The organism is Streptomyces polyasparticus (assembly GCF_014493765.1).
Classification (GTDB): Bacteria; Actinomycetota; Actinomycetes; order Streptomycetales; family Streptomycetaceae; genus Streptomyces; species Streptomyces polyasparticus.
Map to the genome: position 1 here is coordinate 227719 of NZ_JACTVJ010000006.1, position 57671 is coordinate 285389.

Below are 57671 nucleotides of genomic sequence, written 5' to 3' on the forward strand. Positions count from 1 at the left end.
TGACGTGCGGTGCGAACGCGAGCGACAGATAGCCGATGAACGTGCCCGCCGCGCCGAGCATCATCGCCCAGCGGGCAGGGAGCTTCCCCGACTCGCGGAGCTTGCCCGCCGGGAAGGCGACTGCGGCCTGGCAGAACACCCAGACCGTCAGCATCCAGTAGATGCTGGTGCTGGACCAGGCGTGCGCCTCGTGCAGCGTGTCCTCAGCGGAAGCAAACGCATACTCCGCAGAGGAAATACCCATCATCCCGATCCACGGCAGGATGACCATCCACTTGCGCTTGCGCCCCATGATGTCGATGTCGGATTCACCCACACGGTAAACCCGGCCGTTCTTGTCGACGAGCTCCTGATACGGAGCCGACGTAGGCAGATCAGTTGTAGTCATTGAGCTTCAGCACCCCTTGCGTCGAAGAAGCCTGGCCAGCGCCCCCTGTCCAACTTCCTTCCGGTGCCGGGGCCTGCGGCGAGCGGTCACCGCAGGCCCCGTGGTGAGCTCGGTCAGCTCATCGACCGCCTCCCAACAACCCCGCCGCGCGCGCCCAGCGGTACTTCGCGCCGAGCACCGCGACCGGCTTCTCCGTCGTGTAGGGGTAGGCGACGACGCCGTGCTCGAAGAGGAACTGGCAGGCCTCCTCGACCTCGACATCGCCCGCGAGCGACGCGACCACCGGCTTCTCGATGCCGCGTTCCTTGAACTCGGCCACCACCTTCGCGGTGAGCTCGGCGAAGACCATCGGGGGAGTGACGATCGTGTGCCAGTAGCCGAGCACCAGGGAGTGGATCCGCGGGTCCTCGAGTCCGAGACGGATCGTCGCCTCGTACGTCGAAGGGGGTTCGCCGCCGGTGATGTCCACGGGGTTGCCCGCGGCGCCGAACGGCGGGATGAACGTCCGGAAGGCCGCGTCCAGATCCTCCGGAATCTCCATCAGCTCGAGCCCGTTGTCCGTCACCGCGTCGGAGAGCAGCACTCCGCTGCCGCCGGCGCCGGTGATGATCACGACGTTGTCGCCCTTCGGCGTCGGCATGATCGGCAGCGCACGCGCGTACTCGAGCATGTCGTTGAGACCGGGCGCGCGGATCACGCCCGCCTGCTTGAGGATGTCCTCGTACACCGCGTCGTCGCCGGCCAAAGCGCCGGTGTGCGATCCGGCCGCCTTGGCGCCGGCCGCCGTACGGCCCGCCTTGAGGACCACGACCGGCTTCTTCGGCACGGTCGCCCGCGCGGCCTCCACGAAGGCCCGCCCGTCCTTGAGGTCCTCCAGGTGCATCGCGATGCAGTCGGTGTTGGGGTCCTCGCCGAACCAGGTGAGCAGATCGTCCTCGTCGAGGTCCGACTTGTTGCCGAGGCCCACGATCGCCGACACACCGGTCTTGGTAGTCCGGGCAAAGCCCAGGATCGCCATGCCGATACCGCCGGACTGACTGGTGAGGGCCACGCCGCCCTTCACGTCGTACGGCGTGCAGAACGTGGCGCACAGGTCCTGCCACGTCGAGTAGTAGCCGTAGATGTTGGGCCCGAGCAGCCGTACGCCATGGCGCTCGGCAATCTCCACGATCTCGTCCTGGAGGGCGTGTTCACCGGTCTCGGCGAACCCGGAGGGGATGAGGACGGCGTTGGGTATGCCCTTGCGTCCCACCTCCTCGAGCGCCGAAGCCACGAACTTGGCGGGGATCGCGAAGACCGCCACATCCACCTCACCCGGAACGTCCGTGACACTCTTGTACGCCTTGCGGCCCAAGATGTCATCGGCCTTGGGGTTCACCGGATGGATCTCTCCGCCGAACCCGCCGTCGATGAGGTTGCGCATGACCGAATTGCCAATCTTGCCCTGCTCGTTGGAGGCACCGATCACGGCGACCGAGCGCGGCTGCATCAGCCGCTTCATGGAGCGCAGGATCTCCTCGCGGCCGTACTTGCGACGCTCCTTCGGCACCTCGTCCGTGAGGATCACGCGGATGTCCGCGGCCATCGCGCCTTCCGGCGTGGCGATCACCGGGTTGAGGTCGACCTCCGCGATCTCCGGGAAGTCCGTGACCAGTTCGGACACACGGCGGATCTGCTCGGCCACCGCCCAGCGGTCCACCGCCGGCGCGCCGCGCACCCCGCGCAGGATCTCCGCCGCCTTGATGGAGTCGAGCATCGACTGCGCCTCGTCGGCACTGACCGGCGCGAGGCGGAAGGTGACGTCCTTCAGGACCTCCACCAGGACACCGCCGAGCCCGAAGGCCACGACCTTGCCGAAGGTCGCATCGGTGACGGCACCGACGATGACTTCCTGCCCCGGCGGCAGCATCTGCTGCACTTGGATGCCGTCGATCTTCGCCTCGGCGTTGTACGCCTTGGCATTCTCGACGATCTTGTGGAAGGCGGCCCGCACGTCCGCGGCGCCCTCCACCCCGACGATCACGCCGCCGGCGTCGGTCTTGTGCAGGATGTCGGGAGAGACGATCTTCAGGACCACCGGTCCGTCGAAGCGCGCCGCCGCGGCGACCGCCTCGTCGACATCACGGGCCAGCTCCTCGCCGGGTACAGCGATGCCGTACGCGTCGGCGATCACCTTGCCCTCCGGCGCGGTGAGAGTGCTGCGCCCCTCGGCGCGTACGGCATCGAGCAGGGCCCGCACCGTCAGCGCACGGTCTTCGGCCATCACGTCAGATCACTCCAGTCGACTTGAGCAGACGGACTTCTTCGTCGCCGAGCCCGAGCTCGCCGACGTAGACCTCTTCGTTGTGCTCGCCGAGCAGCGGCGAGCTCCTCACATCCACCGGGGAGTCCGACAACTTGAGCGGGGAGCCGACCGTGGTGAACTCGCCTCGCTCGGGGTGCGGAACCTTGACGACCATCTCGTTCGCGACCAGGGAGTCGTCCTCGATGATCTCCTTGGTGGAGAGGATCGGACCGCACGGGATGTTGTGCGCGTTGAGCTCTTCGAGCACCTGCCACTTGGGCAGGGTCGAAGACCACTCCTCGATGAGCTGGAACATCTTGTTGAGCTTCGGCAGCCGCGCCTCGGGCGTGGCCCACTCGGGGTCCTCGGCCAGCTCGGGCCGGCCGATCAGCTCCGAGATCGGCTTCCAGCCGACCGGCTGCACGATCACGTACACGTAGTCGTTGGGGCCGCCCGGCGCGCACTTGACCGCCCAGCCGGGCTGACCGCCGCCGGAGGCGTTCCCCGAACGGGGAACTTCGTCCCCGAAGTCGTCGTTGGGATATTCGGCGAGCGGGCCATGGGCCAGGCGCTGCTGATCGCGCAACTTCACCCGGCAGAGGTTGAGCACGGCATGCTGCATGGCGACATTGACCCGCTGCCCCCGGCCCGTGCTCTCCCGCTGGAAGAGCGCCGCCAGAATGCCGGCGACGGCGTGAATGCCCGTGCCCGAGTCGCCGATCTGCGCCCCCGTCGCCAGCGGGGGACCGTCCTCGAAGCCCGTGGTGGACATCGAGCCGCCCATGGCCTGCGCCACGACCTCGTATGCCTTGAAGTTGGTGTACGGGCCTTCGCCGAACCCCTTGATGGAGGCATAGACGATACGAGGATTGATCTCCTGGATCTTCTCCCAGGTGAAGCCCATGCGGTCCACCGCGCCCGGACCGAAGTTCTCGACCATCACGTCCGAGCGGCGGATCAGCTCGGTGAGGATCTCCTTGCCGCGCTCCGTCTTGGTGTTGAGGGTGATGCTCCGCTTGTTGCAGTTGAGCATCGTGAAGTAGAGGGAGTCGACATCGGGCAGGTCGCGTAGCTGCTTGCGGGTGATATCTCCGGTCGGTGCCTCCAACTTGACCACGTCCGCGCCGAGCCAGGCGAGCAGCTGCGTCGCCGATGGTCCGGACTGGACATGGGTCATGTCGAGGACGCGGACGCCGTCCAGTGCCTTCGTCTGTGTCATGGCACAGCGCTCCTCTACTTGTTCCTGAGTTCGTCGGTCGGGTGGGGCTGGTCGCTCTGTTCGCTCGGGATGTGCGGTGAGTTCACGGATCCGGGGAGATATGCGTCCGGATCGATCCGTACGCCGATCAGCGACGGGCCGCCCGTGGCGCGGGCGCGCTCCAGGGCGGGACGGATGGCGGCGGGGTCCTGGACGTCCTCGCCGTAACAGCCGTGCGCCCGCGCCCGGTCGATGAACGGGGAGTCGCCCGTGTGGGCGACGACCCCGATGAAGGGGAGGTGATGGCGGACAAGGACTTCGAGGTTGTCGACGTCGTCGAGGTCGTCGAGGTCATCCAGGACGTCGAGGTCCCGTGTCGCCGTGGAGGACGGATCGTCGCCGAAGAGCACGACGGTCTCCTTGTTCGCGCACGCCCGATGGACGGCGAGCGCGAACGGGATGCCGACACCTGCGGTGCCGAGCGGACCCGGGTCCATCCAGTGCCCGGGAGATTTGGGCTGCACAAGGCGGCCGGCCAGCTCGGCCGACCGCGGATCGTCGGCGATGAACACCGAGTCCTCGGTGAGGAATCGACCGGTCTCGGCGAGCAGCCGAAAGGGGTGAACGGGGGACGCGTCGGAGGTCAGCTGCCGCAGCCACAGGGACTCGGCGGTCCGTTCGGCGCACCGCAGCTCGTCCAGCCATTCCCTGCGCCGCCCGGCCGCCCGGACCGCGCGCGCCTCGACGGCCTCCCCGCCGGAGGTGCGCGCCGAGACGCCATGCCCGCCGGCGGTGCGCGCCGCGTCGGCGTGCCCTGCGGCCGCCCGCGCCACGGACCGCACCACCGCTCCCGCGCGGCCCGGGTCGATCCGCACGACCGTGGCGTGCGGAGAGAGCCTTCTGCCGTACGCGGCACGGAAGTCACGTATGCCGTAAGGAGCACCGACCACGAGGATCACATCGGCGCCCGCGAGGGCGTAGGCCCGGGAGTGCTGGAAGAGATGCGGGTCGCCGGGTGCCAGAGTGCCGCGGCCGGCACCGTCCGCATACGTCGGCAACCCCAGGGTGCGGATGAGCTCGACGGCTGCTTCGCCGGTGCGGGCGTCCTGGACTCGGCTGCCCAGGACGACCACCGGCTGCTCGGCATGCGCAAGCACATGCGCGAGGCTCTCGACTGCCGTGAGATCGACCGCTGTTGACCGGACGGACGCGTAGGCCGGAGTCCGAGTGGTGCCCGAGGGGGTGACAAGGAGAAGCGGCGACTGCGCGCGTACGGCGGTCGCGAGGGCCTTGTCCGCGCAGGCGTTCCCGGGCAGCAGCGCGCACCCCGGCCGCCCCGTCATCCGGGCGTAACCGTCGGCGGCGTGCACGGCGGTGTGCTCTCCGGGTACGGGAACGACCTCGATGCCCGCGGCCGCGCACCCGTCCGTATCAGGAGCTCCCGCCGCGGCGAACGCCACGAGCACACCCTGAGCCTTGAGCTCCCGGGCGATCCGCCGCCCATCAGCGGTGCGCGTGGCGATCGAGCCGTAGGGCATGGCGAAGTCCCTTCTCTCCCTGAGGAGTTGGAGCGCACCCGGGCCACTCGGAAAGCGGCCGTGAGCAGCGCATCAGTGCTGTCGCGGTAGATTGCATACAGTCGACGAATACTGTATGAAGCTTGTTATCCCGCATCCGGTGGGTGGTGTCCAGGGGGCGTGCGGCACTTTCGAGTCAGGAGCCGAAATTGGACCTGTATGAGCACCAAGCCAGGGAACTCTTCGCGGACTACGGCGTGTTGGTGCCGAACGCGGAAGTAGCAGACACCGCCAAGGAGGCCCGCGCCGCAGCGGAACGCCTCGGCGGCAAGGTCGTCGTCAAGGCCCAGGTCAAGACCGGCGGACGCGGCAAGGCGGGCGGCGTGAAGCCGGCCGCCGACGCCGCATCGGCCGAGATCACCGCACGTCAGATTCTCGGTATGGACATCAAGGGCCACACCGTCCACAAGGTGATGCTGGCTCAGCCGGTGGACATCGAGAGCGAGTTCTACATCAGTTACGTGCTCGACCGCGCGGCCGGCCGGTTCCTCGCGATCGCCTCCGCCGAGGGCGGCATGGACATCGAGGAGGTGGCCGCGACCCGCCCCGACGCGGTGGCCCGTATCCCTGTCGACCCCACCGAGGGGGTCACCGCGGACAAGGCCGCCGAGATCGCGGCCGCGGCCGGGCTGCCGGCCGAGAGCGCCGAGATCCTGGTCCAGCTGTGGACGGTGCTCACCAAGGAGGACGCCGTCCTCGTCGAGGTCAATCCGCTCGTCCGCACCAAGGACGGCCGGCTGATGGCCATCGACGGCAAGGTCACCCTCGACGACAATGCCCGCTTCCGTCAGGCGCGTTGGGGCGACGGCGGGAGCACACACGACGACCCGCTCGAAGCCGAGGCCGCCGCGAAGGGCCTCAACTACGTGAAGCTCGAAGGCCAGGTCGGCGTCATCGGCAACGGCGCGGGTCTCGTCATGTCCACCCTCGACGTCGTGGCCGGCTGCGGTGCCAAGCCCGCCAACTTCCTCGACATCGGCGGCGGCGCCTCCGCCCAGGTCATGGCCGACGGACTCTCCGTCATCCTCTCCGACCCCGACGTCAGGTCCGTCTTCGTCAACGTCTTCGGCGGCATCACCGCCTGCGACGCCGTGGCCGACGGCATCGTCCAGGCGCTCGGCGAGGTCAACCTCACCAAGCCCTTGGTCGTACGGCTGGACGGCAACAACGCGGCACAGGGCCGCGCCATCCTCGACGCCCACGCACACCCGCTCGTCGAGCAGCAGCCCACCATGGACAGCGCCGCGCAGCGCGCCGCCGACCTCGCAGTCGCCAAGTAGCCCTCCCCAAGGACACAGGAGCAGACCATGGCCATCTTTCTGACCAAGGAGAGCAAGGTCCTCGTCCAGGGCATGACGGGCGCCGAGGGCATGAAGCACACCCGCCGCATGATCGCGGCCGGCACGAACGTCGTCGGCGGGGTCAACCCCCGCAAGGCCGGCCGGACCGTCGACTTCGACGACCGCGCGGTGCCCGTCTTCGGCGGGGTGCGCGAGGCGATGGACGCGACCGGCGCGGACGTCACGATCGTGTTCGTGCCGCCCGCGTTCTGCAAGGCTGCCGTCATCGAGGCCGCCGACGCCGGGATCGGACTCGCCGTGGTGATCACCGAGGGCATCCCCGTGCACGACTCGGTCGCCTTCCACGCGTATGCGAAAGAGCGCGGCACCCGCATCATCGGCCCCAACTGCCCCGGCCTCATCACCCCCGGCCAGTCCAACGCGGGCATCATCCCGTCCGACATCACCAAGCCCGGCCGCATCGGCCTGGTCTCCAAGTCCGGCACGCTCACCTATCAACTCATGTACGAGCTGCGGGACATCGGATTCTCGACCTGTGTCGGCATCGGCGGCGACCCCGTCATCGGCACCACGCACATCGACTGCCTGGAGGCCTTCCAGGCCGACCCCGACACCGAACTCATCGTGCTCATCGGCGAGATCGGGGGCGACGCGGAGGAACGCGCCGCCGCGTATATACGGGAGCACGTCACCAAGCCCGTCGTCGGTTATGTCGCCGGGTTCACCGCGCCCGAGGGCAAGACCATGGGCCACGCCGGCGCCATCGTCTCCGGTTCCTCAGGGACAGCGAAGGCGAAGCAGGAAGCGCTCGAAGCCGCGGGCGTACGTGTGGGGTCCACCCCGTCCGAGACGGCCCGCCTGGTCCTCGAAGCCCTCGACACCGAACGCTGATCGCGCCGCGGGCCACCTGGGCCGGCCGTTCGTATGCCGGCCCCAAGTGGCCCCGGCCACAGCAGAGTTGCCGTACCACGCCCTACCGTCTGGTAGCGAGCGCCATACCCCCCGCCCCGACTGTGCACCGTGAGCGGAGACCCTCCATGGCAACAACTCTCAACTCCCATTCCCTCAACTCCCTGTCCCTCAAGCCCGGAACGGCCTGGAGCGACGCCTGGCAACGCTGCCTCGCCGTCGCCCCCGAGGCCTTCCAGGACGACCGCGTCCGCAATCTGTGGAACGGCACCTGGCAGGCGGACGGCCGCACCCTGCCGGCCACCAGCCCCGTCGACGGGGGCCCGATCGCCGGCCCACCGCGCCTCGATTCCGAGGCGGCGCGGGCGGCGGTCCGCGCCTCCCTCGACCAGCACCGCGCCTGGCGCCACGTGCCGCTCGACGAACGCCGCGCCAAGGTCGCCGCGACCCTCGACGCCCTCACCGAACACCGCGAACTGCTCGCCCTGCTGCTCGTCTGGGAGATCGGCAAGCCCTGGCGCCTGGCCCAGGCCGACGTCGACCGTGCGATCGACGGCGTGCGCTGGTACGTGGACGGCATCGAGCCCATGCTCGAAGGCCGCTCCCCACTGGACGGCCCGGTGTCCAACATCGCGAGCTGGAACTACCCGATGTCCGTGCTCGTGCACGCGATGCTCGTGCAGGCCCTGGCCGGCAACGCGGTGATCGCCAAGACCCCGACCGACGGCGGCGTCGCCTGTCTCACCCTGGCCTGCGCCCTCGCCGTACGCGAAGGCATCCCCGTCACCCTCGTCAGCGGCAGCGGGGGAGAACTCTCCGAAGCCCTGGTGCGCTCCCCGGAGATCGGCTGCGTCTCCTTCGTCGGCGGGCGCGACACTGGAGCGGCCGTCGCGACCGCGGTGGCCGACCTCGGCAAGCGCCACAACCTCGAACAGGAGGGCCTCAACACCTGGGGCATCTGGAACTTCTCCGACTGGCCCTCCCTCTCGGCCGTCATCCCCAAGCTCTTCGACTACGGCAAGCAGCGCTGCACTGCGTATCCCCGTTTCGTGGTGCAGCGGTCGCTGTTCGACCAGTTCCTCGACGCCTACCTTCCGGCCGTACGCGACATCCGCATCGGCCACCCGCTGGCCGTGGCCGACCCGTCCGACCCGCTGCCCTCCCTGGACTTCGGCCCGCTGATCAACGCGGCCAAGGCCAAGGAACTCGCCGACCAGGTCGCGGAGGCCATCGACCGCGGCGCGGTCCCGCTGCACCGCGGCTCGCTCACGGACGGCCACTTCCTGCCCGGACAGGACACCTCGGCGTACCTCACCCCGGTGACGTTGTTGAACCCCCCTCCCTCCTCCCCGCTCCACCACGCGGAACCCTTCGGCCCGGTCGACACGATCGTCCTGGTCGACACGGAGGCGGAGCTGCTCGCCGCGATGAACGCGTCCAACGGTGCGCTCGTGGCCACCCTGTCCACCGACGACAAGTCGACGTACGAGCGCCTCGCGCCGCAGATCCGCGCCTTCAAGGTCGGCCACGGCAAGCCCCGCTCGCGCGGCGACCGTGAGGAACTCTTCGGCGGCTTCGGCGCGTCCTGGCGAGGCGCGTTCGTCGGCGGCGAGCTCCTCGTCCGCTCGGTCACGCGGGGACCGGCGGGGGAGCGGATCCCGGGGAACTTCCCGGACTACCACCTGATGCCGTAACGCTTCAGCACCTTCGGATCCACTGCCCGATGCCGGGTGCGGGCCCGCAGCACCCGCACCCGGCATCCCGCGCGTTCGCCCTTCGGCCGCAGCCGATCCGTGGGGGGCTCGGCCGATCCCTGGAGGGCTCGGCTGCTTCCCGGGGCCTCGGCCGGTCTCCCGGGATCTCAGCCGATCCCTTGGTGATCGGGCTGAAGGGCGAACGCCCGGTCCGCGGCCTGCGGCACCACGGCCGCCACAGCCTCGACGAGCAGGGCGCGATGCCGCAGCAACGGCCGGCTGCGCTCGGCCGGCGCGAGCAGCAGCAGATCGTCGAGGCCGGCGAGCATCCGCCGGGTGACCTGGGGCTGATCCGATGCGTGCCTGCGGATCTCCGCGAATCCCAGATCGACCAACTCCTCCCACCCCGGCACCGGCTGGACCAGCCGCACCCGCCCGCGCCGGTCGCAGTGCTGTACGGCCTCCAGTGGCTTGTCCACCAACGCGGCCAGGAACTGCACGATCCGGTCGAGAGCCTGCACCGCGGTCGTCGGATCGTTCACCGCGGGCGACAGCGCCCGCAACGCGATGTCCGACAGCTGCCGAAGCCCGAAGCCGAGATCCTGGTGAAAGGTCCGCTCGACCCCGACCGACACGGTGTACGCGAGCGCACGACGCGGAGGCGCCGTCCCGCCGTGCACCGCGAGCACCGGCGTCCCCGGCACCACGAAATCCCCGATCCGCGGAATCAGCCGCAGCACCGTCCCCTGCTTCCGAGCCGCCCGCACCAAGCGCGCGATATGCACATCCCGCAGCACACCGGCCCGCCCGTGATGCGCGATCCGCGCAGTCTCGCGGCCCGGCTCCCAGCCGGCCACCGCGGCCGACGGCTGCTTGGCCACGACCCGGAATGCCTCCCGCGTGATCCGGTCGATCACGAACCCGACCCGCATCATGCGCAGCGTCCCGTTCACGTACCCGATGAACAGGAACAGGCTCAGCCCCACCATCACCAGCGCGAGCACGGCCTGCACCAGCGGCACGCTGCCCACGGCGCGCGGATCGGGCTCCCCGTCGTACGACATCAGCACGAGCAGCGAGAGCAGAAACGTCGCCAGAAAGACCGTGAACGTCACCTTGGCGATCCGCGACCGCACGAAGATCCGCACCACCCGCGGACTGAACTGCCCACTGGCCATCTGCACGGCCACCAGCGAGATGCTGAAGACGACACCGATGAAGGTCATCATCGCCGAGCTGATCGCGGTGACGACGGCCTTGACGTCCTCGGCGAACCCGATGGCCCAGGTGAGCCCGCGCCGGTCGTCGTCCGCCCGCAGCGCCTCGAGAATCTCCCGGTCGGCAAACGAGGCCACCAGCCACAGCCCGAAGACCAGGACAAGCCCGGCCGTGGGCGCGAACCAGAAGCTGTCCCGCAGATGCTCCCGCAGCGGCGACAGGGGCCGCGGCAAACGCCCAGGTGGGCCGTCCGTGACGACATGATCACTCATGGTGAGACGTTAGAGCGGCCCGCTCCCACACCCCTGCAGCCGCCCCGAATACGCAGGTGAAAGGCACCCCGAAAGCTTGGTATTGTTGTCCATGTCGCCGCGGGGAACACCCCGCGAACGACAGACACCTTGTCCGGGTGGCGGAATGGCAGACGCGCTAGCTTGAGGTGCTAGTGCCCTTTATCGGGCGTGGGGGTTCAAGTCCCCCCTCGGACACGTAGTTACCACAAGCCTGCTCGTGCGCGAGCAGGCTTGTGGCGTTCCCGGCCTCAAGGCCTTTCCAGGGGCAGACCTCTCAGAGGTTGCATGCGATCCCACGATCAACCAGCTGGGGATGATCGGGGCCAGGTCTGCCCGTTCCGGTCAGGACCGATGGCTGCCAGTAAACGCAGGGAGGTCTCCGAGGGCGAACCCGCTGCGACGGTGTAGGTGATCAAGGCCTGATCGGGATCGTCGGCCACCCGCAGTGTCTCGTAGGCGAGTTCGAGGTCGCCCACGACGGGGTGACGGAACCAGTAATGGCCCCTCGTCTTGTCCCGGACCGGATATTCGGCCCACAGTCGGCAGAAGTACGGGCTGGCCTCCTGCAACTCGGCGACCAGGTCGGCCAGTCGAGGGTCGTCCGGATGGCGGCCCGCGTCGAGCCGCAGGTAGGCCACGACGTCATCGGCTTTTCGATGCCAGTCGCAGAACAGCTCCTTGATGCTTTCGTCGGTGAACACCAGGCGAGCGAAGTTGCAGTCCTGTGCGGTGAGGGTGCCGAAGTCGGTGATCAGAGCTGCGGCCAAGGCGTTCCAGGCGAGCACGTCGACCCGGCGGCCGACGATGTATGCCGGCACGTCGGTCATCGAGTCGAGCAGGCGCTGGAGCCCTGGTTGGACGATTTGCTCACGGGGGCGGCCAGAGGTGGTCGATGGCCGCGCGAGCCGGTACAGGTGTTGCCGCTCGTCCTCGTCGAGCCGCAGGGCACCGGCGACGGCGTCGAGCACCGCAGCGGAGTAGTGCAGGGTGCGGCCCTGCTCCAGTCGCACGTAGTGGTCCACGCTGACCCCGGCGAGCATCGCGAGTTCCTCGCGCCGCAGCCCTGGCACTCGGCGGTGACCTTGCTCGGGCAACCCCAGTTCGTCAGGCCGCAACCTCGCACGCCGCGAGCGCAGGAACTCGGCAAGCACCGCACGTCGATCCATTCGTCGAGTATCCACCCGGAGTAGCGCGCTGTGGGTAGTCATCCGATGCCCAGGCAGGTCAGTCATGGGCGCTGACGCAGCTCGACCCGGCCGAAGACCCCCGCCGGCCCAGCGAAGAAGAGGTCGAACCATCCCGACCAGACCTGCACCACCCGCGCGGTATTCACAGACCGGTCCACTCCCCACTTTCACCACGTCACCGAAAACGAGCGACTGTCCTGTGCGTAAAGCCGCAACGCCGTCCTGTTCGCGGTGACCCGGACAGGACGGCGCTCCATCGACAGTCCCAGCGATCACCGAATGGCGACCGGGTTGATGATCGATTGCGTGGTTCCGGCGTACTTGGCGTGGCCGAGAGTGAACATGAATTCGTAGACTCGGTCTGCCGCCAAGCCCGCGCTCTGGATGTTTTCCAGCACGTAGATGCCCTTTTTTGCCACCAAGAACTGGTTGACCTCGAACGTGCCTGCCCCTGGTTCGAAGGGGACCACCTCCAGCGCCCACGTATCCGATCCAACCGCGACTACGCCTCGATCAGCCAAGTAACGCGCGGCATCACGATTAATTCCGGGTCCACCGGCGAGAAATCGGTCGTTGTCCTTACCCATGAGCTTGTGCCATCCGGTGTTGAAAAGGACGACGTCTCCCGGTCGAATGGTGACCTTCTGCCGTTTTGCGACCGCTTTGATCTCTGCGGCGCTGAACGCGGTTCCCTCCGGGACGGTATCCACCCCCCGATGCGCGGCCATATCGAGCAATACGCCGCGGGTTACCATAGGCGGCACTTTCTCCAAGCCCAGTTTCCGTACGCCTTGGACAGTGACGAAGTCCTCGGTCCGGTTGCCGTTGTAGTAGACGTTGTCGATTCCGATATGCCCCAGTCCGTTGAGCTGGGTGCCGACTCCGAGCCAGCCCTCCACGACCTCATCGTTGTACGTGAGCTTGGTCGATCCGATGGGCTTGCCGGCAGGGTTTTCCGGTTGAGTCATGATTACTCGAAAACTCCGGTGGCCGTATGCGGGTGTTTTGCTGTCCACCGTCATGCCCAACGAGTACGTTTTCCCGGTCGTGACCAGTTTCGCGGCGTCGAGGGCCAACTGCGGAGTCAACCGGTTGGCCGCACCGATCTCGTCGTCGGCCCCCCAGTCATTCTGATCGCCAACCGCCGAATGGCGTGCGCTGGAGGGTTTTTCTGCCACGCCCCCGGAAGGTGTGGCAGCGGCAACCAGTGCCATCGAAACAGATGTCATCACCAGCAATGACCTGCGCATAAGCACTCCTCACGAGACGAACAGTCGCATGCAGCGTCAGACCGGCACGAAGCCGCGGAAGCACTGCACAACTGATTACTCGTGATCATCACGCGTTGACCGGCTTGCCAACCAGGGCGGAAGGATCCCAGGCACGAGATGACCAGTCGACCGGTGTCAGGTCGGAACGGAAGGTCGGCGGGCGAAACGGGCGGGGTTGCACCCAGGGAATGGCGAGTGCCAGCTCGGCCGTGAGCGGTGGAATCCGTAGGAATTCGGTTCCAACTAGCCCCTCGGACACAACGGTTGCGGGCATGCGAATTCGGCGCCCGTCTTCAGGGTCTTCTGAAGGCGGGCGTTCTGCCGTTCCCGGTCTCCCTTCTCACGCGGTGGTGTCGGTCAGCGGACGGTGTCGCGGTGTCCGAGGGCGGTGTTGGCGGGGTCGATCAGGGTGTGGTCGGTGCGCTGACGGTTCCAGACCTGGCGGCCGGTGTAGCGGGGGTTGTGAAGACGGGTGTGTCCGGCGAGTCGTTGGGCGAAGATCCAGCGGACGATCGGAGCGTGCGCGGGATGTGGCGCAAAGCGTTGCAGGCGGACTCCGCGGCGAGCGAGCGCGCGATGGGGGTGCGAGCCGGCGTCCTCGTCGAGGAGTCCGAACGCCTCGGCCCGAGCAGCGAGACCGACTCCGACCTCATCACCAGCTCGCTCACCGAGCCGCAGACACCCGTCGGGGTCCTGCTGATCCCGGTGCGGCAGATCGCATCCGTTCCCGCCACGGCCGGGCTCGACGAGATCCCCGAATGAGACCGTGCCGGCGTCGTGCCGCAGACGCGCCGCGAAGCGGCGGCTCCTGGGAGTCGCCGCTTGCGGTGCGTGTAGCTGCTCGCGCAGAGGCGTTCAGCCTCCTTCTTCCTGCTTACGCCGTCTGCCTCTTCAGGGTCTTCGAGGTGACCGCGATCCCGGCGAGTACCGCCGCCGCCAGGGTGCCGATGACGGCGGTGGCGATGGCGCCGGAGTTCAGGTGCAGGCCCACGTCCGACGAGGTTGCCTCGGAGAGGCCCGCCGCCATGCCGGCCAGCGGGGGCAGCGTGACCAGCACGCCGAGGGCCGCGCCGATGACGATGACCAGGGTGGTCTCACCGGCCGAGGTGAACAGGAGTTGGCGGACGGTGCCGCCGGCCGACTTCATCACCCCGAAGTCGCGGCGCCGGCTGTGGGCCGCCATGGCCATGCTGTTGGCGACGGCGATCACGCTGTAGCCGACGGCGATCACGATCAGCATCATGGCGAGCGACTCGGTGAGCTTGGCGTCCGTGTTGTAGTCGGCGAGGGCGTACTCGGCTGCGTCGTGCAGCGCGACCCCGGGGACCGCGTCGGAGGCCTTGGCGCCGGCCGGGACGAAGATGTCGTCGGTGAGCGCGGCCGGGTCGTGGGCGCGGACCAGGTCGCGGGCGACCACGACGTCACCGCGGGCCGGGTCGTCGGGCAGCACCTTGGCGACGGTGAGCGAGACGGTGGCGCCGTCCGCGAACCGGACCGGGACCTCCTGGCCCTGCTTCAGGCCGAGTTCGCCGGCCATCTTCTCGCCGAGTACGGCCTCCCCCTGCTTGTTCCACTTCGGGTCCCGGCTGCCCAGGACGTCCAGGACCGTGGCGGCGCCGGCGGACTCATCCGACTTGCCGGTCTCGACGAACGCCCGGGTGGGCAGGGCGGCCTTGCCCACCGGGTTGGCGGCGACGACCTCGTCGGTGTTTCCCGGGGTGCCGTCCGGCGTGACGATCGTCTGGCCCGCGACCTTCAGGGCCTCACCCGCCGGGTAGGCGACGCGCATGGTCTCCACCATGCCGCTGAGCAGAACCGCGAAGCCGACCGCGGCGATCACCGGGGCCACCAGGGAGGCGGCGCGGCGGGGATTGGCGACCAGTTCGGCGCGGACCAGGACCGGGGCGGCCTTGCCGCCACGCTGGAACGGGGCGGTCAGGAACCGGCCGGCGGGGGCGACGAACACGGGGGCGAGCAGGGCGGCCGCGACGATCAGGGTCATGGTGGCGAAGATCGCCGTGTTGATGCGGTTGTCGGCGCTGGAGGTCGCGGTGCCGATCGCGAGCAGGACGCCCAGTCCGAGGACGGACAGGCCGGCGATCCAACGGCCGCGCCCCATGCCCTTGTTGGCCGAGCGGCTGTCGAGCAGCGCCTCTATCGGGGCGACCTTGGCGGCCTTGCGGCCCGCGCTCCAGGCGCCGATCACGCTCACGCCGATCCCGATCACGGAAGCGGTGAGCAGCGGCCACGAGGCGATCGAGATCTCCATCCCGGGCGGCGTGACGTCCAGGCCTTCGAGTATCCAGAGCAGCAGGGGGGTGGCGGCCACACCGGCCACGCAGCCGACGACGGAACCGGCCAGGCCCACCACGGCGGCCTCGCCGAGGATCATGCGGCGGATCTGCTTCGGCGAGGCGCCGATCGTGCGCAGGAGGCCGATCTCGCGGCGCCGCATCCCGGTGGACAGGACCAGCATCGAGGCGACCACGAACACCGTCGTGAACAGGCCCAGAAGGGCCATGGCGCTGATCAGTTGGACGCCGAGGAAGCGCTTGTGCTCGATGTGCGCGGGCTGCAGCTCGGAGCGCCCGTCGCCGGTGACCACGCTGCCGTTGTCGCCGACGACCTTCTTCGCGGCGGCGGCGATCGCGCCGGTGTCGGCGTCCTTGTCGGGGATCAGGGCGATGGTGGCGACACCGGGCTGCTGCCCCGCGGCGAACTCCTCGCTGAAGTAGTAGCCGGGCCCGTCCACGGTGCCGACGACCTTGAACTGCTCGCGGCCCTGGGTGATGTTGACCGTCAGCTCGCTGCCCACGACCGCACCGAGGGCGCGGTCGACGACCACCTCGTCCTCGGCGGTCGGTGCGCGGCCGGAGACCAGCTCGTACGGGGCCATCTGTGCGCTGGAGAAACCGTGTCCGGACTCCAGGGCGCCCTCATCGGTGACGAGCTCTCCGTTCTTGATCGCCTGGGCGTAGAAGGAGCGGTCCACGACGGCGTCGGCGACGCCCGGGACCTCGGCGAGCCCGGAGACCAGCGGTGCGGCCTCGGACTTGGACCAGGGCATACGGTCCTCTGGGCTGCCATCGGCGTCGACGGCCTGCTTCGGCAGGGCGAGTACAGGTGCGGCCTCGTAACGCGGCTGCACCTTGGCCTTGGCGGAGTCGTAGACGACCAGCGTGGTGGTGATCAGTGCGACGCCGACCAGGACGGCGACGAAGGCGCCGAGGAAACCGGACCAGCGTTCACGGACGTTCGCGAGGATCAGCATGTCTGTCAGGCCTCCAGCCCGGCCATGTGGGTGGCGACCGCGGCGGCGTTGTTCACGCCGGCCCGGCGGTCGAGCGGAATACGGTCGGCGATCTGGCCGTCCTTGAGGAAGACGACGACGTCGGCGTGGGCCGCGGCCACCGGATCGTGCGTGACCATCAGGGTGGTCTGGCCCTCCTGGTCGACGAGCATCCGCATCATCCGCAGCACCTCGCGCGAGGTGACCGTGTCCAGGGCGCCGGTCGGCTCGTCCGCGAAGAGGACGTCGGGGCGGGTGACGAGGGCGCGGGCGAGGGCGACGCGCTGCTGCTGACCGCCGGAGAGCTCGCTGGGGCGGTGTCCCGCACGCTCGGCGAGACCGACCGAGGCGAGGGCCTGTTCGACCTGCTCGCGGCTGACCTTGCGGCCGGCGAACCGCGACGGGAGCTCCACGTTCTGTGCGGCGGTCAGGGACTCGACCAGGTTGAAGGCCTGGAACACGAATCCGATGTGCTTGCGGCGCAGTTCGGTGCGCTGCTTCTCGTTCTGCCGGCCGATGTCCACACCCGCGAGGATGATCTTGCCTTCGGAGGGCTGCTCGAGACCGGCCGCGCACTGCAGCAGCGTCGACTTGCCGGAGCCGGAAGGGCCCATGATCGCGGTGAAGGTGCCGCGGGGAAAGCCGAGGGAGACGCCGTCCAGAGCGGTGACCTGGCGGCCGCCGGTGCCGTGCACCTTGCGGAGGCCGTGGAGTTCGACCGCGTCCTGTGTCGGGGTGAGGTGGCTCGTCATCGTCATGCGTCGATTTCACCGTGCACGGGGGTGCCGGGGCACTGACCTGCTCTCTACTCCTGAGGTAGAGCCAGCTCTACCTTCGCGGGGCAACCGAGGGAACACGGAGATCGGCGAGAGACCGCGTCGGTACGTTGATCACATGCAACCCACAACAGCCTGGCAGGCCATGGCTCAGCGCCCCCTGAGCTTTCTGACCTCGAGCTGGCCCTGGCGTTCGCTCGCGTATCTGAGCAGTGGTGTCGTGGTCGGTGCCGCGGCGATGGTGGTCTTCGCACTGGGACTCGCGGCGGGCATCGTCCTTCTCGTCGTCCTGCTCGGCGTCGCGCCGCTCGTCGGTCTGGTGCTCGCCTCCACCTCGGTGGCGGCGGTGGAGCGCCGGCGGCTGCGCCTCGTCGACTTGGATCGCCTGGACGACCCGCACCGCGCCCCGGACGCACCAGGGCTGCGCGGCTGGATCGCCACGCGGCTCAAGGAACAGGCGACGTGGCGGGAGTTGGTGTTCACGCTCCTGTCGGCGGCGGCGCTGTGGTGGCTCGACCTCCTGGTGCTCGGCTTCTCGTTCGGGGTGCCGGCGACGATGATCGCCGCAACGTCCGGTGAGACCTGGCCGTGGACGGTGTTCGGTGTGATCGTGCTGCTCTCCTCGCCCTACACGGTGACCTCCTGGGCCGGGGCGCGCGCCGCCATGGCGCGCACGTTCCTCGCGCCGCGCGACCGCGAGCTGGGCGAGGAGTTGCGCGAGGTGCGCGCCTCGCAGTCGCGGCTGCTCGACTCCTTCGACGCCGAGCGCGTACGCATCGAACGCGATCTGCACGACGGAGCCCAGCAGCACCTCGTCTCCCTGGGAATGACCTTGGGGCTCATGCGACTTGAGGTGGAGGACGGCACCGCGCAGGATGAGCTCCTGACCCAGGCGGAGAAGCAACTCTCCACTGCGCACAAGGAGTTGCGGGCCCTGATCCGGGGCCTGAACCCGCCGGTCCTCGCCGACCACGGACTCGTCGCGGCGATCGAGGACTACGCGGGCCGCTTCCCGATCCCGGTGACGGTGGATCTGCTGATGCCCGAGCGGCTGTCCAGAAAGCTCGAAACGACCATGTACTACCTGATCAACGAGGCCATGACGAACATCGCCAAACACAGCGGCGCCACGAGCGCCGAAGTCCACGGCCGCTACCACGCCGACCTGTTCGTCCTCGACATCAAGGACGACGGCAAGGGCGGGCTCGACCCGGCCGGCGGCGGCGTGACCGGTCTCGCCGACCGGGTCAGCGCCCTCGACGGCCGTATGCGGGTGTCGAGTCCGGCCGGTGGTCCCACCCTGGTGCACGTGGAGGTCCCGTGTCGCTTCGCCTGATCGTGGCCGAGGACGCCGTCCTGTTGCGCGAGGGTCTCGTCGGCCTGCTCGAACGCGTCGGCCACCAAGTGGTCGCGGCGGTCGGCGACGCCGACGCGCTCCTCGCGGCCGTCCGAGCCGACCGTCCCGACCTGATCGTCACGGACGTACGGATGCCGCCGTCGCTCGGCGACGACGGGCTGCGGGCGGCGGTCGAGCTGCGCACGGAGTTCCCCGGACTGCCGGTGCTCGTGCTCAGCCAGTACGTGGAACGCTCCTACGCCCTGCGCCTGCTGGACTCCGGCGGCGGCGCCGGGGTGGGCTATCTGCTCAAGGAGCGGGTCAGCAAGGTGGCCGACTTCACCGGCGCGATCGAACGCGTCGCCGCCGGTGGGACCGTGGTCGACCCCGAGGTCATCCAACAGCTGGTCCAGCTGCGCCAGGACCCCCTGGAGAAGCTCAGCTCGCGCGAACGTGAGGTGCTCGCGCTGATCGCCGAGGGCCGCACCAACGCCGGGCTCGCGAAGCAGCTGTTCATCAGCGAGGCGGCCGTCAACAAGCACATCGGCAACATCTTCAACAAGCTGGACCTGCCGGTGGCCACCGAAGGACATCGGCGGGTGCTCGCGGTGCTTGCGTATCTGCGGGCATGACGAAGAGACGCGGCACGCGTCATGATCGCGCCATCGTCAGATCGAAGACAATGGCGAGCGACGGCATGTGCGGGCCATCGGTCCAACTCGCCCCTCGGGCACCAACCAGATCCCCGTGGCTTCGCTGAAGCTGCGGGGATCTGTCGTTGCCCGGGTCAGGCCTGATCTCGGCTCGCACTGGTGCCTTCCCTGGGCCGCAGGCCGACCGGAAACCGCACCCGCCGCCCGATGACGCAGCCGTCGAGGGACACCATCGAACGCGTCGCGCTCCGCATCGAATGCAGTTTCGTCAGGGAGTGTCGCTCGGCGTGCTCCCTCGCGAACCGATACCTCCGAGTCGCTGCCTGACAGTCCCGTCCGCGGGTTTTGTTCACACCATTGACCTGCCGCCGACACATCCCTACCTTGCTCTGTCGAAGCGCTTCGACAAGAGTCGTCGAATCGGTTCGACGATCAGGTCACTCCCTTCCGCTCATCCCCATGCTCATTCCCACGCTCATTCCAACTCCCGTGGAGGCAGTCGATGTTGAAGGCACGGAGAAGGGCGCGCCTCCTGGCGGCTGCCCTGGCGGGGTTCCTCTCGCTGAGCACACTCGCCGCGTGCGGCGACGACGCCGGTGACAAAGAGGACGGCAAGACGCTGCGGCTCTGGCACTACGAAGCGCCCGAGAGCGCCATGGGCAAGGCCTGGGACCAGGCCATCGCGGAGTTCAAGAAGAAGCATCCGGATGTCAAGGTCGAGTTCGAGGCCAAGGGCTTCGAGCAGATCCAGAAGACCGCGCCCCAGGTGCTCAACTCCGACGAGGCACCCGACCTCCTCGAGTACAACAAGGGCAACTCCACCACCGGACAGCTCTCCAAGCAGGGACTGCTCACCGATCTGAGCGAAGAGGCGAAGAAGCGCGGCTGGGACAAGTCCGTACCGCCGACCGTCGCCGTCACCAGCAAGTACAACAAGGGCGTGATGGGATCCGGCGCCTGGTACGGCGTGCCCAACTACGCCGAGTACACGCTGGTCTACTACAACAAGGACCTCTTCGCCGAGCACGGAGTCGAGGTACCGACCTCGGTCGACGAGCTGGAGCAGGCACTCGCCACCTTCAAGGACGCGGGCCTCACCCCGTTCGCGAACGGGGGCGCCGAGTACATAGCCCAGCAGTACGTGTACCAGCTGGCCCTCACCCAGGCCGATCAGTCCTGGGTCGAGTCCTTCCAGATGAAGGGCGAGACCGACTTCTCCGACGCCGCCTGGACCTACGCCGCGGAGACCTTCGCCGACTGGGTCGACAAGGGCTACATCGCGAAGAGCTCCAGCGGTGTGAAGGCAGAGGACGCCGGCGTCTCCTTCATGCAAGGCAAGCACCCGATGTTCTTCTCCGGCAGCTGGTGGTTCGGCCGCTTCGCCACCGAGATCAAGAAGTTCGACTGGGGCACCTTCATGTGGCCCGGCAGCAAGCTCACGCTCGGTTCCGGCGGCAACCTCTGGGTCGTGCCCGAGGGCGCCAAGAACAAGGAACTCGCGTACGAATTCATCGACATCACGATGCAGAAGCAGATCCAGAACACCCTCGGCAACGCCGGCGGTGTGCCGATCGCGGCCGACCCCGCAGCCATCACCGACGCACGCTCCAAGACGCTCATCGAGCAGTTCGACAAGCTCGCGGGAGACGACGGCCTCGCGTTCTACCCCGACTGGCCGGCCAACGGCTTCTACGACAGCCTCACGTCCGAGGTCCAGAAACTGATCACGCAGAGCGCCGGACCTGGGGACGTACTGAAGTCGCTCCAGGCCGAATACGACGAGAACGTGCTCAAGTAATGACGACCGTCGTCGCCAAGACGGCGCAGGGCGCCGGCGGGGGCCCGACGCCCTCCCGCCGGCGCCGGGCGGGCAACGGGCGCTCCGCCGTGGAGGGTTCGTACGCGCTGTACCTGCTCCCGGGCGCGCTGGCCTTCCTCGTCGTCATCGTCGTGCCGTTCGTCATGAACACCGGGATCAGCTTCACCGAGTGGTCCGGCGTCGGCACCCCCGAGTTCACGGGTCTGGACAACTACGAGAAGCTCGTCGGCGACGAGGACTTCTGGGAGTCGTTCCGGCACAGCCTCGCGATGGTCGTGGCGATGGCGCTGCTGCCCACCGCCATCGGACTCGTCCTCGCCTCAGCCCTCTTCGACGTCGTCGCCACACACGCCGGCAGCCGCTGGGCCTCCGCGCTGCGTGCCTGCTTCTATCTGCCGCAGGTGCTCCCGATCGCGGTCGCCGGCATCGTATGGAGCTGGATCCTCGCCCCGGAGAACGGCTCGCTCAACGACCTGCTCGGCGCGATCGGTCTCGACTCGTTGCAGCAGGACTGGCTCGGCGATCCGAACTGGGCGCTGTACAGCGTCATGGCCGTCATGGTCTGGGTGCAGATCGGCTTCCCGCTGGTCATTTTCATGTCCGGGCTGCAGCGCCTCGACCCGGCGTTGCACGAGGCGGCCGAGCTGGACGGCGCGGGCTGGTGGCGGCGGTTCTGGCACGTGACCCTGCCCCAACTGCGGCCGGAGATCGCCGTGGTGCTCCTTTGGTGCACGATCGCCGCGCTGAAGGTCTTCGGCATGGTGTACGTGCTCACCGGCGGCGGTCCCGGCGGCTCCACGAACGTTCCGTCCTACTTCGCGTACCAGAACTTCTTCGAGAACTTCCAGGCCGGCTACGGGGCCGCCATCTCCACCGTCCTCACCATCCTCATCATGGTGCTCGCCGTCGTGGCGCTGCGCCTGCAGACCAGGGCGGAGGACGAGACCCGATGACCGCCGTCAAGAAGTACCCCGTGCTCGCGGCACTCGCGCTCGGCGCGGTGTTCATGGTCCTGCCGTTCGTGGTCGTGCTCATGAACGCGGTGAAGTCACCGGACGAGTACTCCTCCGACGGGCCGCTCAGCCTGCCGGACGGTCTCTACCTGGACGGTCTCACCGCGTTCTGGGAACGCGTCGACTTCGGCGAGAAGCTGTGGAACTCAGTGCTGATCGCCGGCTCGGTGGCGACGCTCGCCGTCGTGCTCTCCGTGTTCAGCGCGTATGCCATCGGCATCGGCCGGATCAAGGGGCGGCCCTGGGTGCTCGCCTTCTTCGTCCTGGCGAACATGCTGCCGCAGGAGGCCCTGGTCTACCCGGTCTACTACCTCTCCAAGGAGGCCGGCCTCTACGACACCAGGCTGAGCGTCATCATCGTCTTCACGGTGATCCAGTCGGCCTTCGGCACCTACCTGCTCTCCTCGGTGCTCTCCGGATTCCCGCGCGAGATCATCGAGGCCGCCGCGATCGACGGGGCGAGCAGGTGGCAGGTCCTGTGGCGGGTCGTGGTGCCGGTCAGCCGGCCCACCATCGGGGTCCTGATGGTCCTGTTCTTCATCTGGACCTGGAACGAGTTCCTGCTTCCCCTGGTCATGCTCGTCTCCGACGACGTCCAGACCGTCTCCGTCGCCCTCGGTGTGCTCCAGGGCCAGCGCGACATGGACGCCACGATGACGAACGCCGCCGCGCTCCTCGGTGTGCTGCCCGCCATCGCCTTCTTCCTCGTCTTCCAGCGGACGCTGACCCGCGGCATCGCCGTGGGCGCTGTCAAATGACCCTGAAAGGCTGCTGAATGAAGTTCACCGACGGCTACTGGATGCTGCGCGACGGCGTGCGTGCCGCCCACCCGGTCGAAGTCCTCGACGTGACCGACACCGACGCCGGCACGCTCGAGATCCACGCACCCACCCAGCCCATCCGGCACCGCGGCGACCTGCTGAAGGGCCCGGTCATGACGATCTCCTGCCATTCGCCCATGCCCGACGTGATCGGCGTGACCCTCACCCACTTCGACGGCGAGGTCGACCGCGGCCCGCACTTCGCCCTCGCCGAGGACGATGTGCACGCGCAAGTTTCGTACGACGAGGAGCACGCGCTGCTCGTCGCGGGCAGCCTCGCGCTGCGAGTGTCCCGCGGCGGTCCCTGGCAGCTCGACTTCCTCACCGCGGACGGGCTCAGGCCGCTCACGTCGTCCGGCCCCAAGGCCATGGGCATCATGCAGCTGGACAGCGGCGAGCACTATCTGCGCGAGCAGTTGAGCCTCACCGTCGGCACCCATGTGTACGGGCTCGGCGAGCGGTTCGGGCCGCTGGTCAAGAACGGGCAGGTGGTCGACATCTGGAACGCCGACGGCGGCACGGCCACCGAACAGGCGTACAAGAACGTGCCGTTCTATCTGACCGACGCGGGTTACGGGGTGTTCGTCGACCATCCCGGACGGGTGTCCCTCGAGGTCGGTTCGGAAGCGGTCGCCCGCGTGCAGTTCAGCGTCGAGGGCCAGGACCTCACGTACTACGTCATCCACGGCCCGACGCCGAAGGAGATCCTGCGCAAGTACACCGCGCTCACCGGCCGGCCCGCACTGCCGCCCGCGTGGTCGTTCGGACTGTGGCTGTCGACCTCGTTCACCACCTCGTACGACGAGGACACGGTGACGTCCTTCATCGAGGGGATGGCGGAGCGTGAACTGCCGCTGTCCGTCTTCCACTTCGACTGCTTCTGGATGCGCGAGTTCAACTGGTGCGACTTCACCTGGGACCCGCGGGTCTTCCCCGACCCCGCGGGCATGCTCACCCGGCTCAAGGAGAAGGGCCTGCGCATCTGCGTATGGATCAACCCGTACATCGCGCAGCGCTCGCCGCTCTTCGCCGAGGGCCGCGAAGGAGGCTATCTGCTGAAGAAGCCGGACGGCGGCGTATGGCAGTGGGATCTGTGGCAACCGGGCATGGCGCTGGTGGACTTCACCAACCCGCAGGCCCGGGCCTGGTACGCGGCCAAGCTGGAGGCGCTGCTGGAGATGGGCGTCGACTGCTTCAAGACCGACTTCGGCGAGCGGGTGCCCACGGACGTGGCGTACTTCGACGGCTCGGACCCGGAGCGGATGCACAACTACTACACGTACCTCTACAACCAGACGGTCTTCGACGTTCTGACCAAGCACCGCGGTGAGGGCGAGGCCGTGGTGTTCGCGCGCTCGGCGACGGCCGGCAGCCAGCAGTTCCCGGTGCACTGGGGCGGCGACTGCGAGTCGACGTACGAGGCGATGGCCGAGTCGCTGCGCGGCGGTCTTTCGCTCGGCATGTCGGGGTTCGGCTACTGGAGCCACGACATCGGCGGCTTCGAAGGCACGCCGTCGCCCGCGCTGTTCAAGCGGTGGATCGCGTTCGGGCTGCTCTCCTCGCACTCGCGGCTGCATGGTTCGTCCTCGTACCGGGTGCCGTGGCTGTTCGACGAGGAAGCAGTGGACGTGCTGCGGCTCTTCACCCGGCTGAAGCTGCGCCTCATGCCCTACCTCGACGCGGTCTCCCGCCAGGCCCACACCGAGGGGGTGCCGATGATGCGGGCGATGGCGCTGGAGTTCCCGGAGGACCCGGCGTGCACGCATCTGGAGCGCCAGTACATGCTCGGCCCGGACCTCCTCGTGGCGCCGGTGTTCTCGGACGCCGGTGATGTCTCGTACTACGTGCCCGAGGGCACCTGGACGCACCTCCTGACGGGCGAGGAGGTGCAGGGGCCGCGCTGGGTGAAGGAGCGCCATGGCTTCGACAGTGCGCCGGTCCTCGTCCGCCCGGGTGCGGTGCTGCCGGTCGGCGCCGTCGAGGACCGCCCGGACTACGACTACGCGGACGGCGTCACGCTGCGCGCGTACGGACTGCGCGGCGGCGACCGGGTCCGGCTGACGGTGGGCGGCGTGGACTTCACCGTGGTCTGCGAAGGCAGCACGGTACGGGCCTCGGCGAGCGACGCGAGCCGCCCGTGGACGCTGGAGGTCGTCGGCGGACCGGCCGTGCGCGCCGCGGCCGGCAGCGGAGTGGCGGTGGCGGACCTGAGCTGAGCCGCGTCCGTGTCCGTGTCCGTCCGACGAGCCCACCGGCAGGGGAGTTGATGGTCAAGATCACCGATGTGGCCCGGCACGCAGGGGTGTCACCGAGCACGGTTTCGTACGCCCTCAGCGGCAAGCGGCCGATCTCGGCGGAGACCCGGGAGCGCATCGAGGCCAGCATCCGCGCCCTCGGCTACCGGCCGCACGCGGGAGCCCGGGCGCTGGCCAGCAGCAAGTCCAATGTTGTCGCGCTGGTGGTGCCCTTCCGTATCGGTATGCATGTGCCGGTGGTCATGCAGTTCGCGGTGTCGGTGGTGACCGCGGCGCGGCGGCACGATCACGACGTGCTGCTGCTCACACAGGAGGAGGGCGAGGAGGGCCTGCGGCGCGTGGCGGACACTGCGCTGGTCGACGCGCTGATCGTGATGGACGTCCAACTGCACGATGCCCGGCTGCCGTTGCTCCGTACGCTCGACAGGCCGAGCGTCCTGATCGGGTTTCCCGCGGAATCGGCCGGGCTCACCTGCATCGACCTCGACTTCGAGGCGGCAGGCGCCGCTTGTGTGACTCACCTGGCCGAACTCGGCCACCGGTGCGTGGCGCTGGTCGGTTCGCCGCCCGAGGTGTATCTGCGTGAGACCGGATTCGCGCAGCGCGTGGCGCACGGCTTCACGGCTGCCGCGGACGAACGGGGGCTCACCTCGATGGTGCACCCGTGCGGGTCGACACAGACGGCGGCGCGGGAGATGGCGCGGCGGCTGCTGCGGGAACACCCCGAGCTGACCGGACTCGTGGTGCACAACGAACCCCTGGTGCAGCCGCTCATCGAGGCGTTCCAGGAGCTGGGCCTGCGCGTGCCCGACGACCTGTCCCTCGTGGCGATCTGCCCCGACGAGCAGGCGGAGCAGGCCCCGGTCCCGGTCACGTCCGTGGCGATCCCCTCGGCGGAGATCGGCGCCGAGGCGGTGGAGCTCCTGAAGCGCAAGCTCGACGACCTGCCCGTGCCCGAGTCCACGCTGCTGCCGCCACGACTGACGCGGCGCGCGACGACCTCGCCACGCAGCACGTACGGCTGACGGGCCCACCTCCCCGACGTACCTGCGGAATGACCCGAACCCTGACCGTACCCATCCCGTAGTCGAAGCGATTCGACTGAATCGGAAGGATCTCGTACGTGAGACGCAGAACCATGCTGACCGTTCCCCTGGCCGTCGCCCTGACCGGCGCCATAGCCCGGCCCGCGGCGGCCGCCGGAGCCGTGGCCGCATCCCCGCAGGCCCGTGTACTCGCGGGCCGGGTCGAGGAGTTGCTCGGCAAGCTCACCCTCGACGAGAAGATCTCCCTGCTGCACCAGTGGCAGCCGGCGATCCCGCGCCTTGGCATGAAGGCGTTCCGCACCGGCACCGAGGCCCTGCACGGACTGGCCTGGCTGGGCCCGGCCACGGTCTTCCCGCAGGCCATCGGCCTCGCCTCCACCTGGAACCCGGAGCTCATCGAGCAGGTCGGCTCCGCCGTGGGCGACGAGGTGCGCGGCCTGCAGCACGAGCGGCCCAAGGGCTGGGGCCTCAACGTCTGGTCGCCGACCGTCCAACTCCTGCGCGATCCGCGCTGGGGTCGCAACGAGGAGGGCTATTCCGAGGATCCGTATCTGACCGGCGTCATCTCGACGGCCTACGCCAAGGGCCTCAGCGGAGGAGACCCCGACCACCTCAAGACGGCTCCGCTGGTCAAGCACTACCTCGCGAACAACAACGAGATCAGGCGGGACCAGACGTCCTCGGACGTGCGGCCCCGCCTTTACAAGGAGTACGAGGAGCCGGCGTACAAGGCGGCCATCGAGGCGGATGTCGCGTGCGGTGTGATGACCGCGTACAACCTCGTCAACGGCCGCCCCTGCACGGTCACCGACCTCAACAGCTCGGTGCGCACCTGGACCGACCGCGCCCTCCTGAACGTCACCGACGCCTGGGCGCCCAACAACCTGCCCGCCACCGGCTCGCAGAAATACTTCGACACCCTGGCCGAGGCCGACGCGGCCGTCCTCAAGGCGGGCATCGACAGCTTCACCACCGACGACGCGAATCCCGCCAACACGATCGCCGCGGTCAACGAGGCCCTGAAGAGCGGCCTGTTGGAGGAGTCGGACGTCGACACCGCCGTCCGGCACATCCTGGACATCCGCTTCCGCCTCGGCGAGTTCGACGAGGACGGCGGCCCCCACGCACGCATCGACAAGTCCGTCATCAACAGCCCGGCGCACCGGCGCCTGGCCCGCCGCGCCGCGGCCGAGGCGATCGTGCTCCTGAAGAACGAAGGCGCCCTGCCCCTCGACGCCCGCAAGGTGCGCAAGGTGGCGGTCGTCGGTCCTCTGTCGGACACCCTGTACGCCGACTGGTACTCCGGTGAACTCCCTTACAAGGTGACGCCGTTGGCGGGCATCACCAAGCGGCTCGGCGCCGGAGCGAGTGTCACCACGAGCGAGGGCGTCGACCGGATCGCGCTGAAGAACGCCGCCACCGGGGCGTACATCACGGCGGGCACGGGCGCGACGGGGGCCGCGCTCAAGGAGAGCGCCACCGAGCCCGGCGAGACGCAGCACTTCGACGTCTTCGGCTGGGGTCAGGGCGTGGTCACCCTGCGGTCGGCCGCCAACGGCAAGGTCGTCGGCATGCGCGATCCCGACGGCAGCGGATACCAGTTCTTCAACGACCAGGAGCAGCCGAACGGCTGGTTCGTGTCCCAGCTGTTCAAGCTGGAGGAGCAGAGCGACGGCAGCGTCCTGCTGAGGTACTCCGGTTACGAGAACTGGCTCGGCGACAACGTCTACCTGCGCGCCCGGGCAGCGGACGGCACCCTCGTCCTCGGCTCCGCCGCTGAGGCGTCCCGCTACACGCGGGAGGTCGTACGGGACGGCGTCGAGGAGGCGGTGGGGGCCGCGCGGGACGCGGACACCGCGATCGTCGTCGTCGGCTCCATGCCCTTCATCAACTCCCGCGAGACCGACGACCGCGAGGACATGGGCCTGGCGGCCGAGCAGTCGGCGCTGGTCAAGGCGGTCTTCGCCGCGAATCCCCGCACGGTGGTCGTGGTGGAGAACAGCTACCCCACCACTTTGAACTGGGAGCAGAAGAACGTCCCGGCCCTTCTCTGGACGACCCACGCGGGCCAGGAGACCGGCACCGCACTCGCCGACGTCCTCTTCGGCGACGTCGACCCCGCGGGCCGGCTCACCCAGACCTGGTACCGCTCCGAGGACGACCTGCCCTCGATCCTCGAGTACGACAACATCAAGTTCGACCGCACGTACCAGTACTTCAAGGGTGAGGTCCTCTACCCCTTCGGACACGGCCTGTCGTACACCTCCTTCCGCTACGGCACACCGCGCGCGGTCCCCGGCGGCATCGAGGTCTCGGTCACCAACACCGGGCGCCGTACCGGCACCGAGGTCGTGCAGCTCTACACCCGGCAGCGCACCTCGCGCGTCAAGCAGCCCCTGAAGAAGCTGCAGGCGTTCCGCAAGGTCGTCCTGAAGCCGGGACAGACGCGGTCGGTGAAGCTGCCGCTGACGCGCCAGGACCTGGCGCACTGGGATGTCACACGCTCCCGGTGGGTGGTGGAGGACAGCACGTACGAGGCCATGGTCGGCTCGTCGTCCGGTGCCATCCGCGGCCGCACGACCCTGGACGCGCACGGCGAGACCGTCCCGCCACGCGACCTGTCGCGCACGACGCGGGCGGAGAACTTCGACGACTACGAGGGCGTACGGCTGGTCGACGAGGCCAAGCCGCGCGGCACGGCGGTCGGCGCGGAAACCGCCGGAGCGTGGCTGCTCTTCGCCGACGCGGACCTGCGGGGCGGGGCGAAGCGCCTGGTCGCGCGGATCGCCAAGGAGAGTGCGGGCGAGGGGACGATCGAGGTCCGCCTGGGCGCGCCGGACGGACGGCCGGCGGGACGGGCGACGGTGGCGAGCACCGGCTCCCGCTATGCGTACACCGAGGTGACGGCCGCGCTCGCGGGCGCTGCCCGGCGGCAGGACGTCTACCTGGTGCTCAGCGAGGGGCTGCGGCTGGCCACGTTCTCGCTGAGCTGAGCTGAGGAAGCCCGCGCAACGTCCCGACGGCGAGCACCCGGCCGGTCGGGCGGGTCAGTGAATGCGCTGCCCAGCCGTGCGGACGCCGCTGTCGCGTCCGCACGGCCGGCGCGTTCCCGGGCTCGTCAGTGCCACGGCCCCGTGACCGCGAGCGTCGTGCCGGGTGTGTAGATGTTCACGAACATGGTGCGGCCGTTCGGGGAGAACGTGGCGCCTGCGAACTCGCCGTATTCCGGGCTCTGTTCCGTGCCGATGTTCAGACGGTTGCGGGCCATCGGGTAGACCTCGCCGCCGCGCGTCACGCCGAACACGTGCTGTGCGCCGTCTCCGTCCTCGCTCACCATCAGGCCGCCGCGCGGAGTGATGGTGATGTTGTCCGGGGACTCGCCGGGCAGCTGGATGTCGGTGTCGGGGCCGAAGACGACCACCAGGGTCAGGCGGTGGCGGTGCGGCTCGTACTTCCAGACCTGGCCGAAGTGGTCGGCCGCCGAGCCGGAGGCCTTGGCGGCGTAGCTGGCGACGAAGTAGACCGCTTTGTCGCCCCAGTAGCACCCTTCGAGCTTCTGGGAGCGGGTGATGCCCTTCGCCCCGTAGTCCTGCAGGCGTACGGAGGTCTGCTTGGCGAGCGGGTCCGGTACCGGCACCCACTCGACGCCCGCGAAGGCCGCCCCCGGCTCCTGGACCGCCGACAGGTCCGGCAGTCCGGGAACGCGCATGGCCTCGAGGCGCCCGCCCGCGCGCAGCGAGCCGAGGCCGCCGAGGGGCTTGTCGGGCAGGAAACGGTAGAACAGGCCGAACGGCTTGGAGGCGTCCTCCGTCTCGTACACCACTCCGGTACGGGGATCGACGGCGATCGCCTCGTGCGGGAAGCGGCCCATCGCGGTCAGCGGCACCGCGCCCGAGCGGTGCGGGTCGTCCGGGTCGACCTCGAAGATGAAGCCGTGGTCCTTGGTGTAGCCGCTCGCGCCGGCCTTGGCCTCGGTCTCCTCGCAGGTCAGCCAGGTGCGCCAAGGGGTGGGTCCGCCGGCGCAGTTGACGGCGGTGCCGGCGATGGCCACCCGCTCGTCCAGGAGCCGGTCGCGCTGGTCGAGGGTGAGCTGGGTGCAGCCGCCGCCGGCCGCCGGGTCGTAGGTGAGTCCCTTGGCGGCCGGCACCGGGGGCTTTCCGTCGCCCGGGCGGATCTCGTGGTTGCGTACGAGATGGAGCCGGCCTCGGCTGCCCCGGATGGCTTCCATGCCGTCGTGACTGCCCGGCACCGCGCCCTGGCCGGAGCGCATGGGCGCGCCCTCGCGGGAGAGGATCCGGTAGCGGAAGCCCTTGGGCAGGTCGAGCACGCCGGCCGGATCCGGTACGAGGGGGCCGTACCCGCCACCCGCACCATGCGTGGCGGCGGTCGCGGTTCCGGCGAAGAGTTCGGGGACGGCCCCGGCGAAGGCGATACCGGCGACGGTCGCGCCGGTGCGGGCCAGGACCTGGCGTCGTGTCGCCGACTCGGGTGGGTCGGCGGACAGTTCGGACACGGGTACCTCCGTGGTGGATGGCGTGGATGGTGCAGGGCACTGTCCTTGCGAGGGCGGAGCCGCGCGGGCACGTCAGGGATCGACGCGGTCCATCAAGGCGCCGAGGTCCACGAACTTGAAGCCGGTGGCCTCGCGCTCCTCGCCGTTCCCGTCGGTCACGGCCGGGGTGTCGTGGCCGTCCTGCACGACGAGCAGCCCGCGCGGATAGCGGGAGCCCAGGGGGGCGTTGAGTACCGTGGCGCCGTCGCACTCCTCGGAGCCGTCGAGCAGCCGGTTCGCAGCGCCTACGCGGAAGCCGCCTTCGTACTCGTTGCCCTCATCGGTCTCGCGGTCGTAGAGGGCGAAGGTGTCGTCGCCCTGGCTGGAGGCGAAGAGGTAGCCGTCGCCGCCGGATTCCTGGAACAGCGTCAGGCCCTCGACATCGGCGGAGAGCCGGCTGCCGCCGTACCCGGGGTCGGCGCCGGGGGTGCACTCCTCGGTTTCTTCGTCGTACGTGCCGGGGACGCCGTACTCCTTCACCTTGTCCATGAGCTTCGGCGTGCCGGTGAGGTCGGCGCGCAGGCGCCAGATGCCGATGTCCTCCTGCGCCGCGTACAGGACGCCGTTGGCCGGGTCGACGACCATGCCCTCGACCTGCGGGCGCTCATCGGGTTCCCCGCACGGGGTCCACTGGCTGCCGTCGGGGAGCCGGAAGGAGGACGGCAGATCGAGGGTGCGGACCTTCTGGTAGCCGACCGTGCCGGTGGCGGTGGGGCGCAACTCCAGCAGGGCGAGGCGGGTTTCGTTGCGGCGGCTGACGAGTGCGTACGTGCGTCCGGTGACCCGGTCCTGCCAGGTGGCGAGGCCGTACGCGGTGCGCTGTTCGTTGATCTCCTCCTGGTCCGCGGAGAAGACGGGCGGTGCGGCCGGGTCGGTGATGTCGGTCAGCGGGCCGCCGGTGCGGGCCGGGTCGATGCGGTAGATGCGCAGCCGGTCGTTGCCGCGGTCGCTGACGACGGCCACGTCCGCGCGGCCGGTGGACAGCCGGAGCCCCGATAAGAGATCCACGTTGTTGAACCGGCCCGGTGCGTCCTCCGCGCCGGGCGGCTGCGGGGGCGCCAGGGACTGGACTTGACGGGATTCGAGGTCGTACACGCGCAGCCCGCCCTCCTTGGCGGTGGCGACGACCAGGCTTCGGCCGGGCTGCGCGGCGTTGCGCCAGATCGCCGGGTCGTCCGCGTCGGCGTTGCCGCCCTCCTCGTCGCCGAAGAGCGTCGGTGTCTCCGATACGGGGGTGACGACGGGCAGTTCGCCGGCGTGGGCGGGTGCGGCGCCGGCGAGCGCGGCCAGGGCCGTGACCAGGGCGAGTGTCAGGGGATGGCCGAGGTGATGACGTCTCACGATGGACTCCTTCAGCGTGGGGCCATGGTGTCTGTTCTCTCAGCGGCTCGTACCAAAGCTCAGGACATCCTGTTGTCAGGTCATACACCCGTGAGGCGGTGCCGGATAGGGCTACGGGGGAGTTGTGCGGGCGGGAAACCGGCGGCGACCAGGTCATGGTGGGTGTGACCCGGATCACGTTACCGCCGGTATCTGAAACAGTGTGTCGCAGGTAAATTGCGGGAACGCACAGAGGTGGAACGGTGTGTCCGAGCGAGAGTGAGGAGCTCCGCAGTGGAGCAGCAGCACGTCGACGTCCTGGTCATCGGCGCCGGAATCTCCGGTATCAGCGCCGCGTGCCATGTCCTTCGCGACGCCCCCGGCACGTCACTGGTCGTGCTCGAGCGCCGCGCGCGGGTCGGCGGCACCTGGGATCTCTTCCGGTACCCCGGCATCCGTTCGGACTCCGACATGTCCACGTTCGGCTTCGGCTTCCGGCCGTGGCGGGGCGCGCGGATCCTGGCGGGCGGCGCGGAGATCCGGCAGTACGTCGAGGACGCCGCGGCCGACGGCAGCGTCCTGGAGCGGATCCGCTTCGGGCGGCGGGCGGTCCGCGCGAACTTCTCGTACGCAACCGGGCGTTGGGACGTGGAGGTCGAGGACGAGAACACCGGCGGGCGCGAGTCGTACAGCGCGGGCCATCTCATCGGTGCGACCGGCTACTACGACTACGACCGGCCCTACCGCCCGCAGTTCCCCGGCGAGGAGGACTTCCAGGGCACCCTGGTCCATCCGCAGCACTGGCCGGAGGATCTCGACTACAGCGGCAAGCGCGTGGTCGTCATCGGGTCCGGCGCCACCGCGATCACCCTGCTGCCCGCGATGGCCGAGGCCGCCGAGCATGTCACCATGCTGCAGCGCTCACCCACGTATGTCCTGGCGCTGCCCGAGGTCGATCCGCTCACCTTCGTCCTGCAGAAGCTGCGCGCCCCCGCCGGACTGACGTACAAGATCTCCCGGGGGCGCAACATCGCGCTGCAGCGGGGAAGTTACGCGTTCTGCCGCAAGTACCCCCGGCTCGCCCGGAAGATGCTCCTCGGCCTGGTGCGGGCGCGGGCCGGCAAGAGCGTGGACATGCGCCACTTCAGTCCGCACTACAAGCCGTGGGACCAGCGGCTGTGCGTGGTCCCCGGCGGTGATCTGTTCAAGGTGCTCAGGAGCGGCAAGGCGTCCGTCGCCACCGATCACATCGACACCTTCACCGCCGACGGCATCCGGCTGAAGTCCGGCGAGGAGCTGAAGGCGGACATCGTCGTGACCGCCACGGGGCTCAGCGTCCGCCTCCTCGGCGGCATGGAACTCACAGTCGACGGGCGCCCGGTGGACATCGCGAACCGCGTTCTCTACAAGGCCGTTCTCCTGGAGGGCGTGCCCAACATGTCCCTCGTCATCGGCTACACCAACGCCTCCTGGACCCTGAAGGCGGACCTGGCGGCCGGCTACACCGCCCGGCTGCTCGCCCATATGCGGCGCCATGGGCACGACATCGCCACGCCGGTGGCCGGCGAAGGCGACCGTTCCGAGTTCTCCGTCATGGGTGAGGCGCTGACCTCCGGCTACATCGCCAGGGCGAACGAGGTCATGCCGCGCCAGGGCACCCGTGACCCGTGGCGGCTGTGGAACAACTACTACCGCGACCGCGCGATGCTCGAGGACGCGCCCATCGACGACAGCGCGCTGCGGTTCGAGAAGGCGGGCGCCGCGGAGTCGCTCCCCGCCGCCTGAGGCTCAGCCGTTGCGGTCCGGCCCGACTCGACTGTGTCCGGGCCGGCCCGATTCGGCCGTCTCCAGTCCCGCTCGTACAGGCAGCAGCAATCGACCATCGAGGACGACGATGACCGCGAACCTGACCCGGAAGGCATACGACGCGCGCCTGCGGACCCTGTCCGAGGGCTCCGTGAACGTCAGCTTCAACGCCTTCACCGATATCGCCTGGGACGACCCCGAGTTCGCCGTGGACACCAGCGATCCACGCTGGGTGCTCACCAGCGCGGACGCCCTCGGCGCCCACCCCTGGTACCGGGAGCAGCCGCTCGACGTGCAGATCAGGATCGGGATCTGGCGCTGGGCGGTGATCGCCAAGGTGGGGATGCAGTTCGAGAACCTCCTCATGCGCGGAGCGCTCGACTACCTCGCCCAACTGGGCAACCGCAACGAGGAGTTCCGGTATCTCACCCACGAGATCACCGAAGAGACCCACCACACCCAGATGTTCCAGGAGCTGGTCAACCGCACCGGTGTGGACACCGCGGGCGGGAAGCGCTGGTTCCGGCAGCTCAGCCGGGTCCTGCCGCTGGCCGGTTCGCTCTATCCGGAGGCGTTCTTCACCGGCATCCTCGCCGGCGAGGAGCCGATCGACCATCTGCAGAAGGCGGCCCTGCGCAGCGGCGAACCCGTGCACCCGCTCCCGCAGCGCATCATGCAGATCCACATAGCCGAGGAAGCCCGGCACATCTCCTTCGCCCATGAGTTCCTGCGGCTGCGCGTCCCGCGCTTCGGCAAGGCCCGTCGCGGTGCGCTGTCCGTGCTCTTCCCGGTGATCATGCGGGTCCTGTGCGACGTCATCATGATCCCCGACCGGAAGTCGGCCGCCGAAGTAGGCATCCCCGCCTGGGTGGTCAAGGAAGTGTTCTGGAAGTCCGAAGCCGGCCGGAAGATGCTCCACGAGCTCTTCTCCGACGTACGGATGCTCGCCGAGGACATCGGTCTGATGAACAAGGTGTCGCGCCCCGTGTGGAAGGCGCTGCGCATCGACGGCCGTCCCGCGCGCTTCCGCGGCGAGCCCGTCCCGCACACCGACTGACCCACCGCTTGCCCCGTACCGCCCCGCCCCGAACGGAGACCAGCCCGCCGTGCCGTACGTCGTCACCCGCTCCTGCTGCGCCGACGCCTCCTGCGTGCTGGCCTGCCCGGTCAACTGCATCCACCCCGCGCCGGGCGAACCGGGCTTCGGCACGGCCGAGATGCTCTACGTCGATCCGCGCACCTGTGTGGACTGCGGTGCCTGTACGACGGCCTGCCCGGTCGACGCCCTCAAGCCCCATACGGCCCTGACCGAGGGCGAGTTGCCGTTCCTGGAGCTCAACGCGTCCTACTACCGGCAGAATCCGCACGCCGACCGCACGCCCATGTACGTGCTGCCCGGGCAACGTGCGGTACCGGAAGGGGAGTTGTCCGTCGCCGTGGTCGGTGCTGGTCCCGCGGGCCTGTTCGCGGCTGACGAGTTGCTGCGCCACCCGGGTGTGCAGGTCACCGTGTACGACCGGCTGCCGACCCCGTACGGACTGGCGAGGGCCGGGGTCGCACCGGATCACCAGGACACCAAGCAGGTCTGCGAGCTGTTCCGTGCCATCGAGTCCCAGCCCGGTTTCCGCTACCGCCTCGGCGTCGAGATCGGCACCGACCTCACCCACGACGATCTCCGGCGCGCACACCACGCGGTGATCTACGCCGTCGGCGCCGCGACCGACAAGCGGCTCGGCATCGAGGGCGAGGACCTGCCCGGCAGCGTCTCCGCCACGGACTTCGTCGCCTGGTACAACGGCCACCCCGACCGCGCCCACGATGACCACCCCCTCGATACGGAGCGGGTCGTGGTCATCGGCAACGGCAATGTGGCCCTCGACATCGCCCGGGTGCTCACCGCGGATCCGGAGGCACTCGCCCGTACCGACATCTCGGACCGCGCGCTGGCGGCGCTGCGCGCCGGTGCCGTGCGCGAGGTCGTGCTGCTCGGCCGGCGCGGACCCGCCCAGGCGGCGTTCACGGTGCCCGAACTGCTGGCCTTGCGTGCGCTGAAGGACGTGGACATACGCGTGGAGGGCTGGCCCGAGGAAGTGGCGGCCCACGCCACCGAAAAGACCCGCCTGCTCGCGGAGCTGGCCTCTCGCGCGCCGGTCGAGGGCGCCCGTCGCATCGTCCTGCGCTTCACGGCCGCGCCTGTACGGATCATGGGGGAGGAGTCCGTACAGGCTCTGGAGATCACCCCCACGGAGCTGCGCACCGAAGAGGACGGCACCGTACGGGCACGGCCCACCGGGGCCACGGAGATCCTGGAGACCGGACTCGTCCTGAGGTCGGTCGGCTACCGGGCCCGGCCCGTTCCAGGTCTCCCCTTCGACGAGGACAGCGCGACCGTGCCGCACGAGCAGGGCCGCGTCGAGCACGGCGTCTACGTGGCGGGCTGGATCAAGCGGGGGCCGACCGGGTTCATCGGCACGAACAAGTCCTGCGCCAAGGAGACCGTCGAGTCCCTGCTCGAGGACTACGCCGCCGGTCTGCTGGGGCAGTTGGAGCCGGGTGCCACGGAAGCGGTGGCCGGTCTGGGGCTGGGGGCGTGGCGCGCCATCGACCGCGTGGAGCGGGAGGCGGGGCAGGCGCAGGGCCGGCCGCGGGTGAAGCTCACGGACGGGGAGTCGTTGCGGCGTGCCGCGCGCGCCGAATCTGCCGCGCGCGACTGACGTCCCCGTACCCGCTCAGATCCCCTCCAGATCCGAGACCTTCTGCTGCGGCGAAAGCTCCACGCCCAGATCCCGCAGCGTCGCATCGAGCACCGCCCAGACCGAACGGCACAGCATCGCCCGCAGCTCGTCCTCGGAGAGTTCGCGCTGCGGGTCCCGTACCCACTGGTTGACCGCCGTGTCCACGAACCCCACGATCCCGACCGCGACGGACCGGATCGGTGCCTCGCCCATACCGAGCGCCTTGAGGATGTCGCCGAACCGTTCGCCCAGCATCAGCGCGATGGCCGACTTCGCGTCCGCCACCAGCGAACCGTCGCCCATCGCGTGCTCCCCGACGCCCATGTAGGCGTAGAGCCGCGGGTGTTCGGCCACCCAGCTCAGATGCGCGCCGACGACGCGCTCCACGGACTCCTCGATCGTGCCCTCGAAGCCCATCGTGGGCTCCATCCGCCGCATGAAGGACTCGACGACCCGCCGCCGGATCAACTCGTCGAGCGTGGCACGGTCCTTGAAGTGCCGGTAGAGCACCGACCGGGGCAGGCCCACGCGCTCGGCGAGCCGGCCCACGCGGAACGACGAGCCCTCTTCCTCGATCAGCGCGACCGCCGCGTCCACCAGCTCGACCTTGCGCTGCGCCTTGTGCTCGTCCCAGCGGGTGGAGCGCCCGTCGGTCTGGGGCTCACCACCAGTTCTCTGTGCCATCGCGCCAGAATATCGACCACGTGAACGGAAGCGGCGCCCCGAGCCTTGCCGGCTTGGGGCGCCCATGCGCAGGTCCGTGGGGGATGGCTCTCAGCGCTTGCGGAGGTGCGTGGCGGTGGGCCCTCAGCCCATGCGGAGGTCCGTGGCGGTGGGCTCTCAGCCCTTGCGGTAGTTCCGCGCGTCCTCGCCCGCCGCGAGGACCATGTCCAGGTCGCCGCCGACGGACGCGGTCACGACGACGCCGACCGCGCCCTCGACGAACGGGGCGTCCACGATGCGGGTGTCGGCCGGCATGGTGCGGTCGTCGGTGCCGGAGAGCAGGGCCTGGACGGTCAGGACGGCGCTGCCCATGTCGCACAGGATCGCCACGCCCTTGCCCTCGTCCGCCTTGAGGGCGGCGGCGTGGATGCGCTCCGCGCTGGTGCCCACGCGGCCGTCGTCCGTGCCGCCCGCCGCGTACACCGGGGCGACATCGCCGGAGCCGACCATGGCCTTGGCCAACTCGACGGTGGACTCGGCCACTTCACGGCTGTGCGAGACGAGGACGACACCGACCCGGCCGACCTTGGGCGCGGCGGTCTCCGCGACGAAGGGCTCGGCGACGGCCACCGGCGCCGGCGTCCAGCCGGGATCGGCGGCGAGGACCAGCGCGTCGAAGAGCAGCACGACGGAGTGGGCACCGGCGTCCTGGTGGCCGATGCTGCGCTCGCCCAGGTAACTGGCCCGGCCCTTCTTGGCCTGCATGGGCCCGGTGGCCTCGGCGCCGGCCAGGGCCGCGTCGCGCGCGGCGACGAAGGTGCCGTCACCGTCGAAGGCGTCCAGGGCGGGGAGCAGCGCGTCGAGCAGCGTCGAGTCGCCGGGCACGGCGCCGCCCAGCTTGCCGACGGCCTCGGCGCCGGCGCGCAGCGCGGCGGCCAGCTCGTCCGGCGTGACCGGCTCGCCCGTCCCGAGCCGCTTTCCGGTGCGGCGCAGCGCCATGCCGAACAGCGGACCGGACGCCCCGCCCACGGAGTTGGTGAGCGTGGTGCCCGCCAGGGCGAACAACTCGCCGGGCGTGGCGGGCGCGTTCTGCTCGACGGCCTCGCATACGGCGTCGAAGCCGCGCACCATGTTGGCGCCGTGGTCACCGTCGCCGACCGCGGCGTCGAGTGCGGTCAGACGGGCTCCCTCGCGCCGGAAGAGCTCGGAGGAAGCGGACAGCCAGCGCAGGAAGTAGGCGGTGTCGAGGACGGGGACGGCAGTCATGAGGGGTTCTTCCTGGAAGTTGCGGACTTGCTGACGGGAAGTTGTGGCCGTTGGGCGACGGCGAGGCTCACGCGCCCCAGCGCAGCGACGGGGTGTGCACGGGTGCGTCCCACAGGCGCAGCATCTGCTCGTCGGCGCGGCACACGGTGAGGGTGCAGCCGGCCATGTCGAGGCTGGTGACGTAGTTGCCGACCAGGGAGCGGGCCACCTGGATGCCGCGGGCGGCGAGCACGCGCTCGACCTCGGCGCGGACGATGTACAGCTCGACGGGCGGGGTCGCGCCGAGGCCGTTGACCAGGAGGATCACCGGGTCGCCCGCTTCCTCCGGCAGATCCTCGAGGATCGCGTCCAGCATGATCCCGGTGGTCTCGGCGGCGGTGGTGAGCGGGCCGCGGCGGCGGCCGGGCTCGCCGTGGATGCCCACGCCGATCTCGATCTCGTTCTCGCCGAGTTCGAAGTTCGGGGCGCCGTTCGCGGGCGTCGTACAGGAGGAGAGGGCGACACCGAAGCTGCGGCTGCGCTCGTTGACCTTGCGGGCCAGCGCGGCCACTTCGGCGAGCGGCGCACCGGTCTCGGCGAGCGCGCCGGCGAGCTTCTCCACGAACAGGGTGGCGCCGGTGCCGCGGCGACCCGCGCCCTCGCCGCGTGCGACGGCGACATCGTCGTCGACCACCACGGTCTCGACCTTGATGCCGTCGTCGTCGGCGTCCTCGGCCGCCATCGCGAAGTTGAGGATGTCGCCGGTGTAGTTCTTGACGATGTGCAGGACGCCCGCGCCCGCGTCGACCGCGGCGGTGGCCTGGCCGATGCGGTCCGGGACGGGCGAGGTGAAGACCGGTCCCGCGACGGCCGCGTCCAGCATGCCGTGGCCGACGAAGCCCGCGTGCAGGGGCTCATGACCGCTGCCGCCGCCGGACAGGATGCCGACCTTGCCGGGCACCTTCCCGCCGGAGCGCAGCACGACGCCCGCCTCGGCGTCCACGGACAGCTCGGGATGGGTGGCCGCCATCCCGCGCAGGGCGTCCGCGACCACGGTCTCCGGGGCGTTGATCAGCTTCTTCACGACGGAGGTCTCCTTTGATTTCCGTACCACTGCATTTTCGGAAAGAACACGTTCATGAATTCCAGAATTCGCTGTTTCTCCGCGTGCAGTTTTACGTGAAGATTATGCTCGGCTGCGGGGTGCGCCATGGGTCTTTGGTCCCGGCTCGGGGGAGAGAAGGACCCCTTCTTGGCCTGGTGTTCTGCAGAATCTGCAGGGTTTGGCGGTGGTGTTTTCGTGTGGCACACTCCGGTCACCGGCAGCGCCGCAATTGCCGCCAATTTGCCGGTCGGCTCCTTTTATTTCTTCGATGGTGCAGGAATGGACCGTCGTCTGTACGGCCCGTCACAGGAGGTTTCATCATGAATTCGGTCGCCACTCGGATGCTGATCAGCCCGCCGAAGTACGTGCAGGGCGCGGGCGCCATGCAGTCGCTCGGCGAGCACGTCGCGCGGCTCGGCGAGAACGCGGTGGTGCTCGCGGACGCCGGGGTGTGGGCGCTGGTGGACGAGGCGGTCACGCAGTCGCTGTCGGCGGCCGGGGTGAAGCTGACCAAGGAGACCTTCGGCGGTCTGTGCACCCAGGCGGAGATCGACCGGATCACCGCGGTGGCCAAGGACGCGGGCGCGGATGTGGTGGTCGGGATCGGCGGCGGCACCGCCATCGACACCGCCAAGGCAGTCGGTCACGCCCGCGGCGACATCGCCGTCGTCTCCGCGCCGACGGTGGCCTCCACCGACGCGCCGACCAGCGCGCTGGCCGTCATTTACACGGAGGAAGGCGCCTTCGAGCGCTACTCCTTCTTCACCCGCAACCCCAACCTGGTCCTGGTGGACACCCGGTTGGTGGCCGGCGCCCCGGCCCGGTTCATCGTCTCCGGCATGGGCGACGCCCTGGCCACCTGGTACGAGGCCCGCGTCTGCGTGGCCGCCGAGCGCACCGCGATGGCGGGCGGTCTGGCCACCGGCGCCTCCCTCGCGCTGGCGAAGCTGTGCTGGGAGACGCTCATGGAGTACGGACCGCAAGCGCGTCTGGCGGCCGAACAGCACGTGGTCACCCCGGCGTTGGAGAAGATCACCGAGGCGAACACGCTGCTGTCCGGACTCGGATTCGAGAGCTGTGGTCTGGCCGCCGCGCACGGCATCCACAACGGACTGACCGTGTCGCACAAGGTGCACGGCATGATGCACGGCGAGAAGGTCAACATCGGCACCCTCGCCCAGCTCGTCCTCGAAGGCGCGCCGACCGAGGAGCTGGACACCTACCTCGAGTTCAGCCGTGCGGTCGGGCTGCCCACCACCCTCGCCGAGGTCGGACTCGGCGACGCGGGCCGCGAGGAGCTCCTGGCCATCGGGCGGGCCTCCACCGCGGAGGGCGAGACCACGCACAACATGCCGTTCACGGTCACCCCCGCCATGGTCGCCGACGCCCTCGTCGGCGGCGACGCCTACGCCCGCGCGTACGCGAAGAAGCACGCGGCCTGACCTCGGTCGACCGGCAGGCAGACGTGGCCGAGCACCCGTTGGGGTGCTCGGCCAAGTCGTGTTCGGAGGGCCGGAGTCCAGTCTCTCCGTCCGTGCCGGCTACTCCTCCAGCCGCCAGCCGAGTTCGACCGAGCGACGGCAGCCGGCCGGGCTGTCCCCGGCGCTGACGAACAGTGCAGTGAGCAGTGGCACGGCATGCGCGAGGGCGGGGCGGGGGAGGGGGCCCGTCGCCACCAACGACGCCAGGCCGTGGCCGATGGCCCAGCTCTGGGTGGCCAGTTCCAGCGGGTCGACATCTTCGCGGAAGCGCCCCGCTGCCTTCGCCCGTTCACCGGTGCGCACCAGGCAGTGCAGGGTCTCGTCCGCGGCCGCAGCGTCCTCGAGCGCGAACTCGGCGTCGAACATGATCCGGTAGAGATCGGGACTGTGCAGGGCGTTGTCCACATAGGCGGCACCGAGCGCGGCCAAGTCCCGTACCGGATCGGGGGACATGGGGACCTCGGCGAGCCGTGCCGCGAGGCGCTGGAAGCCCTCCTGGCGCATGGCCCGCCACAGGCCCTCCATGCCGTCGAAGTACGTATAGACGGCCATCGTCGAGACGCCGGTGCCCGCCACGAGGGCGCGCAGGGTGACCGGCTCGCGGGTGCGCAGCATCTGGGCGGCCCGCTCGATCAGCAGGGCGCGGACGGCGGGGTCCTTCGTTCGTGCCATGGCAGCACAATACATAGCAGCGTTATGGTTTAGTGGGTGCCCGACCGCAGGCCTCGAGCACAGGGAGCAGTCGTGACCGTGAAACTGATCAATCCCGAGGGGCTGCCGCAGCCCGAGGTGTACCGGCAGCTGTCCGTTGCCTCCGGATCGCGCCTGGTGTTCCTCGCGGGGCAGGTCGCGCGCGACGCCGGCGGGAACCGGGTCGGCGAAGGCGATCTCGCCGCCCAGGTCGAACAGTGCTACCTCAACATCGCCACCGCCCTCGCGGCGGTCGGCGGATCCTTCGACGACGTGGCGAAGTTGACGGTCTACGTCGTCGACTGGACCGCCGACAAGATGCCGCTCCTGGGGGAGGGCGTGGCGCGGGCGGCGGCGAAGCTCGGCGTGGACCCGGTCAAGCCGATCACGCTCCTCGGGGTCGCGGCGCTGGGGGAGCCCGACCTCCTGGTGGAGGTCGAGGCGACGGCGGTGCTCGACTGAGGCGACAGGGATCCTGGCGCGGCGCATCCGTCTCGACGTGCAACCGATGGTTGCGCATCGGGGTGGAGTGCTCTAGCGTTATGTGCAACGAAAGGTTGCGCGACGATGGAGGACATCATGAAGCACGCGAGCATCGAGCGGGAGATCCGTATCGAAGCCGCACCCGACGTGGTCTACAAGGTCGTCAGTGCGCCCGAGCATGTTCGGGAGTGGTGGCCGGACGAGGCCGCGTACACGCCGGCTCCCGGTGGCACCGGTGTCATCGCGTTCGGCGAGGAGAAGTGCGTACCGCTCACGGTCCTGGAGGCCGACCCGCCCAAGTTGTTCCGCTTCCGCTGGGCCTACGGCGAGGGTGAGGTCGCCACGCCGGAGAACTCCTTCCTGGTGACCTTCGAGCTGATCCCGGACGGTGCGGGCACGCTGCTGCGCTTCAGCGAGACCGGATTCACGGAGAAGTACGCCGAGGACGCGGAGCGCGCCCAGGAGTACGACGACCACGTCAACGGCTGGAACCACTTCCTGCCCCGCCTGGTCGCCTACGCCGGCCGGCTGGTGTCCTCGGCGTGAGCGACACCATCGACGACGAGCTCTGGTCGGCGGTGGGCGACCCCACCCGGCGCCGGATGCTCGACTTGATGCTCGCCGAAGGGGGCGGGACGGCGACCACGCTGAGCGACCGGTTGCCAGTGACCCGCCAGGCCATCGCCAAACACCTCCACCTGCTCGAACGGGTCGGTCTGGTGCACTCCGCGGCCGCGGGGCGCGAGCGCCGCTACCGCGTGGACGAAGGGCAACTGGCGCGCGCCGTCGCGCAGTTGTCGACGGTGACCGCCGCCTGGGACGCCCGACTGCAGCGCATCAAGCGCATCGCCGAGGCGATCCAGCGAGAACAGGACAGGCAGGACGGCTGATCCTCCGGCGAGAACAGCACACGCACGACAGACAGGACCGCTGATCCTCCGCGCCCGCACGCGGGCGCCCACACGAGAAGAGGCACGCAATGGTCGACATTCTGCACAGGATCGGAACGACCACCTCGCGCGAGGAGGTCTACGACGCACTCACCACGGTCGAAGGCCTTTCGGGCTGGTGGACACGGGAGACGTCCGGCGAGAGCGAGGTGGGCGGAATCCTGCGGTTCCGCTTCCACGGAGTGCCGATGCCGGACGGCTTCGACATGAAGGTGCTGGAGAACGAGCCCGCCGAGCGGGTGCGCTGGGAGGTCGTCGACGGCCCGAAGGAGTGGATCGGCACCCGGATCGTCTTCGAGCTGAAGCAGGAGGACGCCTACACGATCGTCCTGTTCCGGCACGAAGGGTGGAAGGAGCCGGGCGAGTTCATGCACCACTGCAGCACCAAGTGGGCCACCTTTCTGATGAGCCTCAAGAAGCTGCTCGAGACCGGCAAGGGGGAGCCCGCGCCGGACGACGTCAGGATCAGCAACTGGCACTAGGAGCGGTACGGGGGCGCTGCGGAGTTCACGTACACCGTGGATGCAGCCGAGCGGCCAGGACGGCGACGTCGTCCTCGGAGGCATGCGTGGACAGCTGCGTGAGCACGCTCCGGATCACCCCGGGGAGCGGCAGATCGGGCCGCAGCCGCAGATGCTCCAGGCGCTGTACGCACTGCTCGATGTCCTGGCCGCGGCGCTCGACGAGTCCGTCGGTGTAGAGGAGCACCACCGCACCGGGGTGCACGGGACAGCGGAAGGTCGCGTAACCGCCGAGGCCGGTGCCCAGGGGCGGACCCGGAGCCAGCGGCAGGACCTCGATCGTCCGGTCCGGATACAGGACGGCGGGCGGCAGATGCCCGGCGCTGGCGTACGAGCGCACCCCGCGGACCGGGTCGAACTCGACAAGCAGGCAGGTCGCGGCGCGGTCGATGTGCGCCGCGACGCTGTCGGCGTCGACCCGTTCGATGAGCTGGTGCACTGTGAGTTGGTCGTCCGCCGCGGCGGCGAGCGCGGACCGCCGCAGCCGCACCACCCCGGGCTGCGGGGTCGCGCATGGTGGGCGATCTCGGGATCGAGGACCTCCGCACCGGCGACGTCGGCCAGGGCCGGCACGATCCCCTCGTCGTCCTCCAGCCGGTGGTAGACGCCGTGCCGGCAGCGCCGTTGTGGATCCTGCGGTCCGTCCACCGTCCCGTACGAGGTCGGTTCGCGGGTCTCGCCGTCCTCGAGGAGCTGCCGGAGCTCCTCTTCCCCGGTCTCCAGACCCGGCAGCACCTCCTCGAGGGAGCGGTCGCGGCAGCCCGCCGACGGGATGCCGGGCATCCGGGCCGGCGCTTCGTTGGCGTACAGGAGGCGCAGGTCGGTGTCCACGATGCCCACGCCGGCACACGTGCCCTCGAGGAACGGCCAAGTGGGCAGCGCTGCGCGGGATTTCGGACGCTGACCGTGATATCGGTCGACCGGCGCCGGGCCCATTGACTCGAAAGCGCTTGCAATCTACGGTCCCGTTCGAAGTTGCGATCGCCATTCGATATCTCGAACAGTAAGGCAGGGCATGGGACGGCCTGACCTGACACGCAGAAATCTGCTCGCCGCCGCGGGCGGCCTCGCCGTTGCCGGCAGCTTCGGCCTCGCCGCGGCCGGCGGCGGCGCCTCGGCACTCGCCTCCGGAGCCGGCACGCGCGTGCGCTACTGGAACCTCTTCTCCGGCGGCGACGGCATCAACATGATCAGGATGCTCGACGCCTTCCGCAAGGCGAACCCGGGCATCGACGTCAAGGACTCGACGCTGCGCTGGGGCAACCCGTACTACACCAAGCTGGCCATGACGGCCTCGGGCAGCCGCGCCCCCGAGCTGGGGGTGATGCATCTGGGGCGGCTCGCCGGCTTCGCGCCGCAGCGGCTGCTCGATCCGTTCGACATCGAACTGCTCGCCAAGTACGGCGTGAAGGAAGCGGACTTCAACCCGGCGCTGTGGAAGCGGGCCGTCGTCGACGGCAAGCTCTACGCGCTCCCGCTCGACATCCACCCGCAGCTGAACTTCTACCGCAAGGACGTCTGCAAGCAGGCGGGACTGCTCGGCGACGACGGCAGGCTCGTGCCGATCGGCTCCGTGGACGAGTGGTTCGCCGCGCTGAAGTCCGCGCGCAAGGCCGTCAGGAAGGGCCTCCAGGCCGTCGGCATCCACGCCTTCGACCAGAACTTCTCCTGGTGGTTCTTCCTGTCGTTCTACGCGCAGGCGGGCGGCAGTTACTACAACGCGGACCTCACCGAGGTCACCTTCGACGAGGACAAGGCCGTCGAGGTCCTCGAGTTCCTGCGCCGGCATGTCACCGACGGCTACAGCATCGCGGGTGTCCCCGACGTGGAGCACTTCATGAACGGCGGCGCCTTCGTCTGGGAAGGCTGCTGGTCCGTGCCGGTCTACTCGGGACCGAAGATCGACTACGGTGCGGCCCCGCTGCCCGCGGTCTTCGGCAAGCCCGCCACCCAGGCCGAGTCGCACGCCTTCGTGCTGCCCCACCAGAGCGGCCGCGGCGGCGCCTCCAACGCGGCGGCCCACCAACTGGCCGCGTATGTCGTGCAGCACGCGGTGGACTGGGCCGCGGGCGGCCACATCCCCGCGTATCTGCCGACGCTCGACGACCCGGCGTATCAGAAGCTGGAGCCGCAGTCCGAGTACGCCTCGGCGATGGACAACATGGCACTGGAACCGGAGGCCTGGTTCGCCGGCTCCTCCGGCACCCTCTCGCAGCGCATCGGCCCCGTGATCGTCTCCTCCAACCTCGGCTCCGCCAAGCCCGACCAGGCGGCCCGCCGGATGCGGCGCGTCCTGGAGCAACTCCTGGACATGAAGAACCCGATGGGAGGCGACGCCTCGTGACCTCAGCCGAGATGAGCCCGGCCGCGACGCCCTCGGTCCGGATGACCACCGTCGGGACCCCGGCCGCCCCGCGTGCGATACGCCCGGTCGCCGCCACCGCCGAGGCGAGCACGCGCGCCCGCCTCGGACGCGCCTTCCAGCACGGCGGCTGGTTCGTCGCGCCGTTCCTGCTCCTGTACGCCCTGTTCGTCCTCACCCCGCTGGCGCGCGGCCTGTGGCTGAGCTTCACCGACGCCAACATCACCGGTGAGGACGCGAGCTTCGTCGGCTTCGACAACTACACCGAGGCCCTGAAGGACCCACTGGTGTGGGAATCCCTCGGCCACAGCGCGTACTTCACGCTCCTGGTCGTGCCCTGCATCGTCGTCCTCGCCCTGCTGCTCGCGCTCCTCGCGCACCACATCGAGCACGCCAAGTGGCTGTGGCGGCTCTGCTTCTTCGCGCCGTTCCTGCTGCCGTCCGCCGTCGTCGGCAACATGTGGCGCTGGATGTTCAACCCCGACACCGGCCTGATGGACCATGTCTTCGGCATGGAGTCGGCCTGGCTGACCCAGAAGTCCACGGCGATGACCGCGGTCGTCGTCGCCACCCTGTGGTGGACCGTCGGCTTCAGCTTCCTGCTCTACCTCGCCGCCCTGCAGAACATCCCCCGGCATCTGTACGAGGCCGCCGCCCTGGACGGAGCGGGACCGTGGGGCCGTCTGGTGCACATCACGCTGCCGCTGCTCCGCTCCATCACCGGCCTCGTCGTGGCGCTGCAGATCCTCGCCTCGCTCCAGGTGTTCGACCAGGTCGTGGTGATGTACGAGTTCGGCCCAGGACCCGAGGAATCGACCCGGACCATGGTCCAGTACACCCTCGAACAGGGCTTCACCAGCTACCGCGTGGGCTACGCCTCCGCGATCTCCATCCTGTTCTTCGTGATCATCGCGGCCTTCGCCCTGGCACGTATGTGGCTGCTGCGCAAGCGTGAGGAGGGCGTCCGATGAGCGTCGCCGTGGGAGTGCACCGCCGCAGGTGGCGGCCGAGCCAGATCGTCCTCACCGCCGTCGGGCTGCTGGTCTCCGCCGTCCTCGTGGCGCCCCTGGTCTGGACCCTGTTCACCTCGTTCAAGTCCGAGGAGGAGGCCGTCGCGGTCCCCGTCCAGTGGCTGCCGAAGGACTGGACGGGGCAGGCCTGGACGAACATCTTCGAGACCGGGAACATCACCAACTGGTTCGTGAACTCCCTGGTCGTCTCGGTCTGCGTCACCTTCATCGTGGTCCTGGTCTCGGCACTCGCCGGATACGGCTTCGCGCGCACCGAGTTCCGCGGCAAGAGCGCCCTGATGGCCCTGGTCATGGCCGGCCTGATGGTGTCGCCCGCCGTGCTCGGCGTGCCGCTGTTCACCACCGTGCAGTCCCTCGGGATGGTCGACACGTACTGGGGCATGATCCTTCCCCAGTGCGCGCCGGCCGCGATGGTCTACATCCTCTACCGGTTCTTCCAGGGCATTCCCCGCGAGCTGGAGGAGGCCGCGTTCATCGACGGCGCGGGCCGCTGGCGGATCTTCTTCACGATCGTGCTTCCGCTGTCACGGCCCTCGCTCGCCGCGGTCGGCATCTTCACGTTCATCGCCTCGTGGAACAACTTCCTGTGGCCGTACATGATCACCAACAACCCCGACCTGATGACCATGCCGAACGGCATCGCGACCGTCATGAACTCCTACGGAGTCCAGTGGGCGCAGCTCATGGCCGGCGGTCTGATGGCGGGACTTCCGCTGATCGTGGTCTTCGTCTTCTTCCAGCGCCAGATCGTGGCGGGTGTCGCACACACCGGCCTCGCAGGTCAGTAACCCCTGTCAGGAGTACGTGAGTTGATACGCACCCGTAGGCGCACCCGTACCCGCATCGCCACGGTCGGCGCAGGCGCGCTGCTCGCCCTGCTGCCCACCCTCGCCCGGGCCGACACCGCCTATCCCGACCCGCAGGAGATCACCGGACAGGAGATCATCCACGACCCGACCCTGATGCGCCTGAAGAACGGCAAGTACGTCGCCTACTCCACCGGCGGCATCATCGGCGCCCGGCTGTCCGACGATCGAAAGCACTGGCAGGACGCGGGCAACGCCTTCGCCGCACCGCCCGCTTGGTGGAAGGACTACAGCGCCACCAGCGACCCCTGGGCTCCGGACCTGATCCGCCGGGACGGCACATATTGGCTGTACTACGCCGTCTCGTCCTGGGGCACCAACCACTCCGCGATCGGCGTGGCCACCTCCGCGTCCGGCATGCCGGGGACCTGGGAGGACCGGGGCAAGGTCTTCTCCTCCGAGAAGACCGACCCGTACAACGCCATCGACGCCTCCGTGATCAAGGCCGACGGCAAGCTCTGGATGGCCTTCGGCTCCTACTGGTCGGGCATCCGGATCGTCGAACTCGACCCGGACACCGGCAAGGCGAGGCCCGGCGCGCAGATCGGCCACCTCGCCACGCGCCCCGACCTTCCGTACGCGGTGGAGGGTCCGGAGATCGTCAGGCACGGCCGCTACTACTACCTCTTCGCCTCGTACGACGCGTGCTGCGCGGGCACCGACTCCACGTACCGGATCCGCGTGGGCCGAAGTGCTTCGGTCACCGGGCCCTACAAGGACTCGACCGGCAAGCCGATGCTCGAAGGGGGCGGTGACCTGCTGCTCGCCGGGCACGGCACCTTCATCGGTCCCGGCGGCCAGTCCGTGCTGAGCGAGGGCGGCCGCGACACCCTCGCATACCACTACTACGACGCCACCGACAGCGGCACACCCAAGCTCGGTCTGAACGAGATCAGTTGGGGCGCCGACGGCTGGCCCGACGTGCGCTGAACCCGCGCGCAGGCCATTTCGTGACAACAGGCGGCATCGCCGCGAACGCACCACAGGAAGGTCACCCATGTCCCGCACCGCCCGCTTCACCCTCGACCCCGCCTTCACCGTCGGCAAGGTCGACCCCCGTCTGTACGGCTCCTTCGTCGAGCACCTCGGCCGCTGTGTCTACACCGGCATCTTCGAACCCGGACACCCCACGGCCGACGAGGCCGGCCTGCGCGGAGACGTCCTCGAACTCGTCAAGGAACTGGGCGTCACCGCGATCCGCTACCCCGGCGGCAACTTCGTATCCGGCTACAAGTGGGAGGACTCCGTCGGCCCCGTCGACGAGCGTCCGCGCCGTCTCGACCTGGCGTGGAGGTCCACGGAGACCAACCGCTTCGGGCTCTCCGAGTTCATCGACTTCCTCAAGAAGGTCGGCCCGCAGGCCGAGCCGATGATGGCCGTCAACCTCGGCACCCGGGGCGTCACCGAGGCCATCGAGCTGCAGGAGTACGCCAACCACCCCTCGGGCACCGCCCTTTCGGACCTGCGGGCCGCGCACGGCGACAAGGACCCGTACGGCATCCGCCTGTGGTGCCTGGGCAACGAGATGGACGGGCCCTGGCAAACAGGCCACAAGACCGCCGAGGAGTACGGGCGCCTCGCGGCCGAGACCGCCCGCGCGATGCGTCAGATCGACCGTGACGTCGAGCTGGTCGCCTGCGGTTCGTCGGGCTCGGGCATGGACACCTTCGCGGAGTGGGAGGCGACGGTGCTCACGGAGGCGTACGACGTCGTCGACTACATCTCCCTGCACGCGTACTACGAGCCGCTCGACGGCGATGTGGACTCCTTCCTGGCCTCGGCCGTGGACATGGAGTCCTTCATCGAGAACGTGGTCGCCACCTGCGACCACATCGGCGCGAAGCTCAAGTCGAAGAAGAAGATCAACCTCTCCTTCGACGAGTGGAACGTCTGGTACCTCTCCAAGACCCAGGAGGAGGCCGAGAGCAACCCCCTGGACTGGCCCGAGGCGCCGCGCCTGCTCGAGGACAACTACAGCGTCACCGACGCCGTCGTCTTCGGCTCGCTCCTGATCGCGCTGCTCCGCCACGCCGACCGCGTGACGGTCGCGTGCCTGGCCCAACTGGTCAACGTCATCGCGCCGATCATGACGGAGCCGGGCGGTGCGGCCTGGAAGCAGACCACCTTCTTCCCGTTCGCCGAGGCCTCCCGGTACGGCCGTGGCGAGGTCCTCGACGTCCGCGTGGACTCGCCCACGTACGAGACGAAGAAGTACGGCGAGGTGCCGCTCCTGCACGCCACGGCGGTACGCGGCGAGGACGGCACGGTCACGGTGTTCGCGGTCAACCGGAGCCAGGACCAGGAGCTGCCGCTCGAAGTCGCCCTGCACGGACTGGAGTTGAGCGAGCTGACCGAGCACACCGCGCTGTCCGACGCCGACCCCGACGCGCGCAACACCCTCGACGATCCGGAGCGTGTCACGCCGCACCGGATCAGCGGATCGGCCCTGGACGGCGGCACGTTGAAGGCCGTGCTCGAGCCGCTCTCGTGGAACGTGATCAGGCTGAGCTGAGCCTGGGGCGGCGCTGTGTGGAGACCCCCGTTTCGAAGCGCTTCGAATTTATGCCGTCCTACCCGTTGACGTATGTGAACGGGGGTCTCTACCTTGACCCAGCAAGCGCTTACTAAAAACGTTTCAATCCGCAGTAGGGGGCTCAACCATGCACGAATCCAGGAGTGTTGACCGGCGCGCGATGCTCAAGATCGCCGGCGGTTCCGTGGCCGCTCTCGGCCTGACGACAGCCGGTTGCGGCGGCGGGGCCGGCGCGGGGGACGGGACCGTGACCCTGCGGTACTCCTGGTGGGGTGCGGACGACCGGGCCAAGCGGATCAATGAAACGATCAAACTCTTCGAGAAGAAGTTCCCGAAGATCAAGATCAAGACCGATTTCCAGCCCTACCCCGACTTCTGGAAGAAGTTCAACACCCAGGCGTCCGGCGGCAACCCGCCGGATGTCTTCCAGAACGCCATCGGCTTCCTGCGCAAGTACGACGCCAAGAACGTGCTCCTCGACCTGCACCCGCAGGCCAAGGCGGGCCACCTCCGCCTGGAGGGCTTCCGGGCCGGTCTGGAGAAGTTCGGCGAGGTCGACGGCAAGCTGCTCGGCGTCCCGGTCGGCAGCAACTCGATGGCCCTCGTCATCGACAAGAACGTCTACACCAAGGCCGGCGTCAAGCCCGAACAGGGCTGGACCTGGGACGAGTTCGACGCCGCGCTGAAGTCCATCAGCGACAAGACGGACCGCGCCGGCGACAGCGGCATGTACGGGGTCATGTACCTGTACGACCTCTACCTGCGCCAGAACGGCAAGGCCTTCTTCACCGAGAAGAGCCTCGGCTTCACCGAGGCCGACCTCAAGCAGTGGTGGGAGAAGGGCAAGAAGGACACCGAGTCCGGCCTCGTCGCCCCCACCAAGAAGGTCGTCCAGGCCAAGCCCAAGTCGGCGGTCACCGCCGAGCTCGCGGCCGGCGAGTTCACTTGGGACAACTTCACCAACCGCTATACCGCGGAGGGCAAGAGCGAGTACGGTCTCGCGCCGATCCCCACCACCGACGGCAAGAAGACCGGCCAGTACCTCGGCTCGCTGATGCTCAGCGGCTCCAAGCGCACCAAGCACCCCAAGGAAGTCGCCCAGTTCATCGACTTCATGGTGCACGACCCCGAGGTCGCCAAGATCATGGGCTACGACCGCGGCGTCCCGTCCACCACCTCACAGTACGAGGCCTTCAAGCCGACCGACCCGGTCGCCAAGGAGATCGCCGCGTACGAGGAGTCCCTGGTCGCCGCCGGTGTCCTCGAGCCCATTACGCCGCACCCGGCGGGCGCCGACGTCTGCGAGATGGCGTTCATGCGCCTCGCCGAGGAAGTCGGCCTGGGCACGCGCTCGGTGGACGAGGCGGTCAAGCAGTTCTTCACCGAGTCGAAGACGGCTCTCGGCAGCTGATGGGCCCCACTGTGACCGACGTCCGAGCAACGGAGGCGCGAGGCATGGGCACCAAGGTGCCCGGCCCGCGCTCCGCTCCGGCGCCCTCGCCGGACCCCGCCGCCGCACTGAAGCGGCGGGCCCGGCGGGAGAACCTCGCCGGCTATCTCTTCATGTCCCCCTGGATCGCCGGGTTCCTGCTGCTCACCGCGGGCCCGATGATCGCCTCCCTGTACTTCGCGTTCACCGACTACAACCTCTTCGACGCCCCGAAGTGGATCGGCCTCGCGAACTTCGAGGAGATGTTCGCCGACCCCCGCTGGCGTCACTCCGTTTCGGTGACCCTGTGGTACGTCGTCATCGGCACCCCGCTGAAGCTGCTGCTCGCCCTCGGCGTCGCGCTGCTGCTCGCGCAGAAGCGGCGCGGCCAGGGCTTCTACCGTGCCGCGTTCTACGCGCCCTCGCTGATCGGCGCCAGTGTCTCCGTCGCGATCGTCTGGAAGGCGATCTTCTCGGACGACGGCCCGGTCGACAAAGCGCAGCGCACCTTCTTCGGCGTGGACGTGGGCGGCTGGATCGGTGATCCGCAGTGGATCCTGTACGCCCTGGTAGGGCTCACCGTCTGGCAGTTCGGTGCCCCGATGGTCATCTTCCTGGCCGGCCTCAAGCAGGTACCGCGAGAGCTGTACGAGGCGGCCGAGGTGGACGGCGCGGGACCCTGGCGCAGGTTCTGGAGCATCACGCTGCCGATGATCTCCCCGGTGCTGTTCTTCAACATCCTTCTGGAGACCATCCACTCGTTCCAGATCTTCGCCTCCGCGTACATCGTCGGCGGCGGCGCGGGCGGCAGCGCCTGCGGTCCGGCCGACGGATCGCTCGTCTACACCTGTTATCTCTACGTCCAGGGCTTCGAGAACAGCCGGATGGGCCTGGCCTCCGCCATGGCGTGGATGCTGCTCGTCGCGGTCGCGCTGGTCACGGCGGTCCTGTTCTGGTCCCAGAAGCGCTGGGTGCACTACGAGGAGGGCGCCCGATGAGCGCACCACCGGCCGCAGTGGCCAACTCAAGCCGCCGTGTGCGGGGTTCGCTGGCCTGGCATGCCGGAGCACTCGCGGTCCTTGCCGTCGTGCTGTACCCCGTGGTGTGGCTGATCGGGGCCTCCTTCAAGGAGGGCGACGAGATCATCGGCAGTCTGCAGCTGCTGCCGACCGATCCGGTCGCGAAGAACTACACCCGGCTCGCCGATGGGCTCGCCGACATCCCGATCTCCACCTTCTTCTACAACTCGGCCTTCCTCGCGGTCGGTTCGGTGATCGGGGTGCTGCTCTCCTGCTCGCTGGCCGCGTATGCCTTCGCGCGGATCAAGTTCGCCGGCCGGAACATGTTCTTCGTCCTGATGATCGGCACGCTGCTGCTGCCGTACCACGTGCTCCTCATCCCGCAGTACGTGCTGTTCCAGAAGATGGAGCTGATCGACAGCTACACCCCGCTGCTGCTCGGCAAGTACCTGGCCACGGAGGCGTTCTTCGTCTTCCTGATGGTGCAGTTCATGCGGAACCTGCCGAAGGAGCTGGACGAGGCCGCCCGTCTCGACGGCTGCGGGCATCTGCGGATCTACTGGTCGATCGTGCTGCCGCTGTGCCGGCCCGCCCTGATCACCAGCGCGATCTTCACGTTCATCAACACGTGGAACGACTTCATGGGCCCGTTGATCTACGTCAACACGCCCGAGAAGTACACCGTCGCGCTCGGTCTGAAGATGTTCGTGGACCAGGAGGCCGTGTCCGACTACGGCGGCATGATCGCCATGTCCCTGGTCGCGCTGCTGCCGGTCCTGGCCTTCTTCCTGGCGTTCCAGCGGTACCTGATCGACGGTATGGCCACCTCCGGACTGAAGGGCTGAGTGCACCATGAGCGTGACCTCGACGAGGGCGGCCCGTGCGGGACGCGGAGAGTCGGCCTTCCAGCGCGGTCTCGCCGTGTTCGCCGAGTGTCTGCTCACCGGCGTATGGATCTTCCTGGCCGCGCTGCCGCTGGTCACGCTGCCCGCGGCGGTGGCCGCGGGCGCCGCGCATCTGCGCCGCCACCTGCGCCACGAGGCGTCCGGGTGGCGGCAGTTCACCGCCGACTGGCGTACGGCGGTGCGGCGCGGCTGGCTCGCCGGTCTCGCCGGCTGGGCGGGGCTCGCCCTGGTGTGGGCGGACCTCGCGGTCGTACGGGCCGGTCTGCCCGGCGGTGCGTTCGTGGGGACGGTCGGTGTCCTTGCCGCCTTGGTCGCGGTCGTGGCCGCGCTGCGCGCCGCGGTGAGCTGGGAGCCGGGCGCCTCGTGGCGCGTCCTGTTCGCCGCCGCGGCCCGGCGCACCGTGCTCGACCCGGCCGGATCCGCCGTCCTGGTCTGCGGGTTCGCGGTGATCGCGGCGTCCGCCTGGTTCGCCGCGCCCCTGCTGGCGCCCGCGCTCGGCATCGTCACCGCGGCGGCCCTCGCGGTCGAGCGGCGCCGGGCCGCCTGAGCTTCCCCTCCGTACGGGCTATGTGACGCCCGTACGGAACGTCTCTGCCGTACGGGCGCGTCGACGCCCTCCCTCCCAGGACCCATGGGCGCTTCGGCGCCCCCTCCCTCAGGTCTGTCATGTCCGCGTAAAGGAGAACCGTGTCTCCCACCCGTAGATCCCTGCTCAAGCTGGCCGCCGCGGCCGGTGTCGCCGGCCAGACCAGCTGGCTGCTCGGCGCCCAGGAAGCACAGGCCGCCGCCCCCGGCGCCCCGGGCGCCGCCGAGCCGGTCACCGTCAGCTGGCTGGAGGACGGCGGTCTGGGCGCAGCCGCCGGATCGACCTTCGGTGTGCCCTGGCCCAAGGGCGCCCACGCCGAGGACACCGGCTTCGCGCTGACCACGGCCGACGGCAAGGCCGTCCCCGTGCAGACCTGGGCCACCGCCTACTGGCCCGACGGCTCCCTCAAGTGGACCGCCCACGCGGTCGGTCCAGAGGCCGCCGGCGCCGAGAAGTTCACGCTCGCCGCGGGCGCCGCCGCCACCGCCGAGAAGAAGGTGACGGTCACCGAGAGCGGGAGCCGTATCACCGTCGACACCGGGGTGATCAAGGCAGTCATCCGCAAGGACGGCGGCAAGCTCGTCGAGTCCGTCACGCGCGGCGCCACCGAGATCGCCACGCAGGGGCGCCTGGTGCTCCTGCGCCAGGGCGACCTCGACGACGGCGACGCGGGCAACGCCAAGTGGGAGAAGTTCGACGGCGAGATCAGCGGCGCCAAGGTCGAACAGGACGGCCCCGTGCGCGCGGTCGTCCGCATCGACGGCAAGCACCGCAAGGGAAGCCGCAGTTGGCTGCCGTTCAGCGTGCGGCTCTACTTCTACGCGGGCGCCGAGTCCTTCCGTATGGTGCACACCATCACGTACGACGGAGACCAGGAGAAGGACTTCATCCGCGGCCTCGGCGTCCGCTTCACCGTGCCGATGCGCGACGCGACGTACGACCGGCACATCCGGATCGCGGGCGAGGGCACCGCGCCTGCCGTCGGGTTCCTGACCGAGGCGGTCAAGGGCATCACCGGACTGCGCCGCGACCCGGGGGCCGCCGTGCGCACCGCGCAGGTCAAGGGCGAGAAGCTGCCCGACCCGAGCACCTGGGACCAGCGCGTCACCAGCCGGCTCCAGTACATCCCCGAGTGGGGCGACTACACGCTCAGCCAGCTCAGCGCCGACGGCTTCACGCTGCGCAAGCGCACCAAGGCGGGCCACGGCTGGATCACCGCGGGCGGCGGCGGGCGCGCCAACGGGTTCGCGTACGTGGGCGGGGTCAGCGGCGGACTCTCGTTCGGGCTGCGGGACTTCTGGCAGAAGCACCCCGCCCAGCTCGACATCCGCGGCGCCGCGAGCGACGAGGCCGAGGTCACCCTCTGGCTCTGGTCGCCCGAGGCGCAGCCGATGGACCTGCGCTTCTATCACGACGGCATGGGCCAGGACACGTATCCCGAACAGCTCGAAGGCCTCAACATCACGTACGAGGACTACGAGCCCGGCTTCGGTACCCCGTACGGCATCGCGCGCACCAGCGAGCTGATGTTCTGGGCGAACGGCTCCACGCCGAGCGCCGAGACCTTGGTCCAGCAGGCGGACACCGTCCGGATGCCGCCCCAACTGGCCGCCTCACCGCAGGACTTGACCAAGGCGGGCGTCTTCGGCGGGCTCTTCGCCCCGGTGGACCGCTCCACCGCCGCCAAGGCGAAGATCGAGGACCAGCTCGACTTCCTGTTCACGTACTACAAGGACCAGGTCGAGCAGCGCCGCTGGTACGGATTCTGGGACTACGGCGACATCATGCACACCTATGACAGCGACCGGCACCAGTGGCGCTACGACGTGGGTGGCTACGCCTGGGACAACTCCGAGCTCTCGCCCGACCTCTGGCTCTGGTACGCGTATCTGCGCTCGGGCCGCTCCGACATCTTCCGCTTCGCGGAGGCCATGACCCGCCACACCGGCGAGGTCGACGTCTACCACCTCGGCAAGTGGGCGGGCCTCGGCACCCGGCACGGCGTGCAGCACTTCGCCTGCAGCGCCAAGCAGCAGCGCATCTCCACGGCCGTCTACCGCCGGCAGTACTACTTCCTCACGGCGGACGAACGCGTCGGCGACCTGATGCACGACCTCGTCGACAGCGACGAGACCTTCCTGGTCCTCGACCCGATCCGCAAGATCCGCACTGAGCCGTACACGCCCGACCGGCACGCCCTGTCCATCGGCTTCGGCACCGACTGGAGCGGACTCGCCGCCGCCTGGCTGACCGAGTGGGAGCGGCGCGGACCGAAGGCGGCGAAGGCCGAGGCGCGGCTGCGCTCCACGATGGAGACGATCGCCGCGCAGCCCAACGGCTTCGTGCAGGGCACGGGTCTGTACGACCTGGACACCGGCAAGTTCGCCGTCGCCGACAAGCCCGTGGTCGGGGTCTCGCACCTGTCCGCGATGTTCGGCCTGGTCGAGATGTGCGCCGAGCTGATCGACATCATCGACATGCCCGCGTTCAGGACGGCCTGGCTCGACTACTGCCGTTACTTCAACGCGACCAAGGCCGAGCAGGCCGCGCGCTACGGCTCCAACTTCGGCACGCTGCTGCTCTTCCAGGGCCACTCGCGCCAGGACGCCTATGCCGCGGCCCAGTTGAAGGACGACCAGCTGGCCGCGCGTGCCTGGCAGAAGTTCTTCAAGAGCGACGGCTACACGGTCACGACGGACTGGAGCAGGACCAAGCTCGAAGGCCCCTCCGTCCTCGTACCCGGCTACGAGAACCTCAAGGTCAACACCAACGAGACCGCGCTCTTCGGGCTCGCCGCCATCCAGAACCTCGCCCTCGTCGGCGACAAGATCCCGGGATGAGGGCGGTCACGATGAGACACACCACCACGCTCCTCACCGCGGTCGTCGCGCTCGGCACGCTCGCCGCGGTGCCCGCGCACGCCGAAAGCCCCGGCTACGGCACCGGTCCCGGACTCGACCACTGCACCACCACGGTGCCGGTCACCTGCCACTTCGACGTCCCCGTGGGCACGTACACCGTGACCGTGGAGCTCGGCGGGGAAGCGGCGGCGAGCACCACG

The 57671-nt window shown here is 69.2% G+C and carries 47 protein-coding genes, 1 tRNA gene and 2 pseudogenes (2 of these 50 only partly in view); 32 read left to right on the plus strand and 18 right to left on the minus strand.

Annotated features, from left to right (window positions below):
- The 4 genes from H9Y04_RS13000 to H9Y04_RS13015 all read right to left on the minus strand — a co-directional run.
- A protein-coding gene (locus H9Y04_RS13000) for an OFA family MFS transporter (protein ID WP_187813971.1) crosses the window boundary here: on the minus strand, window positions 1–388 show its start. The gene continues 1001 nt to the left of window position 1, outside the view; the window shows 388 of its 1389 coding nt (coding positions 1–388); its start codon is at window positions 386–388; its stop codon lies off the left edge, out of view.
- 118 nt (window positions 389–506) lie between these two features.
- Entirely contained in the window at window positions 507–2651 is a 2145-nt protein-coding gene (locus tag H9Y04_RS13005; protein ID WP_187813972.1) for an acetate--CoA ligase family protein, read from the minus strand.
- 4 nt (window positions 2652–2655) lie between these two features.
- Window positions 2656–3891, minus strand: coding sequence for a formyl-CoA transferase (gene frc, locus H9Y04_RS13010; protein ID WP_187813973.1), 1236 nt, complete (start codon window positions 3889–3891; stop codon window positions 2656–2658).
- A 14-nt stretch (window positions 3892–3905) separates the two neighbouring features.
- Window positions 3906–5408, minus strand: coding sequence for a thiamine pyrophosphate-binding protein (locus H9Y04_RS13015; RefSeq protein ID WP_187813974.1), 1503 nt, complete (start codon window positions 5406–5408; stop codon window positions 3906–3908).
- A 188-nt stretch (window positions 5409–5596) separates the two neighbouring features.
- Between H9Y04_RS13015 and sucC the strand changes: the two genes are divergently transcribed.
- The 3 genes from sucC to H9Y04_RS13030 all read left to right on the plus strand — a co-directional run bounded on the left by sucC (window position 5597) and on the right by H9Y04_RS13030 (window position 9351).
- Entirely contained in the window at window positions 5597–6727 is a 1131-nt protein-coding gene (gene sucC, locus H9Y04_RS13020) for an ADP-forming succinate--CoA ligase subunit beta (protein WP_187813975.1), read from the plus strand.
- A 27-nt stretch (window positions 6728–6754) separates the two neighbouring features.
- On the plus strand, window positions 6755–7639 hold the full coding sequence (sucD, locus tag H9Y04_RS13025; protein ID WP_187813976.1) for a succinate--CoA ligase subunit alpha: 885 nt from the start codon (window positions 6755–6757) through the stop codon (window positions 7637–7639).
- Window positions 7640–7785: 146 nt separating this feature from the next.
- The gene (locus tag H9Y04_RS13030; protein WP_187813977.1) at window positions 7786–9351 is read left to right on the plus strand and encodes an aldehyde dehydrogenase family protein; all 1566 of its coding nucleotides are present in this window, start codon (window positions 7786–7788) and stop codon (window positions 9349–9351) included.
- A gap of 167 nt (window positions 9352–9518) precedes the next feature.
- Here H9Y04_RS13030 and H9Y04_RS13035 read toward each other — a convergent pair whose 3' ends face one another.
- The gene (locus H9Y04_RS13035) at window positions 9519–10841 is read right to left on the minus strand and encodes a DUF2254 domain-containing protein (protein WP_187813978.1); all 1323 of its coding nucleotides are present in this window, start codon (window positions 10839–10841) and stop codon (window positions 9519–9521) included.
- Window positions 10842–10972: 131 nt separating this feature from the next.
- On the opposite strand from H9Y04_RS13035, the gene H9Y04_RS13040 reads away from it, so the two are divergent.
- Window positions 10973–11057 (plus strand) — tRNA-Leu (locus tag H9Y04_RS13040).
- 104 nt (window positions 11058–11161) lie between these two features.
- On the opposite strand, the gene H9Y04_RS13045 is transcribed toward H9Y04_RS13040, so the two are convergent.
- Together H9Y04_RS13045 and H9Y04_RS13050 are read right to left on the minus strand one after the other, a co-directional pair.
- Entirely contained in the window at window positions 11162–12028 is an 867-nt protein-coding gene (locus H9Y04_RS13045) for a helix-turn-helix domain-containing protein (RefSeq protein ID WP_187813979.1), read from the minus strand.
- A gap of 293 nt (window positions 12029–12321) precedes the next feature.
- The gene (locus H9Y04_RS13050) at window positions 12322–13299 is read right to left on the minus strand and encodes a cyclase family protein (protein WP_214661181.1); all 978 of its coding nucleotides are present in this window, start codon (window positions 13297–13299) and stop codon (window positions 12322–12324) included.
- Between the two features lie 540 nt (window positions 13300–13839).
- Here H9Y04_RS13050 and H9Y04_RS13055 point away from each other — a divergent pair.
- Complete coding sequence (locus tag H9Y04_RS13055; RefSeq protein WP_187813980.1) at window positions 13840–14082, plus strand: hypothetical protein; 243 nt, start codon at window positions 13840–13842, stop codon at window positions 14080–14082.
- Between the two features lie 112 nt (window positions 14083–14194).
- On the opposite strand, the gene H9Y04_RS13060 is transcribed toward H9Y04_RS13055, so the two are convergent.
- A complete protein-coding gene (locus H9Y04_RS13060; protein WP_187813981.1) occupies window positions 14195–16591 on the minus strand; it encodes an ABC transporter permease in 2397 nt (798 codons plus the stop codon).
- A gap of 5 nt (window positions 16592–16596) precedes the next feature.
- The gene (locus tag H9Y04_RS13065) at window positions 16597–17367 is read right to left on the minus strand and encodes an ABC transporter ATP-binding protein (protein ID WP_187813982.1); all 771 of its coding nucleotides are present in this window, start codon (window positions 17365–17367) and stop codon (window positions 16597–16599) included.
- A gap of 136 nt (window positions 17368–17503) precedes the next feature.
- Between H9Y04_RS13065 and H9Y04_RS13070 the strand changes: the two genes are divergently transcribed.
- The 8 genes from H9Y04_RS13070 to H9Y04_RS13105 all read left to right on the plus strand — a co-directional run bounded on the left by H9Y04_RS13070 (window position 17504) and on the right by H9Y04_RS13105 (window position 29321).
- A complete protein-coding gene (locus H9Y04_RS13070) occupies window positions 17504–18721 on the plus strand; it encodes a sensor histidine kinase (protein WP_214661182.1) in 1218 nt (405 codons plus the stop codon).
- A complete protein-coding gene (locus tag H9Y04_RS13075; RefSeq protein WP_187813983.1) occupies window positions 18706–19353 on the plus strand; it encodes a response regulator in 648 nt (215 codons plus the stop codon). The genes H9Y04_RS13070 and H9Y04_RS13075 overlap by 16 nt, the downstream gene beginning before the upstream one ends.
- A 523-nt stretch (window positions 19354–19876) precedes the next feature.
- Window positions 19877–21172 carry an ABC transporter substrate-binding protein gene (locus tag H9Y04_RS13080; RefSeq protein ID WP_187813984.1) on the plus strand — a complete coding sequence of 432 codons (1296 nt, stop codon included), beginning with the start codon at window positions 19877–19879 and terminating at the stop codon, window positions 21170–21172.
- Window positions 21172–22146, plus strand: a complete 975-nt coding sequence (locus H9Y04_RS13085) for a carbohydrate ABC transporter permease (protein ID WP_187813985.1) — start codon at window positions 21172–21174, stop codon at window positions 22144–22146. The genes H9Y04_RS13080 and H9Y04_RS13085 overlap by 1 nt, the downstream gene beginning before the upstream one ends.
- Window positions 22143–22964, plus strand: a complete 822-nt coding sequence (locus H9Y04_RS13090) for a carbohydrate ABC transporter permease (protein WP_187813986.1) — start codon at window positions 22143–22145, stop codon at window positions 22962–22964. The genes H9Y04_RS13085 and H9Y04_RS13090 overlap by 4 nt, the downstream gene beginning before the upstream one ends.
- Before the next feature lie 17 nt (window positions 22965–22981).
- The gene (gene yicI / locus H9Y04_RS13095; protein ID WP_187813987.1) at window positions 22982–25243 is read left to right on the plus strand and encodes an alpha-xylosidase; all 2262 of its coding nucleotides are present in this window, start codon (window positions 22982–22984) and stop codon (window positions 25241–25243) included.
- A gap of 50 nt (window positions 25244–25293) precedes the next feature.
- Entirely contained in the window at window positions 25294–26307 is a 1014-nt protein-coding gene (locus H9Y04_RS13100; RefSeq protein ID WP_187813988.1) for a LacI family DNA-binding transcriptional regulator, read from the plus strand.
- Between the two features lie 98 nt (window positions 26308–26405).
- Window positions 26406–29321 (plus strand): glycoside hydrolase family 3 protein, encoded by a 2916-nt coding sequence (locus tag H9Y04_RS13105; protein ID WP_187813989.1) that lies wholly within the window; start codon window positions 26406–26408, stop codon window positions 29319–29321.
- A 125-nt stretch (window positions 29322–29446) separates the two neighbouring features.
- Here the strand turns inward: H9Y04_RS13105 and H9Y04_RS13110 are convergent, their stop codons facing one another.
- Both H9Y04_RS13110 and H9Y04_RS13115 read right to left on the minus strand, forming a co-directional pair.
- Window positions 29447–30841, minus strand: a complete 1395-nt coding sequence (locus tag H9Y04_RS13110) for an alkaline phosphatase PhoX (RefSeq protein ID WP_438818101.1) — start codon at window positions 30839–30841, stop codon at window positions 29447–29449.
- Between the two features lie 72 nt (window positions 30842–30913).
- On the minus strand, window positions 30914–32221 hold the full coding sequence (locus H9Y04_RS13115; RefSeq protein WP_187813990.1) for a phytase: 1308 nt from the start codon (window positions 32219–32221) through the stop codon (window positions 30914–30916).
- 273 nt (window positions 32222–32494) lie between these two features.
- Between H9Y04_RS13115 and H9Y04_RS13120 the strand changes: the two genes are divergently transcribed.
- The 3 genes from H9Y04_RS13120 to H9Y04_RS13130 all read left to right on the plus strand — a co-directional run bounded on the left by H9Y04_RS13120 (window position 32495) and on the right by H9Y04_RS13130 (window position 36720).
- Window positions 32495–33985: a flavin-containing monooxygenase gene (locus H9Y04_RS13120; protein WP_187813991.1), complete on the plus strand. Its 1491-nt coding sequence runs from the start codon at window positions 32495–32497 to the stop codon at window positions 33983–33985.
- 109 nt (window positions 33986–34094) lie between these two features.
- Window positions 34095–35063: an AurF N-oxygenase family protein gene (locus tag H9Y04_RS13125; RefSeq protein ID WP_187813992.1), complete on the plus strand. Its 969-nt coding sequence runs from the start codon at window positions 34095–34097 to the stop codon at window positions 35061–35063.
- 49 nt (window positions 35064–35112) lie between these two features.
- Window positions 35113–36720 (plus strand): FAD-dependent oxidoreductase, encoded by a 1608-nt coding sequence (locus H9Y04_RS13130; protein ID WP_187813993.1) that lies wholly within the window; start codon window positions 35113–35115, stop codon window positions 36718–36720.
- A 15-nt stretch (window positions 36721–36735) separates the two neighbouring features.
- Here H9Y04_RS13130 and H9Y04_RS13135 read toward each other — a convergent pair whose 3' ends face one another.
- The 4 genes and pseudogenes from H9Y04_RS13135 to dhaK form a co-directional block, all read right to left on the minus strand.
- Window positions 36736–37425 (minus strand): TetR/AcrR family transcriptional regulator, encoded by a 690-nt coding sequence (locus tag H9Y04_RS13135; protein WP_187813994.1) that lies wholly within the window; start codon window positions 37423–37425, stop codon window positions 36736–36738.
- A gap of 156 nt (window positions 37426–37581) precedes the next feature.
- Entirely contained in the window at window positions 37582–38034 is a 453-nt protein-coding gene (dhaM, locus tag H9Y04_RS46670; RefSeq protein WP_438818107.1) for a dihydroxyacetone kinase phosphoryl donor subunit DhaM, read from the minus strand.
- 24 nt (window positions 38035–38058) lie between these two features.
- Window positions 38059–38670: pseudogene (gene dhaL / locus H9Y04_RS46675) on the minus strand (dihydroxyacetone kinase subunit DhaL); the annotation flags it as partial.
- A 67-nt stretch (window positions 38671–38737) separates the two neighbouring features.
- Window positions 38738–39733, minus strand: coding sequence for a dihydroxyacetone kinase subunit DhaK (gene dhaK, locus H9Y04_RS13145; RefSeq protein WP_187813996.1), 996 nt, complete (start codon window positions 39731–39733; stop codon window positions 38738–38740).
- Between the two features lie 341 nt (window positions 39734–40074).
- Here dhaK and H9Y04_RS13150 point away from each other — a divergent pair, with 341 nt between their 5' ends.
- Window positions 40075–41196, plus strand: coding sequence for a glycerol dehydrogenase (locus H9Y04_RS13150; RefSeq protein WP_187813997.1), 1122 nt, complete (start codon window positions 40075–40077; stop codon window positions 41194–41196).
- A 99-nt stretch (window positions 41197–41295) separates the two neighbouring features.
- Here the strand turns inward: H9Y04_RS13150 and H9Y04_RS13155 are convergent, their stop codons facing one another.
- Window positions 41296–41907, minus strand: a complete 612-nt coding sequence (locus H9Y04_RS13155) for a TetR/AcrR family transcriptional regulator (RefSeq protein ID WP_187813998.1) — start codon at window positions 41905–41907, stop codon at window positions 41296–41298.
- Between the two features lie 72 nt (window positions 41908–41979).
- Here H9Y04_RS13155 and H9Y04_RS13160 point away from each other — a divergent pair, with 72 nt between their 5' ends.
- The 4 genes from H9Y04_RS13160 to H9Y04_RS13175 all read left to right on the plus strand — a co-directional run bounded on the left by H9Y04_RS13160 (window position 41980) and on the right by H9Y04_RS13175 (window position 43840).
- On the plus strand, window positions 41980–42387 hold the full coding sequence (locus H9Y04_RS13160) for a RidA family protein (RefSeq protein ID WP_187813999.1): 408 nt from the start codon (window positions 41980–41982) through the stop codon (window positions 42385–42387).
- Between the two features lie 117 nt (window positions 42388–42504).
- Complete coding sequence (locus tag H9Y04_RS13165) at window positions 42505–42954, plus strand: SRPBCC domain-containing protein (protein WP_187814000.1); 450 nt, start codon at window positions 42505–42507, stop codon at window positions 42952–42954.
- On the plus strand, window positions 42951–43298 hold the full coding sequence (locus H9Y04_RS13170) for an ArsR/SmtB family transcription factor (protein ID WP_187814001.1): 348 nt from the start codon (window positions 42951–42953) through the stop codon (window positions 43296–43298). Before H9Y04_RS13165 ends, H9Y04_RS13170 begins: the two co-directional genes overlap by 4 nt.
- Window positions 43299–43387: 89 nt before the next feature.
- A complete protein-coding gene (locus tag H9Y04_RS13175) occupies window positions 43388–43840 on the plus strand; it encodes an SRPBCC family protein (protein WP_187814002.1) in 453 nt (150 codons plus the stop codon).
- Window positions 43841–43865: 25 nt separating this feature from the next.
- Here the strand turns inward: H9Y04_RS13175 and H9Y04_RS13180 are convergent, their stop codons facing one another.
- Window positions 43866–44369 carry a PP2C family protein-serine/threonine phosphatase gene (locus tag H9Y04_RS13180; RefSeq protein ID WP_187814003.1) on the minus strand — a complete coding sequence of 168 codons (504 nt, stop codon included), beginning with the start codon at window positions 44367–44369 and terminating at the stop codon, window positions 43866–43868.
- 134 nt (window positions 44370–44503) lie between these two features.
- Window positions 44504–44815 (minus strand): annotated as a pseudogene (locus tag H9Y04_RS48450) (PAS domain-containing protein); the annotation flags it as partial.
- Between the two features lie 79 nt (window positions 44816–44894).
- Between H9Y04_RS48450 and H9Y04_RS13190 the strand changes: the two are divergent.
- The 11 genes from H9Y04_RS13190 to H9Y04_RS13240 form a co-directional block, all read left to right on the plus strand.
- The gene (locus tag H9Y04_RS13190; RefSeq protein ID WP_187814004.1) at window positions 44895–46223 is read left to right on the plus strand and encodes an extracellular solute-binding protein; all 1329 of its coding nucleotides are present in this window, start codon (window positions 44895–44897) and stop codon (window positions 46221–46223) included.
- A gap of 41 nt (window positions 46224–46264) precedes the next feature.
- A complete protein-coding gene (locus H9Y04_RS13195) occupies window positions 46265–47212 on the plus strand; it encodes a carbohydrate ABC transporter permease (protein WP_187814422.1) in 948 nt (315 codons plus the stop codon).
- Window positions 47209–48060: a carbohydrate ABC transporter permease gene (locus H9Y04_RS13200; RefSeq protein WP_187814005.1), complete on the plus strand. Its 852-nt coding sequence runs from the start codon at window positions 47209–47211 to the stop codon at window positions 48058–48060. Before H9Y04_RS13195 ends, H9Y04_RS13200 begins: the two co-directional genes overlap by 4 nt.
- Window positions 48061–48081: 21 nt before the next feature.
- Entirely contained in the window at window positions 48082–49068 is a 987-nt protein-coding gene (locus H9Y04_RS13205) for an arabinan endo-1,5-alpha-L-arabinosidase (protein WP_214661184.1), read from the plus strand.
- Window positions 49069–49135: 67 nt separating this feature from the next.
- A complete protein-coding gene (gene arfA / locus H9Y04_RS13210) occupies window positions 49136–50650 on the plus strand; it encodes an arabinosylfuranosidase ArfA (protein ID WP_187814006.1) in 1515 nt (504 codons plus the stop codon).
- Window positions 50651–50798: 148 nt separating this feature from the next.
- Window positions 50799–52082, plus strand: coding sequence for an ABC transporter substrate-binding protein (locus H9Y04_RS13215; protein WP_187814007.1), 1284 nt, complete (start codon window positions 50799–50801; stop codon window positions 52080–52082).
- Between the two features lie 44 nt (window positions 52083–52126).
- On the plus strand, window positions 52127–53098 hold the full coding sequence (locus H9Y04_RS13220; RefSeq protein ID WP_236070788.1) for a carbohydrate ABC transporter permease: 972 nt from the start codon (window positions 52127–52129) through the stop codon (window positions 53096–53098).
- Window positions 53095–53964 carry a carbohydrate ABC transporter permease gene (locus tag H9Y04_RS13225; protein ID WP_187814009.1) on the plus strand — a complete coding sequence of 290 codons (870 nt, stop codon included), beginning with the start codon at window positions 53095–53097 and terminating at the stop codon, window positions 53962–53964. Before H9Y04_RS13220 ends, H9Y04_RS13225 begins: the two co-directional genes overlap by 4 nt.
- 7 nt (window positions 53965–53971) lie before the next feature.
- On the plus strand, window positions 53972–54571 hold the full coding sequence (locus H9Y04_RS13230; RefSeq protein WP_187814010.1) for a hypothetical protein: 600 nt from the start codon (window positions 53972–53974) through the stop codon (window positions 54569–54571).
- Window positions 54572–54711: 140 nt separating this feature from the next.
- Entirely contained in the window at window positions 54712–57450 is a 2739-nt protein-coding gene (locus H9Y04_RS13235; protein WP_187814011.1) for an exo-rhamnogalacturonan lyase family protein, read from the plus strand.
- A gap of 11 nt (window positions 57451–57461) precedes the next feature.
- Window positions 57462–57671, plus strand: partial view of a rhamnogalacturonan acetylesterase gene (locus H9Y04_RS13240; protein WP_187814012.1) — the 5' end (the start) only. 825 nt of this gene lie beyond the right edge of the window; the window shows 210 of its 1035 coding nt (coding positions 1–210); its start codon is at window positions 57462–57464; its stop codon lies beyond the right edge, outside the window.

Bases quoted from the DNA above. Each gene is read 5' to 3' on its own strand.
- H9Y04_RS13005 (WP_187813972.1), bottom strand. From the start codon at position 2,651: ATGGCCGAAGACCGTGCGCTGACGGTGCGGGCCCTGCTCGATGCCGTA.
- frc (WP_187813973.1), bottom strand. From the start codon at position 3,891: ATGACACAGACGAAGGCACTGGACGGCGTCCGCGTCCTCGACATGACC.
- H9Y04_RS13015 (WP_187813974.1), bottom strand. From the start codon at position 5,408: ATGCCCTACGGCTCGATCGCCACGCGCACCGCTGATGGGCGGCGGATC.
- sucD (WP_187813976.1), top strand. From the start codon at position 6,755: ATGGCCATCTTTCTGACCAAGGAGAGCAAGGTCCTCGTCCAGGGCATG.
- H9Y04_RS13030 (WP_187813977.1), top strand. From the start codon at position 7,786: ATGGCAACAACTCTCAACTCCCATTCCCTCAACTCCCTGTCCCTCAAG.
- H9Y04_RS13035 (WP_187813978.1), bottom strand. From the start codon at position 10,841: ATGAGTGATCATGTCGTCACGGACGGCCCACCTGGGCGTTTGCCGCGG.
- H9Y04_RS13045 (WP_187813979.1), bottom strand. From the start codon at position 12,028: ATGGATCGACGTGCGGTGCTTGCCGAGTTCCTGCGCTCGCGGCGTGCG.
- H9Y04_RS13050 (WP_214661181.1), bottom strand. From the start codon at position 13,299: ATGCGCAGGTCATTGCTGGTGATGACATCTGTTTCGATGGCACTGGTT.
- H9Y04_RS13060 (WP_187813981.1), bottom strand. From the start codon at position 16,591: ATGCTGATCCTCGCGAACGTCCGTGAACGCTGGTCCGGTTTCCTCGGC.
- H9Y04_RS13065 (WP_187813982.1), bottom strand. From the start codon at position 17,367: ATGACGATGACGAGCCACCTCACCCCGACACAGGACGCGGTCGAACTC.
- H9Y04_RS13070 (WP_214661182.1), top strand. From the start codon at position 17,504: ATGCAACCCACAACAGCCTGGCAGGCCATGGCTCAGCGCCCCCTGAGC.
- H9Y04_RS13080 (WP_187813984.1), top strand. From the start codon at position 19,877: ATGTTGAAGGCACGGAGAAGGGCGCGCCTCCTGGCGGCTGCCCTGGCG.
- H9Y04_RS13085 (WP_187813985.1), top strand. From the start codon at position 21,172: ATGACGACCGTCGTCGCCAAGACGGCGCAGGGCGCCGGCGGGGGCCCG.
- H9Y04_RS13090 (WP_187813986.1), top strand. From the start codon at position 22,143: ATGACCGCCGTCAAGAAGTACCCCGTGCTCGCGGCACTCGCGCTCGGC.
- yicI (WP_187813987.1), top strand. From the start codon at position 22,982: ATGAAGTTCACCGACGGCTACTGGATGCTGCGCGACGGCGTGCGTGCC.
- H9Y04_RS13100 (WP_187813988.1), top strand. From the start codon at position 25,294: ATGGTCAAGATCACCGATGTGGCCCGGCACGCAGGGGTGTCACCGAGC.
- H9Y04_RS13125 (WP_187813992.1), top strand. From the start codon at position 34,095: ATGACCGCGAACCTGACCCGGAAGGCATACGACGCGCGCCTGCGGACC.
- H9Y04_RS13135 (WP_187813994.1), bottom strand. From the start codon at position 37,425: ATGGCACAGAGAACTGGTGGTGAGCCCCAGACCGACGGGCGCTCCACC.
- H9Y04_RS13150 (WP_187813997.1), top strand. From the start codon at position 40,075: ATGAATTCGGTCGCCACTCGGATGCTGATCAGCCCGCCGAAGTACGTG.
- H9Y04_RS13155 (WP_187813998.1), bottom strand. From the start codon at position 41,907: ATGGCACGAACGAAGGACCCCGCCGTCCGCGCCCTGCTGATCGAGCGG.
- H9Y04_RS13165 (WP_187814000.1), top strand. From the start codon at position 42,505: ATGAAGCACGCGAGCATCGAGCGGGAGATCCGTATCGAAGCCGCACCC.
- H9Y04_RS13175 (WP_187814002.1), top strand. From the start codon at position 43,388: ATGGTCGACATTCTGCACAGGATCGGAACGACCACCTCGCGCGAGGAG.
- H9Y04_RS13190 (WP_187814004.1), top strand. From the start codon at position 44,895: ATGGGACGGCCTGACCTGACACGCAGAAATCTGCTCGCCGCCGCGGGC.
- H9Y04_RS13195 (WP_187814422.1), top strand. From the start codon at position 46,265: ATGACCACCGTCGGGACCCCGGCCGCCCCGCGTGCGATACGCCCGGTC.
- H9Y04_RS13200 (WP_187814005.1), top strand. From the start codon at position 47,209: ATGAGCGTCGCCGTGGGAGTGCACCGCCGCAGGTGGCGGCCGAGCCAG.
- arfA (WP_187814006.1), top strand. From the start codon at position 49,136: ATGTCCCGCACCGCCCGCTTCACCCTCGACCCCGCCTTCACCGTCGGC.
- H9Y04_RS13215 (WP_187814007.1), top strand. From the start codon at position 50,799: ATGCACGAATCCAGGAGTGTTGACCGGCGCGCGATGCTCAAGATCGCC.
- H9Y04_RS13220 (WP_236070788.1), top strand. From the start codon at position 52,127: ATGGGCACCAAGGTGCCCGGCCCGCGCTCCGCTCCGGCGCCCTCGCCG.
- H9Y04_RS13225 (WP_187814009.1), top strand. From the start codon at position 53,095: ATGAGCGCACCACCGGCCGCAGTGGCCAACTCAAGCCGCCGTGTGCGG.
- H9Y04_RS13230 (WP_187814010.1), top strand. From the start codon at position 53,972: ATGAGCGTGACCTCGACGAGGGCGGCCCGTGCGGGACGCGGAGAGTCG.